Source organism: Pseudomonas sp. NFACC25 (genome assembly GCF_900100935.1).
GTDB classification, from domain to species: domain Bacteria; phylum Pseudomonadota; class Gammaproteobacteria; order Pseudomonadales; family Pseudomonadaceae; genus Aquipseudomonas; species Aquipseudomonas marginalis.
Map to the genome: position 1 here is coordinate 568,898 of NZ_FMUC01000001.1, position 56,510 is coordinate 625,407.

Sequence of the window (56,510 nt, forward strand, 5' to 3'; positions counted from 1 at the left end):
CCACAGCAAGTCCGCTCCCACATTTTGTCCTATGCCAGACTCACATCAGGCGTAGTAGTCGACGGCGCTGGAGCCGATCACCGTCGAAGTCACGGGCGCCACGGCTTCGGCCACTTCAATGTGGCTGCCGCTGTCGCCGCTGTCGCCACTCCGCCCGCTGCGACTAACGCCCCCCGTCTGCGCCTGCTGTTGCTGCTGCTCCTGGCCACGGGACTGGTCGGACACGTTCACATCCACCTGGCCCATGCCCTGCTGGGCGAACATCTCGCGCAAGCGACCGGACTGGCTTTCCAGGGCTTCACGCACCACCGGGTGGGCGCTCATGAAGTTGACCTGGGCCTGCTGGTCGGCGGTCATGTTGACCTTGATGTCCAGGCGCCCGAGCTCAGCCGGTTGCAACTGGATCTCCGCCGACTTGAGGTTGGCGCTGGAGAGGTACATCACACGGTTGACGATCTCGTCGGTCCAGCCGCTCTGGTGCATGGCCAGCGGCGCATTCGTCACCGGCGGCAAGGCATTCGCGGTTTTCGGCGTGGCCGCCTGGGTCAATGCGGCCAGGCGGTTGGCGAAGTCATCGACGCGGGTGTCGCTGCTGGCCTCTTTCAAGTCCTTGAGGCCGCCTTCGATCAAGCCGCTGAAGGCCTTGTCGCCACCCTGGTCCGTACTGTCCTTGGTGGCTTGCTGGTCGACCATAGTGGCCAGGCCGGCGGCAAAGTTCTGGGCGGCGGTTGGCTGGTCCTGGGTGGTCGTCGGGGCGGTTTTGGCCGGTGCCTGGCTGCTGGCCGACACGTGCCCGCCCTGCTCCATTGCCAGGCGTACGGCCGGCATGGCGTCCAGGGGATCGGCCTCAGGGTCGAAGGCCGGCGTGGCGTCCTCGGTCGCTGCGATTGGCGCCGCAACCACGGGTGCGGCCTTGTCATCCTTGGCAGCGGCTGCGGGGACCGGGGTTTCCACCGGCACCGGCACCACCACCGGGGTGACCGTGGCAATCAATGCCGGGTCGACCACCGGGTCCACGGGAGGCTGCTGCGCCAGGGCCGGATCCACAGGTGCAGCGTCATCCTTGCTGGCAGTGTCGTCGGACGATGCCGCAGGCTTGGCAGGCAAGGTATTGCCGCTATCGGCAACCGCTGGCGTGGCGGCGGCAGGTTTGTCGTTGCCCGCCGCAGGCTTGGCGCTGGCATCGGCAGGCTTGTCCCGCGTGGGCTTGGCCGAGTTGTCATCAGCCTTGACCGTGGGTTTGGAACCCTGGCTGGCGAACACCTGAGCGAAGCCAGGGCCCTTGTCCCGTGGGTCCGCAGCCACTGCCGGTGGATTGACGGCAGGCGCTTGAGGCTTGGCCGCAGGGGCAGCCTGGAGAAGCGAATTCGGGGCGACTGGCATAGGTAAAGGTCTCCACTGCATGGGGATCGGGGATGCAGTATCAGGAGGTAGAGCAAGAGTCGGGCCAGGTTTTCACACGGATGGAATCAAATCTGGAACCGCTGCCGCTCCGACTCATACATCGGCTTCACCAAGGCAAACTCATGATCGATCTGGTCCACCAGCGCCCCCAGGTCCGCCGCGGCCTCAGCGGACTCCGCCTCCAAGCGCTGGCACAGGTGCGCCAACCGCACTGCGCCGAGGTTGCCACTGCTGCCCTTGAAGCTATGGGCGATACGCCCCAGTGCCTTGGCGTCGTCCCGCGCCTTGCGCAGCGCTTCGACGCGTTTCTGGGAGTCATCGAGGAAGGTATCGAGCAACTTGGGATACTCGCCTTCCATGACCTCCTGCAAACCCGACAACACGTCCGGGTCCATATGAATCTCAGCCACTTGCTCGCTCCTTGATCAAGAATCGGCGGATTATGCCAGAGCCCCCCAGCAAAACTCTACGCAGACACTGCGTCCGCCGTCGGACCAGCGCACCTGGCTGCTCAGTTGACGCACCAGGCTCAGGCCTCGACCGGACAGGCCGTCGATGTCCAGCGGCCGGGCCAGCACCTGCTCCACGTCAAACCCTGGCCCACTGTCTTCAAGGCGCAGGGTCATCTTGCCGCCCGCCTCGGTGGGCACCACCTGCACATGCACGCGCACATAGCCACTGCTCAACTGCGCCAGGCGGTCATTGCGCTGGCGGTAATACTCGGCAAAACCCTGGGCATCGCGCTTGAGCCGCGAGTCCAGGCCCAGCACGCCATGTTCCAGCGCATTGGAATACAACTCGGCCATGACGCTGTAGAGCGCCCCGCTCTGCTCGCGCAGCCCCTGGATCTCCAGCAGCAGTTGCAGCAGGTAGGGCAAGGGGTTGTAACGCTTGAGGGTTTCGGCCCGAAATTCGAAACTCACCGACCAATCGAGCGGGCATGTCTGGCCGCTGTCGGCATACAGCAGCCCGGTCGCACGCAGCGGCTGCCCGGGTTGCAGGATGATTTCCACCAGACTGACATCGTCCCGCGCCTCCCCGCGAAAAGCCGCCAGGGCGCGCTCGATGTCGTCGAAGAGCCGGTCGGGCTCACGGTTGGCGGCAAACACCTGCTGCAAGCGCTCGACGCCAAACAGCTGGTCATTGGCGTCGGCGGTGTCCAGCACACCATCGGAGAGCAGGAACACGCGGTCACCCAGCGCCATGGGCCAGACCTCGGTGCGATCATCAAACGCCTCCGCCGACAGCACCCCCAACGGCAAATGCCGCGGCTGCAGCGGCGTGCGCCTGCCGCTGGCGACTTCATGCACATAGCCTTCGGGCATGCCGCCGTTCCACACCTCCACCACCCGCCGCTGCGTGCTCAGGCACAGCAGGGTGGCGCAGCAGAACATGTCCACCGGCAGGATGCGCTTGAGCTTGGCATTCATCTCCCGCAGGATCTGCGCCAGGCCGTAGCCCTTGGCAGTCATGCCGTAGAACACTTCCGCCAGGGGCATGGCGCCCACCGCCGCCGGCAGGCCATGGCCGGTGAAATCGCCGAGCAGCACGTGCATGTCGCCCGACGGCGTATACGCCGCCAGCAGCAGGTCGCCGTTGAACAGCGCATAGGGCGATTGCAGGTAGCGGATATTCGGCGCCGCGTTAATGCAGCCGGAATGGGCGACTTTATCGAACACCGCCTTGGCCACCCGCTGCTCATGCAGCAAGTGGTCATGGTGCCTGGCGATCTGGTCGCGCTGCTGCAGCATCGTCGCCTGCAGCCGGCGCAGGCGGTCCATGGCGTTGATCTTGGCCGCCAGGATCAACTGGTTATAGGGCTTGGGCAGGAAATCATCGCCGCCGGCATCCAGGCACTCGGCCAGGGCGGCACTCTCGCGCAGGGACGTGAGGAAGATGATCGGCACCAGCTCCTCCCCCGCCAACTGCTTGATCCACCGCGCGGCGGTCAGGCCATCCATCACGGGCATGATCGCGTCCATCAACACCAGTTGCGGACGCTCGCGCGCGAATAGCTCAACGGCCTCCTCGCCATTGGTTGCAGTGAGCACCTGGTGCCCCTGGCGTCGCACAATGGTCGATAGCAACAGCAGGTCGGCGGCACTGTCTTCGGCGATCAGGATCGTCAGCGGCTCAACCGCGGGGGCCAGGGCGCTCAATTGATGTCGAACAATTTGTCGAAGTTGGAGATGGCGAGGATCTTGCGCACATCGGAGTTGGTGTTGATCACCTGGACCTCCGACTCCTCGCCGCCGGCATGGTCCCTCAACAGCAGGAGCATGCCCAGGGCCGAACTGTCCATGTAAGTGGTTTCCTTCAGGTCGACCACATACGACTCAGGCACCTTGTAGAAACGCTCGTAAGCCTCACGAAACGCCTGGTGGCTGCTGAAATCGAACCGACCCTTGATTGCGATCGTCAACTTCTTCCCGTCCAGGGATACTTCTGACTCAATTGACATGCGACTGCTTCCTTGTCATAGGCATAGACACAAGGTGTAGCAGGCGAATGGGATACCAGCAACACAGCAGATCAAATGTGGCAGGCGGGCAACCGTCAGTATTGTGATTGGCGCGGCAGGCGCTGGGACAATTCGTCGAGCAATTTCTGCTCGCGCTTGTCTTCCAATGCCCGCGCTTCGTCGATGTAGCGCTGCACCAGTTTGCGCAGGCCCTCGACGCGGGCGAAGGCTTGCTGCCAGCTCTCGCGGGCCTTGTCGAGGTTGTTCTGGTGCCAGGCCAGGCTTTGGCGCTGCTGGCCGACGGCCGTCTCGAGCTGATTGAGAAAGCCCTGGTAACCCATCAGCCATTGCCCCGACACACCTTGGGTGCCGCGTTCGATCCATTGCTGCTGGTACTCGCCACGAAAACGCTCCAGGTCGCCCAGCTTGCTTTCCGCCAAGCGCACCTGGCCCTGGAAATACCCCAGGCGCTGGACCGCGGTTTTCTCGGCCTTTTCGGCCATGTCGACCACCGGGGCCAGGCGCGCAGCGCGGCTGTTGGCCATGGCTTAGCCGCCCGGCGCAGGAGCGAAGATCGAACCCAGGTGCGCTTCGCTTTCACCCATGCTGATCTTGTCGTTGAGGCCCTGGCGCAAGTAGGTCACCAACTGCGGTTGCAGGGCGATCGCCAGGTCGGTGTCGCGGTCGCCGCCGGCCACGTAGGCACCGACGCTGATCAAGTCGCGGCTCTGTTGATAACGCGACCACAGCTGCTTGAACTGCTGCGCGCGGGCCATATGCTCCGGCGTGACCACCGCCGGCATGACCCGGCTGATGGACGCTTCGATGTCGATGGCCGGGTAGTGCCCCTCCTCCGCCAGACGCCGCGACAGCACGATGTGGCCGTCGAGCACACCCCGCGCCGAGTCGGCGATGGGATCCTGCTGGTCATCGCCTTCGGACAATACGGTGTAGAACGCGGTGATCGAGCCGCCACCGGCCTCGGCATTACCGGCGCGCTCCACCAGTTTGGGCAGCTTGGCGAACACCGACGGCGGATAGCCCTTGGTGGCCGGGGGCTCGCCGATGGCCAGGGCGATTTCCCGCTGGGCCTGGGCGAAACGGGTGAGCGAGTCCATCAGCAACAGGACGTTCTTGCCCTTGTCGCGAAAATATTCGGCGATGCGTGTGCAGTACATGGCCGCGCGCAGACGCATCAGCGGTGCATCGTCCGCCGGCGACGCAACGACGACCGAACGCTTGAGGCCTTCTTCGCCGAGGCTGTGTTCGATGAACTCCTTCACCTCGCGGCCCCGCTCGCCGATCAGGCCCACCACGATGATGTCGGCCTCGGTAAAGCGCGTCATCATGCCGAGCAACACCGACTTACCCACCCCCGTACCCGCGAACAGGCCCAGACGCTGGCCGCGGCCGACCGTCAATAAACCGTTGATGCTGCGAATCCCCACGTCCAGCGGCACACTGATGGGGTTGCGGTTGAGCGGGTTGATGGTGGGGCCGTCCATCGGCACCCAGTCTTCGGCTTTCATGCCGCCCTTGCCGTCCAGTGCGCGACCGGCGCCGTCCAGCACCCGGCCGAGCATGCTCATGCCCATGGGCAGGCGGCCGGTGTCGGCCAGGGGCACCACACGGGCGCCGGGGGCGATGCCGGCCAGGCTGCCGACGGGCATGAGGAAAATCTTGTTGCCGGAAAAACCCATCACTTCGGCTTCGACCTGCACCGGATGGTAGCTGTCGTCGTTGATCACCATGCAGCGGCTGCCCATGGCGGCCCGCAGGCCCTCGGCTTCGAGGGTCAGGCCGACCATGCGCAACAGGCGCCCTTCGAGGATTGGCTGGCCGGGCAATTCGGTGGCCTCGGCATAGCCGCCCAGGCGCTTGGCGAAGCTGGTGCGATCAAGGCGCATCGGGGGCGTCCAGGTCCACGCTCAGGTCCGGTTCGGCCGGGTTCAGCGCCTGCTCGTGTTGTTGATCAAGCAGCTTGGCCATGATCTGGCTGATGCGGGTTTCCACCGTGGCATCGATGCGGCTGTGCTCGGTCTCGACCCGGCAACCGCCGGGCTGCAGCGCCGCATCTTCGACGATGCGCCAGGTTTCTTCATGGCGCTCGCGCATCGCTTTGACCTGTTCGAAGTCCTGCGGGTTGATGTACAGCCGCACATTACCGACGCCCAGGGGCAACAACTTGAGGGCTTCGCGCATCACGCTTTCGATCTGGCTGGAATCCAGCACCAGTTCGCGCTGGATCACCTGGCGGGTGATGTGCTGTACCAGGCCGACCATGGATTTTTCGATCTGCGAATCCTGCTCGGCGATGGGCGCGAACAGGTTGCCCATCAGGCGCTCCAGGCTGGCCAGCTTGACGCTCAGCGCCGCCTCGGCCTCCTGGCGCACCTTGAGGGTAGTGCTGCGAAAACCGTCTTTCTCGCCAGCGGCGAAGCCTTCGTTGTAGGCCTCCTGACGGATGCTTTCCAACTCTTCCAGGGTCAGTGGCTGGACTTCCTCCAGCGGCACTTCTTCCATTTCCACCGGCGGCTCTTCGACCGGTTCCGGCTCGGGCTCGGGCACATGCGGATCGAAGCTGGGCAACGACCAGATGTCGAACCCACCGACGTCCCGTGCGCGAATCAGATCGCTGGGCGCCTCATCTTTGTTCGACATGGGGAGCGCCTTAGATCATTTCTTCGCCGCCCTTCCCACCGAGAACGATTTCTCCGGCTTCGGCCATACGGCGGGCAATGGTGAGGATTTCTTTCTGCGCGGTTTCCACGTCGCTGACGCGCACCGGACCCTTGGCTTCCAGGTCGTCGCGCAACAGCTCGGAGGCACGCTTGGACATGTTCTTGAAGATCTTCTCCTTGACGCCTTCGTCCGAGCCCTTGAGGGCCAGTACCAGCACGTCGGAGGACACTTCGCGCAGCAACGCCTGGATGCCACGGTCGTCGACATCGGAGAGGTTGTTGAACACGAACATGAGGTCTTCGATCTGGCCGGACAGGGTGTCGTCGATCTCGCGGATCGAGTCCATCAACTGGCCTTCGACCGAGCTGTCGAGGAAGTTCATGATGTCGGCCGCGCGCTTGATACCACCCAGGGTGGTGCGCGAGGCGTTCGAGTTGCCCGAGAACTGTTTCTCGAGAATCGTGTTGAGTTCCTTCAGGGCCGCCGGCTGCACGGTGTTCAGCGACGACACGCGCAGGATGATGTCCAGGCGCACCTTATGGTCGAAGTGGCCGAGGACTTCACCGGCCTGGTCCGGGTCGAGGTAGGCCACCACGATTGCCTGGATCTGCGGGTGCTCGTAGCGGATCACGTCGGCGACCGCGCGCGGTTCCATCCACTTGAGGCTGTCCAGGCCACTGGTGTTGCCGCCCAGCAGGATGCGGTCGATCAGGCCGTTGGCCTTGTCTTCGCCCAGGGCCGAGGTGAGCATCTTGCGGATGTAGCTGTCGGAGCCGACGCCCAGGCTGGTCTGGTCGCCGACGATCTCGACGAACTCGCTCATCACCTGTTCGACTTGCTCGCGGTGCACATTGCGCATTTGCGCCATGGCCACGCCCACCCGCTGGACCTCTTTGGGGCCCATGTGGCGCAGCACTTGGGCGGCGTCGGTTTCCCCCAGGGACAGCAGCAGGACTGCGGCTTTGTCGACCCGGGAGAGCTTGGCAACAGCGGCTCGATCACTCATCTGCGTTAATCCACTCTTTCACGACCTGGGCCACACGGCCCGGGTCTTCTGCTACCAGACTTTTGATTGCGTTCAACTGCGCGTCATAGCCTTCGCTCGGGCTCGGCAACAGGATGCTTTGCGGGCCGCCGAGGCTGACGCGGTCGTTGGCCAGTTCGCCGTCCAGGCCGCCCATTCCACCCAACTCGACATCGCTGCCACCGAAGGCCGCCAGTTGTTTCTTGCCGTTGCCGGTGATGTTGTTGAGCACCGGGCGCAGCACGCCGAACACCAGCACCAGGATGAACAACACACCCAGCACTTGCTTGACGATGTCCCAGAACCACGGCTGGGTGTAGAACGCCGCTTCGGCGATCACTTCGCCACGCTCGGCGGAGAACGGCATGTTGATCACGCTGACGCTGTCACCCCGACTGGCGTCAAAACCAACGGCGTCCTGCACCAGGCGTGTGAAGCGCGCCAATTCGTCGGCGCTCCACGGTGCACGCGTTACAGCACCGTCAGCGGCGTTGACCTTGACCTGGTCATCCACCACCACCGACACCGACAGGCGATTGACGCGACCCTGCTGCTGCTTGGTGTGGCTGATGGAACGGTCGAGTTCGAAGTTCTTGGTGGACTGGTTACGCTTGTCCGCCGGGTACGGCGCGAGCATCGGCTGGCCGGTGGCCGGGTCCATGATCTGCTGGCCGTTGGCATCCAACAATGGCTGGCCAGGCTGGATCGCGCCCGCGGTGGCTGCGGCGCCACCGGTGGTTTGCGGCGCCGAAGCCGGGGCCGGCGGCTGGTTGCTCAGGGCACCGGGCACACCTTGCGGGCCATTGCTGGCGGTACGTTGTTCGCTGGTCGATTGCTCACTGCGCAGGGCCGGCTGGTCCGGGTTGAACTGCTCGGAGGTCGACTCGACGGCGCTGAAGTCCACGTCGGCAGACACTTCCGCCTTGTAGCGGTCATTGCCCAGCACCGGTTGCAGGATGTTGTGCACACGCTGGGTGAGCATGCTTTCCATGCGGCGGCTGTAGTCGAACTGCTTGCCGGCCTGGGTCAGCGCGGAGTTTTCGGCCATGTCGGAGAGCAGGTTGCCCTTCTGGTCGACCACGGTGATCTGCGACTTGCTCAGTTCGGGAACGCTGGTGGCCACCAGGTTGATGATCGCCATGACCTGGCCAGGCTCCAGGGAGCGGCCGGAAAACAGTTCGACCAATACCGACGCACTTGGCTTGCGCTCATCGCGCACAAACACCGAGCTTTTCGGAATCGCCAGGTGCACGCGGGCACCCTTGACGTTGTTCAGGCTGGAAATGGTGCGCGCCAGCTCGCCTTCAAGGCCACGACGGTAGCGGGTGGCTTCCATGAACTGGCTGGTCCCCAGGCCCTGGTCCTTGTCGAGGATCTCGAAACCGATATTGCTGTCGGACGGGGTCACGCCGGCGGCAGCCAGCTTCATGCGCGCACGGGCCACATCGTCGGCCTTGACCAGCAGGGCGCCGGAGTTGGGCTCCACGGTGTAGGCAATGTCGGCGGCGGCGAGGGTTTCCATGATCTGCTTGGAATCCATGCCCGCCAGGCTGCCGTACAACGGCCGGTAATCGGGTTGCTGCGACCACAACACCACGGCGAAACCAATCGCCACGCTGGCAGCCAGGCCGACCATCAGGCCCACCTGACGCAGCATGGTCATTTCCGAGAGGTTTTCCAGGAACGACAGGCCAAACAGCGGCGGCTTGCCGTCTGTCTTGGCGGGTACGTTGTCGGAGACTGCTTCTGCCATGACTTAAATCTCGCCCTTAAACCGGCATCTGCATGATGTCTTGATAGGCCTGAACCAGCTTGTTACGCACTTGGGTCAGGGCCTGGAAGGAAACGCTGGCCTTTTGCGAGGCGACCATCACATCGGTGAGGTCCACGCCGCTTTTGCCGATCTCGAACGCATTGGCCAACTGGCTGGAAGCTTGCTGGGTATCACTGACTTTGTTGATGGCCTGGCCGAGCATGTCGGCAAAGCTGCTTTGGCCCAATTCCGGCGCTGGCGCGACGGATTTCGGTTGAGCCATGGCATCCATCTGCATGGCGCGCATATCCAACATCAACCGATTGAACTCAATACCCTGGCTCATGACCTTCTCTCTCCAACCTGCAATTTTTTGACACTACGCAGCGATTACTAGGGGAGGTAGCAACAAGGGTGCCAGATCCGCATCAGCTCGTAAGAAAAGGCGACAAACATTGTCGACCTTCTTACCGGTTACGTGGCGAATAGATACGCTTCCACATCCATTCCGGCGTCACGCATCTGCGCCAGCTTGTAGCGCAGGGTGCGCGGGCTGATGCCCAGGCGCTCGGCGGCCTCTTTGCGCCGACCGCGCTCGGCGCGCAGGGTGTCGATGATCATCTGGAATTCGCGGCGACGCAGGTCGTCGCCCAGGGCACCGGCAGACTCAGCCTCTGCAACCACCGGCGCGGGCGCCAACGAGGGCAATGGCGCCGCACCAGTGCCCATGGCCAGGCAGAAATCCTGGGGCTGGATCAGGCCGCCCTGCTGCAGGATCAGCGCGCGCTGGATGGCGTTATCCAATTCCCGCACGTTGCCGGGCCATGGATAACTGATCAGGCAGGCCTGGGCTTGCGCCGACAGCCGCGCCTGGGCGTGCTTCATTTTTTTGACGTGGTTGTTCAGCAGGCGCTCGGCCAGCGGAATGATATCTGCCGGGCGTTCACGCAGCGGGCGCCAGGCCAGGGGGAACACCGAAAGCCGATAGAACAGGTCTTCCCGGAAGCGCCCCGCCGCCACTTCGCCGGCGAGGTCACGATTGGTGGTGGCGACCACACGGATGTCCAACTGGATCGGCTTGCGCGCACCCACCCGCTCCACTTCGCGCTCTTGCAGCACCCGCAGCAACTTGGCTTGCAGGCCCAGGGGCATTTCCGAGATCTCATCCAGCAAAATCGTGCCGCCATCGGCCTGTTCGAACTTGCCCGCCTGGGCCGCGATGGCCCCGGTGAACGAACCTTTTTCATGACCGAACAGGGTGGCTTCAAGCATGTTGTCGGGGATCGCCGCGCAGTTGATGGCGATAAACGGTTGCTGGGCGCGGGTCGACTGCTGGTGGATATAACGGGCCAGCACCTCTTTACCGGTGCCGGACTCGCCGGAGATCAGCACGGTGGAGTCACTGCGCGCCACACGGGCTGCCAACTCGAGCAATTGTGCACTGGCCGGCTCGAAGGCGATCGGGCCCTCGCCTTCGTTGGCCGGGATTACCCCCAGGGCGTGACGGGCCACCAGTTCGATCAGGGCTTTAGGCTCGAAGGGCTTGACCAGGTAATCCGCGGCGCCCTGACGCATCGCGTCCACGGCACGTTCCACCGCACCGTGGGCGGTCATCAGCAACACCGGCAGCTGCGGCTGGCGCGCACGCAGCAGGCCGAGCAACTGGTGGCCGTCCATGCCGGGCATGTTCACGTCGCTGACCACCAGGCTGAAGGCTTCCTGCTCCACCGCGTCCAAGGCGTCCTCGGCAGAACCGACCGCCCGGTAGTCATGGCCCGCCAACAACAGCGTGTCAGCCAATGCTTCACGCAGGGCGCGATCGTCTTCCACCAACAGAACCTTGATAGCCATATCCTTACTCCGCGCTTGCCGCGCATGAAAACAGCGGCAAGGTCATCAATGCACAGGTGCCACGCCCAACGCGGGAATGCAGCTGCAATTCTCCCTGATGGGCACGCGCCACCGCCTTGACCACGGTCAGGCCCAGGCCCGTACCGTTGGCCTTGGTGGTGAAAAAGGGTTCACCCAGGCGCTTGAGCACCACCGGGTCGATGCCGCTGCCGCTGTCGCTGATGCACAGGCGCAGGGTTTGTCCGCGGTTGTACAGGTGCACCTTGAGCCGCGCGCCGGGGCCGCTGGCCTGGGTGGCGTTTTCGATCAGGTTGAGCAGCGAGCCCACCAGGGTATCGCGGTTGCAGAGCAGCTCGCCGAGGTGACTGTCGCACTGCCAGCGCACGTGCACGTCCTGGATATGGGCAGCGGCCGCCGCTTGCAGGGCCTGCATCAGCTGGGCCGGCGTCACGCGGTCGGTCAGCGGCAATTCGCCGCGGGCAAATACCAGCATGTCGCGGACCTGGTGCTCCAATTCATGCAGGCGCTCCTTCAGGCGCCCGGCAAAGCGCTGGTGCGTGGCGGCGGGCAATTGCTCATCAGTCAAATGACTGGCGTAGATCAACGCAGCCGACAACGGCGTACGGATCTGATGCGCCAACGAAGCGACCATCCGCCCCAACGAGGACAAACGCTCATGGCGCGCCAACTGGTCTTGCAGATGACGGGTTTCAGTCAGGTCGTTAAGCAGCACCAACTGGCCCGGCTCCGCATCCAGGGAACGGGTGGCGATGGACAGGCGGCGCCCGTCCTTCAGGGAGATTTCGTGGCCATCGTCCTCACGCGGCGCAAAGCAGCGGGTGATGACATGGCGCCACAGCTCGCCTTCCAGCGGCAGACCGAGCATGTCGCAGGCCGCCGGGTTGGCTTCACGCACGCGGCCTTCTTCATCGATGACGATCACGCCACCGGGCAACAGCGACAACAGGTTTTGCAGACGATTGGCCAGGCGCTCTTTCTCGGCCAACTCTGCCATGCGCTGGGCGCTGACCACGGCCAGTTCGCCTTTCAGCTCGGAGACCCGGGCTTCCAGCAGGCTGTAGGAGTCGGTCAGCTGGCTCGACATCTGGCTGAACTGCGAGAACGCCTGTTCAAGACCCTGGCGGGTCGGCGGCTCGACAGGCGGAACCAGCCCCTGGATGGCAGGGGCCGAAGATAGTTGGGCGGCGTGGGGCATGATGCTCTCTCGCTTGGCTGACCGTCAGTTAAACGGAACGTTGCGAGGGCTGTAGCAATAGTTGTGCCGAAAAAAAACCGCTGAAATATCAGCGGCTTGGAAAACAGGCGTCAATCATCTGCCTGTTCATCACCTTCTTTGCGGCTCATTCCGTACTTGCGCATCTTCTCCACCAGGGTGGTTCGACGGATGCGCAGGCGCTCGGCGGCACGGGCGACGATGCCGTTGGCGTCGTCCAAGGCCTGCTGGATCAACCCCTGCTCGAGGTTGCCGAGGTAGTCTTTCAAGTCCAGGCCTTCGGGCGGCAGCATGGCGGTGGAGCCGAAGTCCGGGGTGTGGCCGTTGATGGCAACCCGTTCTTCCATGTCGCTGCGCAGGCTGTCGACCAGTTGCTCATCTTCGTCGTCGACGTAGCGGAATTTCTTCGGCAGCTCGACCACGCCGATCACACCGTAGGGATGCATGATCGCCATGCGCTCCACCAGGTTGGCCAGCTCCCGGACGTTGCCCGGCCAGCCATGGCGGCACAGGGACATGATCGCGGCCGAGTTGAAGCGGATCGAACCGCGCTTTTCGTGCTCCATGCGCGAGATCAGTTCGTTCATCAGCAGCGGGATATCTTCCACGCGCTCACGCAGCGGGGCCATCTCGATCGGGAATACGTTGAGGCGGTAGTACAGGTCTTCGCGGAAGCTGCCGACCTCGATCATGCTTTCGAGGTTCTTGTGGGTCGCGGCGATGATGCGCACGTCGACGCTCTGGGTCTTGTTACTGCCCACGCGCTCGAAGGTGCGCTCCTGCAAGACGCGCAGCAGCTTGACCTGCATCGGCAACGGCATGTCGCCGATTTCGTCGAGGAACAGGGTGCCGCCGTTGGCCAGCTCGAAACGCCCGGCACGGCTGGTGATCGCCCCGGTAAAGGCGCCCTTCTCGTGGCCGAACAATTCGCTTTCGAGCAGCTCTGCCGGGATCGCTCCGCAGTTGACCGGCACAAAAGGCCCGTCGCGGCGCTTGGAGTGGTAGTGCAGGTTGCGCGCGACCACTTCCTTGCCGGTGCCCGACTCGCCGAGGATCAGCACGCTGGCGTCGGTATCGGCCACCTGCTGCATCATCTGGCGCACGTGCTGGATGGCACGGCTGGTGCCGACCAGACTGCGGAACAGGTTGGGTTCGCGGTGGCGACCGCGCTCGCGGGCCTGGTCGTACATCTCGCGATAGACCTGGGCACGGTGCAGGGAATCGAGCAGTTTGCTGTAGCTGGGGGGCATTTCCAGGGTGGAAAGCACACGACGGCGCTGGTCTTCGGGCAGGTCGACAGAAGAAATATCGCCTATTAGCAACACCGGAAGGAACTCATCCCAGGTTGACAGTGTCTTTAACAAGCCCAAAACAGCGCCAGGAGCGTTTACCGTCCCGATCAGCACACAGATGACTTCACGGCTCGATGACAATGAGCTGACTACCTGCTGCCAGTCATGGCTGCCGCAGGGCAGATTTTCTTCGCCAAGAAAATTCAAAATCACCGCTAAATCGCGGCGGCGGACGCTATCGTCATCGATCAGCAGAATTTTGGTTTCACGCCACATGCAATAGCAACTTCCCTAGTAAAACGCTCTGCCCAGTGTAGGGGCAATCGAGACGGCCGTAAGACTTCTTACTTTATAGACGTCTGAAATCTGAAAACAGCACTAGTTAAGTCAAAAAAGCTGGCACGGTCAAATTTATGACGCGCCGTTCGGATTAACTGCGCCTGTTCAGCCGAACAAATGGTAAACCTTTGACGCGTTCTTCGCTTGGTTGATCTGCGACATCTCTTCAAAAATCGCCTGGCGCTCGCCCGTCGTCACCTCAAGCAACTGCTGGTATACCGCCAACAGGCTCTCAAGCTTTTCACGCAACGCATCCTCATCCACCGGCGCTTCGCTGAGCACCTCGTCGATCACGTTGCGACAGCCCATGTCCAGCTCGCCAATGGCGTCCCAGTTACGGTCTGCCAGCGCGCCGATCAGCGCTTCACGGGTTTCATCAATGCGTTGCAATGCTTGGCTCATGACGTATTCCTCAAGGCCCTCAGGCCCTTCTCTGCTGCGCCTTACTCGGTTGCAGCCTGTGGCACAGCGATGGCATCCCAGCCTTCTTTCACGGTAATCAGCAAACGGGCGACTTCGTCGATCATGTCGGCATCGTTATGCAGGTTCGCTTCCATCAGACGGTTGGTCATGTACGCATACAGACTTTCCAACTGCTGGACGTAAACCGGGTTGTCACTCTTTTCAGCATTCAGGCCGTCGCGCAGGCCGATCACGATATCGATGGCCTTGCCCAGCATCAGGCCCTTCTGGGCGATGTCGCCACGCGCCAGCGCCCCCTTGGCCTGGGCCATACGGTCCAGCCCGCCTTCCATCAGCATCTGCACCAGGCGATGTGGGCTGGCTTCGGAGATCTGAGCATGGGAATTGACCTTCTGGTATTGGCGAAGGGCTCTCATGGGATTCATGTTTCTACCTCGTGACAGGCGACAGCGAAAAGGATTCTAGTAACCAATATGTCGACTGACCCGCAAAAAGCTTTAGGGCCAGTCGTACCCCGATAAAAAAAGCCAGGCAGTTTGCCTGGCCTTTTTGCATCAGCAGGGGATCAAGAATTGGTTTTGACGTTGTTCAACGCATTGAGTGTGGTCATGACACTGGTGCTTTGCTGACGCAATTGGGCGACCAGGGTGTCCATGGCGTTGTATTTGGCCGACAGGCTGCTGGTGAGCAGGGTCATGCGCTCGTCGAGCGTGGCTTGATCCTTGGTCAGATCCTTCAACGTGTTCGACAAGGAGGTAGAGCGCGTCGCCAGGATCCCGGTGCTTGCCTTGGCAAAGTCATCCGTGGCGCTTTTCATCCGCGCCAGCATGCCGTCTTTGCCACTGAACATACTGTTGATGTCGGCCCCGTTGGTTTTAACCGCCGCGTCCCACTTTTTGTCATCAATCGCCAGCAGACCAGTGGTCGAACTGGTGGTCACGCCGAACTGAGCCAGGGACTTGAAGGCCCCGTTGCCCGACAGCGCGTTGAACTCATTGCGGATCGTGCTCTGCAACGAACGCATGGTCGAGTCACCCGTCAACGCTGCCGCAGTGGTGCTGCCGTCCAGGTTCGTGGTGACCTTGGTTTCGGCGTTCATCGCTGTGATCAGGGCGTTGTAGGTGTCAATGAACCCCTTGACCCCGGACTTGAGCGCGGTGTTGTTGGTGCTGACGGTGATGAGCGTGGCGTTCTTTTCACCCTCACTGCCCGTTTTGTAAGTCGACGTAGCTACCAGCTTGATATCCACGCCACTAAGAGCACCAGTGATGGTGTTGGACTTGGACACAGACGCAACCCCATCAATGCTGTATTGCGCATCCTTGGGAGGATCAACGACCGTGGCGCCCACATCCAGCCCCGAGGTGCCAGACAGCGTGAGGTCCGAGCCCGTCCCCATATTGGTAGAGGTCAGGATCAATCGAGAACCGTTGGAATCGGTCTGGATGTTGGCACTCAGCCCCGACGTGCCAAACTGCGTATTGATCGAGTCACGTACCTGCTGCAGGGTCGCGCCGGCTGGAACGCTGAGGTCGTAAGCCTTGCCGGACTGACTGATGGTCAACGTGGTCGGCTTATCCGTCGCGTTGACAACCGTCGAAGTACCACCGCTGAAGATCTTGCTCGACAGCTTGGACGCCTGGGCCAACTGGTCGACGATCAACCGGAAGCTGCCGTTCGAGGCCGTATTGCTGGCCGTCATGGTCGCGGTCTTTTCATCCGACGACGAACCGCTCAAACCGGTGAAGCTGCTGTCCTTGGACATGGTGTCCAGGGCGTTACGAAACGCATCCAGCGCTGCCTGAACCTTGCCGATCGAAGACAGCGTGGTGGTCGCTTTCGCGGACGCGGTATTGATCTGCGTCTGCTTGGGCACCTTTTCGGCGTTAACCAAGGATGTCACGATCGCTTGCGTATCGATATTCGAACCGATACCACTTACCGTTGAACCCGCCATCATCTATCTCCTGTTCGGTGGCTGCCGTTATCTTGACTTATTACGCCTCAAGCCACGACAGCAACAAGTTTCATGCCAGCTCAGACTTTGTCGTCAAACAACAGGTTGCTTGCGCTGGAAAGGTTCTGTGCCAGCTTCAATGCCGTTTCCGACGGGATCTGGCGAATCACTTCACCACTGTCGGTGGCGATGACCTTGACCACCACACGGTGGGTGGAGTCATCAATGGAAAAGTCCAGTTTGCGCTGGGCCGCTTGTACGAATTCGCGAATATCAGTGACTGCTTTTTCCAGGTCGGCACGCTCAGGCTCTTTGCCTGTGGCCGGTGTTTCCTGGACTTTGGTGACGCTTTTGTCAGTTGCTGCTATCGGTGCAGGCGCGCTTTTAGGTGCAACCGGCGGATAAGACTGGTTCAGCTTTACACTCATGTCCATGTCCAATCTCCTCTAAACCGAAAAAACGGAAGGGCACGTAGACGCGCCCTTCCGTTAGTTACCAAGCGCTGGAATTACTGAAGCAGCTTCAGTACAGCGGATGGCAGCTGGTTAGCCTGCGACAGGATCGCGGTGGAGGCCGATTGCAGGGTTTGTTGCTTGGTCAGTTCGGCGGTTTCGGAAGCGAAGTCGACGTCCTGAACGGTGGAACGTGCAGCGGTGGAGTTCTTCTGAATGTTCTGCAGGTTGTCTGCAGTGGTAGTCAGACGGTTCTGAGTAGCACCCAGGCCCGAACGAACGCCGTCAATGGTGCCGATGGCCTTGTCGATAACAGCCAGCGCGTTTTGAGCGTTGGTAGCATCGGTCACGTCGGTGTTAGAGATAGTGGTCTTGGTCGACGAAACGGTAGCAGCCGAGAACAAGTCCGATACACCAGTACCAGCGTCGCTCAGGGAGTAGCCTTTAGCCGAATCCAGGGAAACCTGACCGGTCACAACGATTGCAGCAGCACCCAGAGCAGCCGGGGTGGCGAATGCGCCAGCGCCGTCTTTAGCGCCAACCAGGATGTTGGTCTGGGCGTTGGCATCAGCACCCGAGAACGACAGGTTTTCGCCGGAGTCCGACTTAACCGACAGGGTTTTGTTGGATTCGTCGTAGTTAACGCTGATGCCCAGTTTGGCAGCGTTCGATTTCAGCTGGTCAGCCAGGCCGGCCAGGTCCTTCACGCCGACGAAATCAACAGCATTACCGCTACCTACAGCCAGTTTGAAGTTCGACGGAGTGGCAGCGCCTACTTCCAGTTTGACTTCAGTGCTGGCGGTAGCGGTCAGGCCACCGATCGAACCGTTCAGGCCCGCAGCGATGTCTTTAGCCGAAGCGCCTGCAGCGTAAGTTACGGTTTTGGTCTGACCGTTGCCGGTAACAGTGATGTCGCCGCCAGCCAGGCCAGTTGCGCTAGGCACGATGGCCTTGGTTTTGATCTGCTGCGAACCAATGTTGTTGGCTGCAACGTTTTCCAGGCTCAGGTTGATGGTTTCGTTAGCGTTAGCGCCAACCTGGATGGCTTTGGTACCGTACGAACCGTCCAGCAGCTTCTGGCCACCGAAAGTAGTGGTTTGCGAGATACGGGTCAGTTCCGAAGTCAGGGCCTGGTATTCGTCGTTGTTCGACTTACGGTCGTCAGCGCTGAGGGAGCCAGTCGCGGAAGACAGAGCCAGGGTACGCATTTTTTGCAGGATGTCGGTCGAAGCCTGCATCGCGCCTTCAGCGGTCTGAGCGATGGAGATACCGTCGTTCACGTTTTTTACTGCTTGGCCCAGGCCGTTGATTTGGCTGGTCAGGCGGTTAGCGATCTGCAGGCCGGCTGCGTCGTCTTTAGCGCTGTTGATACGCAGGCCGGAAGACAGGCGCTGCATGGAGGTGGCCAGGGCGCCGCCGGCTTTGTTCAGGTTGCCCTGAGTAGTGATCGAAGCAATGTTGGTGTTTACTGTTAAAGCCATGACGAAATCCTCGTTGGATGGATACTGCGGCTTCCGGCCCTGGCAACCGCCGGGTGTGGCCTGAGAACCTACGTAATAGTTATCGTCGTGGTAGCCGGTTGCTTGAGGATTTTTTTTGATTTTTTTAATGGCGCCGTGCCACCCCTTGTAATTCAAGGGCTTACGACGGCCAAAAACCCATATTTCATTGGGTTTTCTGGCGCCAAATAAAAAACGCCGATGTTCTTTCGAGCATCGGCGTTTGCTTTTACGCAGAAAGCAGTCTATCGAAGCGTCACGGACGATAGAGAATCGCCGATCCCCACGACAGGCCCACACCAAAACCGCTGATCGCCACGCGCTTCCAGGTGGCATCCATCACATGCTTTTCCAGCAGCAGCGGAATGCTCGACGACACCGTGTTGCCAGTCTCGACCATGTCCTTGATGAACTTGTCCACCGGTGCGTCTTCGAAACGCCGGGCCACGGCGTCGACAATCGCCGCACTGCCCTGGTGAATGCAGAACGCATCGATGTCATCGGCCGCAAGGTCCGACTCGTCGAGCAGCTCGTGCAAATGCGCCGGCACCTTGAGCAAGGCGAAGTTGAACACCTGGCGGCCATTCATGAAGAACACGCCATCGCTGACCTTGAGATGCGGTGCGCCGGAACCGTCGGTACCGAACTTGGACTTGCCCAGCAACCACGGCGCGTCTTCGCCCATCCAGGTGGCGGTGGCGGCATCGCCGAACAGCATGGTGGTGTTGCGGTCTTCCGGGTCGACGATCTTCGAATACGGGTCGGCGGTGACCAACAGGCCGTTTTTCAGGCCGGTGGCTTCCATGAAGCCCTTCATCGCGTAGATGCCGTAGACGTAGCCGGAGCAGCCCAGGGAAATATCAAACGCCGCCACGTGGGTGGGCAGGCCGAGTTTGTCCTGGACGATCGCGGCCGTGTGGGGCAAACCCTCTTCATCGCCGTTCTGGGTGACGACGATCAGCGCATCGATGGACTCGCGCTTCAAATCCGGGTTGTTGGCAAACAAAGCGTTGACCGCCTCGACACACAGGTCGGAGGTTTCCTGCGCGGCTTCCTTGCGCGGCAGGAACGCCGAACCGATCTTGCCGATGATGAATTCTTCATCCTTGGCGAACTTGGCACCCTGGGCGTAGTTATCGATCCCGTCTGCCGGCACGTAACTGGCGATGCTTTTTATGCCAATCATTGTGGCTTCCCAATACTAAATAGCTGGAGAACACCCCAGACGTGGCCTGGAGTGCTGACAATAAAGGGGATAACCCCATAAAAATCTCGCTGAAAGCCGCCCCGCAAGGACCCTGTGACGACTTATCCTTTTCACACGATACAGTGAAGATGCGCTTTATGACTCACAGGTCACTCAATTGTGTGTGCTTTGTGCAAAACCTTCAAACAATTAAGTCCCAGAAACGGCAGCGGCCCGCCCTGTTTCCAGAGCGGGCCGCTTGACTTGACGCCACTTACATCTTGTTGAACAGGCTCAACTGCGAGACTTTCACGAAAGCCAGCTGCGAGGCCTCCAGCATGGTTTGCTGCAGGGTCAGGTTGATCGCTGCCTCGCCCATGTCAATGTTGGCCAGGTCACTCATCGTGGTCTTGTTGGCCAGGCCGACACTGGTGTTTTCACTGGACTGCACCGTGAGTGCATTCTGTCGCGCACCGATGGAGCCACGCACGTTGTCCACCTGGTCGGCCGAGTTGGTCAGGTTACTGACCGCGGCGTTCAGGGCGTCCTGAAGCTTGACCCGCGCACCGGGAATACCATCCGCCGGCTGTTCCAGGGCCTGGCGCAGCTGGCTCAGGGTGTCGAGGGCATTCTGGGTTTTCTGGGTGGTGTTGCCGACCGAAAACTGATCGCCGGTGTTCGGCGTACCGCTCAACTCGAAGGTGACACCCGCGGCGGTGATCGTGTCCTTGGCTGGCGGCGTACCGCTGACGATCACGCCATTATCGACAATCGGCTTGCTGTCGGGGGTATACGGCTGGGCATACACCTTATAAGCAGTCGGGTCGACATCGTCGAACTTGATCAGTACGCCGCTGTTGGGAAACGTACTGGAGTAGTCGGCTGCACTGCTGACGCGGGCATTGGTCAGTTGCGCCGCCGAAGTGTTGCTTGCGGTGCGAGAGACATTGAACGCGTCCGGCTTGGCGGCCAGGGTGAACTCACGCCCTGCGACCAACGCATCGGCATCCGGCCCGGTGGCCACGCCGGTGAGGTCCGCGGTGATATCGAATTTGACCCCGCGTACATTGATACTGGCACTGCCTTCCTTGGTGGAGTCGAACGTACCATTACCTGGAAGCTGCGAAGTAATGTCGTTGTTGTCCTTGTCGGTCACAACGTACTGCGTGCTACTGGTAAAGGTCACCTTATAGGGCTGGCCGTCGGCAAACTGCTTGGTGTAATCGATGCCCGACGTTACCAGGCCTGCCGAGATCGCGACCTTGTGGTCATCCACCGTTGCAGGCGTCGTGTAGGTGGCTTGGGTGCGGCTGGTGTTGACCGCGCCTTCCAGGATGGTCTTGCCCGTATCGCTGGTGCGCACCTTCAGCGTCTCGGAAACCTGCAGGCTCAGCTCGTTTTCGTCGCCTTGATAGCTATAAGTACCATCATTGTTGCGCGAATACGGCGGCGTATCGGTCTTGGAACCGGAGAACAGATAGTTGCCCGCCGCATCCTTGCTGTTAAGCAAACCCAACAGCTGATTTTCAAGCGCGCCCACCTCGACCGAGATGGACTTGCGGTCAGCATCACTGGTCACGCCACCCGCACGCAGCGCCAACTGGCTGCCGGCCTGGATCGTTGTATTGATCGCCTCCAGCACGCTTTCTTCGTTCGTCAGGGTATTTTGAATGCTGGTGATATTGCCGCTGTACTGGGCCAGCATGTCTTTTTGCTGTTGCAGCATAAGCAAGCGCTGGGCGGCAACCGGATCATCCGAAGCGGTCTGTACACGCACGCCGGAGCTCGCCTGTTCCTGGGCCTTCACAACGCTGGAATAGTTGTTCTGATACTTGACGGCACTGGTGTCGTAATACTGCTGTGTAGAAATGCGCATCGTCCCAGACTCCCTTAAAGACTATTGATCAGCGTGCTGAAGGTTTCTTGCGCAGCCTTGATGATCTGCGACGACGCCGTGTAGTACTGCTGGAACTTGATCATGTCGCCCGCCTCTTCATCCAGGTTCACCTGGGATACGGAGTTGCGCGCGTTCTTGTTGGCGGCCAGCAGCGCACCGGTAGCGGTGTTGTCAGTGCCGGCCGAAGCGGCCTTGGCGCCGACGGTGGAGACCAGCTTGCTGTTGGCGCCCACCAGGCTGGTGCCGCCGCTGCCATCGGCCGCCAGGCCCACGGTTGCCTTGGTCTGCAGGTCGAGCAGTGCCTGGGCGTTGCGATTGTCGGACTTGCCGGTGGCATTGAACGAGAACGAGGTGCCGTCGCCGTTGGCCGGCGAACCGCCCACCGTGGTGTCGAAACTGAAGCTCTTGGCTGGCGACACCAAGGCACCGCTGGCATCACGCATCGGCACGCTGATGCTGATCTTATTGGCCTGTCCCGGAATGATGGTGCCGGAACCGATGGGATCGCCCTGGGCGTTACTCAGCGTATAAGGCTGGGTGCCATCGGCCGCCGGTTTACCGAAAACCATCTTCACCGGCATCGAGTATTCGATGCCGGTACGCAGTTGTGCCGTATCGGCACCACCCTGTATGTCCAGGGGCACGGTGAGCGTCGGCGGCGTGAAGGTGCCGGTGCCCTGGTTGGTCTTGCTGGCCTCGCCCTGCAACGGCGCGGCAAAGGCAATCTTGCTGGGGTCGCTGAGGACCGTGCCGATTTCCTTGGCGCCGTTGGCGGTGGGGCTGACCTTGAAGCTGTCACCGGCCTGCACCGTACCGCTCTTGACCGCCAGGGTGAACCCATCGATGACCGGAGGCGGCGTGGCACTGAGGTCATAGGTGCCCATGGCCTTGCCGTCGGAACGCAGTACCGTGATCTTGTTGAGGTCGGCGCCGTCGTTGAAGCTGACCTTGTAATCGAAGTTGGTCAGCTGAGTGGTGTCCTTGATCGTCACGCCCAGGGCGCCGTCGCCCAGGTTGCCTTGGGCAGCCAGGCTACGCAGGGCAACCGAGGCTGCGTTATTGATGTCGGTGAACATCGAGGCGCCGAACTCGCCATTGAGGTCCAGGCCCTGGCCCAACTGGCTGTTGACCGTATCGGCGGTGGCAATCGCGATGCGCCCCAGGTCATTGATCGCAGGAATCAACGCGTCGCTGCGATAGCGCAACAGGCCGCCGATGCTGCCGCCGCTGATCACGTTGCCCAGATCCATCGTCGTACCGCCGGCCGCATTGAGCTGGATCGTGTACTGGCTGGTGTCGCTCTTGCTCGGTACGGCGGAAATGGTATTGGACTTATCACCCAGCACCAGGGATTGGCCGCTACCGGTGCTGACGCTGAACACACCGTTCTTCTCAGTGGCGGTCACACCGATCAGCTCATTGAGCGAACGCACGGCTTCGGCGCGGGAGTCCAGCAGGTTGGCCGGGGTGGTGTTCGAAGAACCCTGCACCTGGGCGATCTGCTTGTTGAGAGAGGCAATCGACGAAGTCAGTTGGTTGACCTGATCGCTCATCGAGGACAACTGGCTGTTAATGGTCTCTTTCTGCTGGCTCAACTGGCTGGAAATGGAGTTGAACCGGTTGCTCAGCGTCTGGGCGTTCGTGAGCAGGATCTGGCGGGCCGAGGTATCGTTGGGGTTCGCCGAGGCGGTCTGCACAGCAGCGAAGAACGAACTGAGTACCGCCGACATGCCGGTGGTCTTGTCCGACAGGGTCTTGTCGACGGCACTGACTTGATCCAGGTAAGCCTTGGCATCGCTGTTGAGCGAGGTGCTGTTCTGGTAGGCGGTGTCCAGGTATTCGTTGTACACCCGGCGCACGTCGGCCAGGGTGGTACCGCTGCCGATGAACACGCCGCCATACTGGTTCGACGCATTTGCGCTCTGGGTGGTCTGCTGACGCGAATAACCCGCGGTATTGGCGTTGGCGATGTTGTTACTCAAGACCGACAACGATCCTTGAGCGGCGTTAAGCCCCGACATCCCGATATTGAGCAAACTCATGGTTCAGACCTTATAAATGAGTGGTCGCGCCCGCGGCAGCGTAATTCTGGTAACTGTTCATGGTTTTTGCGATCTGCGAAATCTTGCTGGCGTAGGCCGGGTCCGTGGCGTACCCGGCTTTTTGCAACTCGCGTACAAACTGTTCGGGGTTATCGGCCGATTTCACCACTTCTTTATAGCGATCATTGCTTTGCAGCAATGTCACGAGGTCATGGAAGCTGTCCTGGTAAGAATCGTAGGACCGGAACTGCGCCGTTTCCTTGACCATCGCCCCATCACGAAACTCGCTGGTGATTGCACGGGCCTGGCCGCCCTGCCAGCTCTGGCCGGCCTTGATGCCGAACAGGTTGTGGCTGCTGCTGCCATCCTCGGCGCGCATCACCGACTTGCCCCAACCGGTTTCCAAGGCGGCCTGGGCCACCAGGTACTTCGGATCGATACCGATACGCGCGGCGGCCGCCTTGGCCATCGGCAACATGGTCGCGACAAACTCATCCTGGGAGCTGAACGCCTTCTTCACCGGTGCCAATGGCGGCTGGGCCACAGCGCGGCCGTAGACCTGCATGCGCCCGCTCGGCACGGCAAACGTGCGCGCCGTGCTGTTGACCACATTGTCGGCGGCCGCGCTGTTACGCAGCGGCGCCGCCTGGGCAACGGTGGTGGTGTCGGTGCTCGGCACGATACCGGCGAGCAGGCGATCGGTCAGCTTGCTCGGCAAGGCAATACGGCGCTGGTTCATCAGTGCGATGTCGTTGCTGTGGGCCGCTGCGGCGCCCGCCTGGGGCTCCGCCACGCGATAGGCCCACAGTGGACGCTGGCCATTGGAACGCCCCAGTGGGCCCTCGGCCTGGGTGCCGGCGGCAATTTGCGTCGGCACATCGACTTTCTTGACCGCCTCGGCCGCCGCCGGGCCCTGCAAGGTGGCCGCCTGGGCGTCCACCGGCTTGTTCTTCTGCATCTGGCGCATCAGCACATCGGCCAGGCCGATACCGCCGCCTTCGCGGGACATGGAAACCGCCAGTTGCTGGTCGTACATTTCCTGGTACTGCTTGGCGGCCGGGGTGTTCATCGGGTTGTCCTTGCCCAGGGCCTCGGTGGCCGAGCGCATGGACTTGAGCATCTCGCTCAAGAACAGCGATTCGAATTCCTGCGCCACCTTGCGCATGTTGCCTTCGCTGTTCTTGTCGCCGACCTTCAGTTGGTTCAGGCGATTCAAGTCGGAATACGAACCCGAATCCGCCGTGCTGGTCAGGCCGCTGTTACGCATGTCCATGGCCATGGCCTTAAATCACGATCAGGTCGGCTTGCAACGCGCCGGCCTGTTTCAACGCTTCGAGGATCGCCATCAAGTCGCCTGGCGCTGCCCCCACCTGGTTCACCGCACGCACAATCTCATCCAGCGTCGTGCCGGGGCCGAACTTGAACATCGGCTTGGCTTCCTGCTGGGCATTCACTCGCGAGCGTGGCACCACCGCCGTCTGGCCATTGGACAACGGCCCAGGCTGGCTGACGATCGGGTCTTCGGTGATGGTCACGGTCAGGCTGCCGTGGGTCACCGCCGCCGGCGAGACCTTGACGTTCTGGCCGATCACGATGGTACCGGTACGCGAATTGATGATGACCTTGGCCACCGCCTGGCCCGGATCGACCTCCAGGTTTTCCAGGATCGACAGGTAGTCCACGCGCTGGCTGGGGTCCAGCGGCGCGGTGACGCGGATCGAGCCGCCGTCGATGGCCTGGGCCACGCCAGGGCCGAGCATGTCGTTGATCTTGTCGACTACACGCTTGGCGGTGGTGAAGTCCGAACGGTTGAGGTTCAAGGTCAGGCTGTTGCCCTGGTTGAAACCGCTCGGCACCGTACGTTCAACCGTAGCGCCACCCGGGATACGCCCGGCCGACGGCACGTTGACGGTGATCTTCGAACCGTCGCGACCTTCAGCATCAAACCCGCCCACCACCAGGTTGCCCTGGGCGATGGCGTAGACGTTGCCGTCGATACCTTTCAGCGGGGTCATCAGCAGGGTGCCGCCCCGCAGGCTTTTGGAGTTACCGATGGACGACACGGTGATGTCGACCACCTGGCCCGGCTTGGAAAACGCCGGCAAGTCGGCACTGATCGACACCGCCGCGACGTTCTTCAACTGCACGTTGCCCGAACCCGCCGGCACCTTGATGCCGAACTGCGACAGCATGTTGTTGAAGGTCTGCAGGGTGAACGGGGTCTGGGTGGTCTGGTCGCCCGTACCGTTGAGCCCCACCACCAGGCCGTAGCCGATCAACTGGTTGGAACGCACGCCAGAGATGCTGGCGATGTCTTTCAGGCGTTCGGCCTGGGCGACTGCGCTCAGACTCAGCAGGAGTGCCGCCGCCATCAGCTGTTTGAGTTTCAAAGTGGCCACCTAGAAAGGGAACAGCGGGCTAAGGAAGAAACGGTCGAACCAGCCCGGCTGACTCGCATCAGCGAACGAACCCGTACCCGAGTAGGTAATGCGTGCATCGGCAATGCGCGTCGAGGGCACAGTGTTGTCAGTCGCAATGTCATCGGCCCGCACCATCCCGGCAATACGCACCAACTCATCACCGGTATTGAGGGTCATCCACTTTTCACCGCGTACGGCGATGATGCCGTTGGGCAACACATCCGCGACGGTCACGGTGATCGAGCCGGTGAGGCTATTGCCCTGCCCTGCGGCGCTCTTGCCGTTGGTGGCACGGTTGCCGCTGTACCCTGCGTTGAGGCTCAAGTCGCCGCTGCCCAGCGGGTTATTGGTATTCGGTACGGCACCAAACAACGAGCTCAGCCCAATGCTGTTGGTGCTGGTCTTGTCCACCTGGGAGTTGGCGTTCTTGCTGGCCGTCGTTCTCTCGTTCAGGGTGATGGTGATGATGTCACCCACGCGGAACGCCTTGCGGTCGCTGTACAGGTTCTGTTCGAAACCGGCCTGGTAGATCGAGCCATTGTTGGCCGCCGCCGGCAACGGCGTGCGCGGCAACACCGGCGCGTAGTACGGGTCATTGGGTTTTGGCGTCGGGGCGACACAGCCCGCGAGCACGGCAATCCCACTCAATGCCAGAACGGAAACATAGCGATTCATGACCCTTACCTCACGGTGTTGCAGGCGCTCTCAGGAGCGCCCCATAGACTTGATTACAGATTCTGCGTTACGAACGAAAGCATCTGGTCGGCGGTGGAAATCACCTTGGAGTTCATCTCGTAGGCGCGTTGAGTGGTGATCATGTTGACCATCTCTTCAACGGTGCTGACGTTGGAGGTTTCCAGGGTGCTTTGCAGCGTGGTGCCGAAACCGTTCAGGCCTGGGGTGCCGATTTGCGGCGCGCCGCTGGAAGCGGTTTCCAGGAACAGGTTATTACCCATCGCCTGCAGGCCGGCCGGGTTGATGAAGTCGGCGGTTTGCAGGTTGCCGATCACTTGCGACGCCGGGTTACCGGCCACGGTGATCGACACGGTGCCGTCGTTGCCGACGGTGAAGGTCTGGGCGTTGTTCGGCACGACGATAGCCGGTTCCAGGGCAAAACCGTTGGCCGTCACGATCTGGCCATTGGAGTCCAGGTGGAAGGTACCGTCACGGGTGTAGGAAGTGGTCCCATCCGGCTGCAGGATCTGGAAGAACCCTTTGCCGTTGATGGCCATGTCCAGCGGCTGCCCGGTCTGTTGCAGGTTACCGGCGTTGAAGTTCTTCTGGGTGCCGACGATCTTCACACCAGTACCCAGTTGCAGACCCGACGGCAATTCGCTGTCCTGGGTCGACTGGGCGCCTGGCTGGCGCTTGATCTGATAGAGCAAGTCCTGGAACTCCGCGCGGTCACGTTTGAAACCCGTGGTCGACACGTTGGCCAAGTTGTTGGAAATGGTGGTCAGGTTGGTGTCCTGGGCGGACAGGCCTGTTTTGGCAACCCATAGAGCCGGAAGCATGCTGTTCTCCTTCGTGCGCCTGTTTGTTGGCGCTGCGCTGCAAAAATTGGTGGTCGGTCAATAACGGGGCTATCAGCTCATCGCCATCACGCGCGTCATGGCCTGGTCGTCTTCCTTGGCGCTGTTCATCATCTTGACGTGCAACTCGAACTGCTTGGAAAGCGCCAGGACCGCGGTCATTTCTTCCACGGCGTTGACGTTGCTCGCCTGCAGGAAACCCGAGGTCAGCGTGACGTTCGCGTCGGCCACGGCCGGCTGGCCATCCTTGGTATGGATGGTGCCATCCAGGCCTTTATTCATATTCTTGAAATCGGGCTGGACCAGCTTGATGCGGTCCACTTCAGCCATCACCCGCGGGCCTTCGCCCATGGCGCGGATGCTGATGGTGCCGTCGGCGCCCACTTCGACTTTCTGCTGCGGCGGTACGGCGATCGGGCCACCGTTGCCCATGATCGGCATGCCGTTGCCGGCGCGCAGCACACCCAGCGCATCGACGTTCATGCTGGCACTGCGCACGTAGGCTTCACCGCCATCGGGGGTTTGCACCGCCATCCAGCCATTGCCGTTCACCGCCACATCCAGGTCGCGACCGGTCTCGATCATCGCGCCAGGGCTGAAGTCGGTCGCGGGACGTTCGGTCATGGCAAACGCACGCGCCGGAAAGCTGTCACCGAACACCGGCATCGAACGCGCCTGTTCCAGGTCGCGTTGGAAACCGTTGGTGGAAATGTTCGCCAAGTTGTTGGCATGGGCCTTCTGCGCCAGTGCATTCTGGCTGGCGCCGGTCATTGCCACATAAAGGTACTTGTCCACGCTCTTTCCTCTTTCTGACGCAGGCTTGCCGCCCACCGCTGTACTGATGAGGCTTAAGCAATTTGCGAACCAACTTTTAAAAACAGGGGAAAGTCCAGGCGGGCTGGGGTTTTCGGGCAGGCAGCAGGATTTGAAGGACTGGAGATAGTCGAAAAAACGGCGGACTTATGCCGCTTACGGCAAGTACCCGTCTTACGGGTGACAGAGAACCAATGCGGGGGGCGCAGTTGGTTATTTGTCCGCCTTGAGGATTTCGTAATCGCGCAACTTATTGGCGATGGTGGTGTGCGACACCCCCAGGCGTTTCCCCAACTGCCGGCTGCTGGGATGCTCGGCATACAGGCTCTCCAGCACCGCCTTCTCGAAGCGCCCGACGATCGCCTCCAAACCGCCCTCCAGGGAAAAGTCGCCAAGGGGTTGGCGCACGCCGTAGTCCGGCAGGCGGATGTGTTCGACCTTGACCGTCCCGCCGTCACACAGCGACACCGCCTGGAACAGCACGTTTTCCAGCTGCCGCACATTCCCCGGCCAGTGGTAGTGGCTGAGCTTGTCCATGGCGGCAGGCGCCAGCCTGGGCAACGGGCAGCCGATCTGCCGGCTGGCCTGGTCGAGAAAGTGCTCGACCAGGGGCGCAAGGCCGTCGAGGCATTCGCGCAGGGGCGGGATATGCAAGGACAGCACGTTGAGGCGGTGATAGAGGTCCTGGCGGAATTCGCCACGGGCGCAGAGTTCGGAGAGGTCCACCTGGGTGGCGCAGATCACCCGTACATCCAGGTACACCTCTTCGTCACTGCCCACGCGCCGAAAACAGCCGTCCTGCAGGAAGCGCAGCAATTTCACCTGCAAGCGCGCGCTCATTTCCCCAACGCCATCGAGAAATAACGTACCGCCAGCCGTCAGCTCCAGCAGCCCGAGCTTGCCCTCGGCCCGCGCGCCTTCAAACGCGCCGGGGCCGTAGCCGAACAATTCGGTCTCGGCCATCGACTCGGGCAACCCGGCGCAGTTCAGCGCCATCAACGGCGATTGCCCGCGCGGGCTGGCCAGGTGGCACGCGCGCGCCAACAACTCTTTGCCGGTGCCGGTTTCGCCTTCTATTAATAGAGGCGCATCCAACGGCGCCATGCGCCGGGCTTCACGCACCACGGCGGCCATGACCTTGGAGCTTTGGAAAATACTGTCGAAACCGCGCAGCTCCTGTTTGCGCACATTGTAGATACGCTCGCCCACGCGGTCGGCACGGTGCAGGGTCAACACGGCACCGGCCATGGCTTCGCTGTCGTCATGTTCGGAGGATTGCAGCGGTGCGATATCCGCCAGGAACACGTCACCCTTGACCTTGACCCGCAGGCCATTGATCCGCGATTTACTCGCGCGTACCAGTTCCGGCAAGTCGAAATCCTCGGCGTAGCGTGACAGCGGAATACCCGGCACCTCGTCCACCCGCACCCCGAGCAACTGCGCGGCCGCACGGTTGGCGGCGACGATGGAGCCGCCCATGTCGATGGACAGCACCGGAAACTCCAGGGCACCGAGCAGCGCATTGAGCTCCATATGCCGACGCTCACTGGGCATCAGCCCTACCCTTTTGACGCCAAACACCCCGGCAATCGCCTCGAACTGCGGGCGCAGCGCCTGGAATTGCATGTTCACCAGGTTCGGGCAGAACAGGTAAATGGCGTTGCCATGCTCGCCGCCCACCTCACCCTTGGCGACGTTGACGCCGTACTCCACCAACAGGTTGAGGATGTCCCGCAGGATGCCGATGCGGTTCTGGCAGTGCACTTTGATACGCATGAAAAGGCTCGAAAAGTGGGTAGGCGCCGCGTCTTTTTGTCGCTGGGCGCAGATAGTCGTCAAGATTATGTGACAGCCTGAGGGCTTTTCCCAGCCCAATACGCCAACCAGTCGCGCTTCCGTAACGAATACTTTACGAAAACCAGTAATTTTTCCTACACAGCCGATGCTGAAGCCGATGGAATCTTGCCCCGCACGGCGTATCAATAGGCTCATCCCAGGACATAACAAGAACGAATGCCTAGCAGGAGAGCCGTATGAAGCAGACGCACTACGTGGCCCGCGAGCCCGATGCGCAAGGTTTTATCCACTACCCGGCGGAAGAGCACGCGGTGTGGAACACCCTGATCACCCGCCAGTTGAAAGTGATCGAGGGCCGCGCGTGCCAGGAATACCTGGATGGCATCGACAAGCTCGGCCTGCCCCTGGATCGCATCCCGCAACTGGGTGAAATCAACCAGGTGCTGGCCTCGACCACCGGCTGGCAAGTCGCCCGCGTGCCGGCGCTGATCCCCTTCCAGACCTTCTTCGAATTGCTCGCCAACAAGCAGTTTCCGGTGGCGACCTTTATTCGTACCCGCGAAGAACTGGACTACCTGCAAGAGCCGGATATTTTCCACGAGATCTTTGGCCATTGCCCGCTGCTGACCAATCCCTGGTTCGCCGAGTTCACCCACACCTACGGCAAGCTCGGCCTGGCGGCCAGCAAGGAGCAACGGGTGTATCTGGCGCGCCTGTACTGGATGACCATCGAGTTCGGCCTGGTGGACACCCCCGACGGTCGGCGTATCTACGGTGGCGGGATTTTGTCGTCGCCCAAGGAAAGTGTTTACTGCCTGTCCGACCAGCCTGAACATCAAGCCTTCGACCCGCTGGAAGCGATGCGCACGCCGTATCGCATCGACATCCTGCAACCGCTGTATTTCGTATTGCCCAACCTCAAGCGCCTGTTCGAAGTGGCGCAGGAAGACATCATGGGCATGGTCGAGCGCGGCATGCAGCTTGGGTTGCATGCGCCGAAATTCCCGCCAAAACCCAAGGCCGCGTGAACCGTGGCTTTTAAGGCCAGGTGAGTCTGTTCCCTGGCCCCGCGTTGCTTTAGGGTGACGCCACTGACGACCGTTTTTAAACACTCGAATTCAGGACACCACCACATGACCACCTTGAACCAAGCCCACTGCGAAGCCTGCCGCGCCGATGCCCCGCAAGTCAGCGATGAAGAACTGCCGGTGCTGCTCAAGCAGATCCCCGACTGGAACATCGAAGTGCGCGATGGCGTGATGCAGCTGGAAAAGGTTTTCCTGTTCAAGAACTTCAAGTTCGCCCTGGCCTTTACCAACGCCATGGGTGAAATCTCCGAAGCCGAAGGCCATCACCCAGGCCTGCTCACCGAATGGGGCAAGGTCACCGTGACCTGGTGGAGCCACTCCATCAAGGGCCTGCACCGCAACGACTTCATCATGGCCGCGCGCACCGACGAAGTGGCCAAGGACGCCGAGGGCCGCAAGTAATGCATTTCGATGCCATAGGCCGTGTGCCCGGCGACCCGATCCTCGGCTTGATGGACCTGTATGCCCAGGACGCCAACCCGAACAAGTTCGACCTTGGCGTGGGCGTTTATAAGGATGACCAGGGCCTGACGCCGATTCCCGCTTCGGTAAAGCGCGCCGAGCAGCGCCTGGTCGACACCCAGGCCACCAAGACCTATATCGGCGGCCACGGCGATGCAGCGTTCGGCAGCCTGATCAGCGAACTGGTGCTGGGCGCCGACTCCGCCCTGCTGCGCGAACACCGTGCCGGCGCCACTCAAACCCCAGGCGGCACCGGGGCCCTGCGCCTGAGCGCCGACTTTATCGCCCACAACCTGCCCGGCCGTGGCGTGTGGCTGAGCGACCCGACCTGGCCGATTCACGAAACCATCTTTGCCAAGGCCGGGCTCAAGGTCAGCCATTACCCCTACGTGGGCGCGGACAACCGCCTGGATGTGGTGGCGATGCTGGCAACCCTCTCCACCGTGCCCAAGGGCGACGTGGTCTTGCTGCACGCCTGCTGCCATAACCCGACCGGCTTCGACCTGTCCCAGGATGACTGGCGCCAGGTACTGCACATCGTGCGTGAGCGCCAGTTGCTGCCGCTGATCGACTTCGCCTACCAGGGCTTTGGCGACGGCCTGGAGCAGGACGCCTGGGCGGTGCGCTTGTTGGCGGCTGAACTGCCGGAAGTATTGATCACCAGTTCGTGCTCGAAGAACTTCGGCCTCTACCGCGACCGTGTCGGCGCGCTGATCGTGTGTGCGGCGGACGCCGAGAAGCTGAAGGATGTACACAGCCAGTTGGCAAATACCGCGCGCAACCTGTGGTCGACGCCGCCGGACCATGGTGCGGCAGTGGTCGCGACCATCCTGGGGGATGCCGAGCTGAAACAGCAGTGGAGCGAGGAAGTCGAAGCCATGCGTGCGCGAATCGCGCAGTTGCGTTCCGGACTGGTGGAGGCGTTGGCGCCCCATGGTCTGGCGGAGCAGTTTGCGCACATCGGGGCGCAACGCGGGATGTTTTCCTACACCGGCTTGAGTGCCGAGCAGGTCAAGCAACTGCGCGAAAAGCACAGCGTGTACATGGTCAGTTCGGGACGGGCTAACGTGGCGGGGATCGATGCGACACGCCTGACGCTTCTGGCCGAAGCCATCGCCGACGTCTCCCACTGACGAAACCAGGACTGAAAATGTGGGAGGGGGCTTACTCCCTCCCACATTTTGACCGAGCACACCCCTCAGCTGGCGACCATCTCGGCTTTCAGCAGCGCTTCTTTCGCCTGGGCATCCGCCAAGCGATACAACTCGATGCTCCCATCCCAGTGCTCGATCAACGCCGTGCACGACTCCACCCAATCCCCGCAGTTGAGGTAATCCACCTCGCCCACCTTGCGAATCTCCGCATGGTGGATATGCCCGCACACCACGCCATGCAACTCGCGCCGGGTCACTTCGTGGGCGATGGCTTCTTCAAAATCGCTGATAAAGCTCACGGCGGTTTTGACCTTGTGTTTCAGGTACGCCGACAAAGACCAGTAGCCATAGCCGTAGCGGGCGCGCCAGTGGTTCAACCAGCGGTTCAAGGTGAGGGTGAACTCGTAGGCCGAGTCGCCCAGGAACGCCAGCCAACGGTGGTAGCGGGTGATCACATCGAACTGGTCGCCGTGGATCACCAGCAGATGGCGACCGTCGGCCGTCACGTGCACCGCCTCATCCACCAACTGGATATTGCCCAGGATCAGCTTGGAGTAGCGGCGCAGGAACTCGTCGTGGTTGCCGGTCACGTAGATCACCTCGGTCCCGCGCTTGGCCATGGTCAGCAGGCGACGGATCACGTTGGTGTGGGCCTGGGGCCAATACATGCCGCCGCGCATTTTCCAGCCGTCGATGATATCGCCCACCAGGTAGACCTTATCGGCGTGGTAGCCCTTGAGGAACTGCGACAGGTGTTCGGCCTGGCAATCCCGGGTGCCCAGGTGCACGTCGGAAATCCACAGGGTACGAACCCGCTGCTTGCGGCTGGGCTTGGTGAACTCGGCACTGGTCATGGGCATCCCTCGACGCTGTTTTCGCGAGCTTGCACCCTGGCGATTAATAGCCCATGACAGTCGTGCGTCAGTCCGATGACAGCGCCCGCCGGCCGCGAAGCGTTGTAGACTGGCGCCCTGCCGCCCAGGAGACCGCGATGAGACCGTCGCTCACGCTACGCCACTACCTCGAAGCGCCCATCGCCCACAGCCATGACCATGCACAGTTGGTGTTCGGCCTGTCCGGCCACCTGGACCTGGAAGTCGACGGCCGTGGCAGCCAGGTGCGCGAAAGCAGCGTGATGGTGCTGCCCTTCTCCGCCCACCACGCCTGTGGCAGTCGCGATGGCAGCCGTTGCCTGGTGCTGGATGTGCCCACGGAGCATTGGCTCCTGCAATCCCTGGGCGAACACGCCGACGCCAGCCGCCGCCTGCTCGATCAACCGGCACGCCTGGCCCTGGATCCCCGGCAACACCAACTGGTGCAATGGCTGGCGCACGGCCCTGTGGATGATCCACTGATCGTCCAACAGGGTGCGGTGCTGTTGCTGGCCAGCCTCAATCATCCGCAGGCCCCGCAGGTGCCGGGCCGCCGCCTGCCGTATGCGGCATTCAATGCGCATATCGAGCGACACGTCGCCCATCCGTTGCAGGTCGCCGACCTGGCGCGTATCGCCGGCCTGTCGGTGGCGCGCCTGCATGCGCGCTTCATCGCCGAATGCGGGCAGACGCCCATGGATTACATCCGCAGCCGGCGCCTGCAACTGGCCCTGAACCTGCTACGCGAGACGCCGCTGCCCATCGGTGAAATCGCCGAGCGGGTGGGCTACACCTCACAAAGTGCCTTTGCCGCCGCTATGCTGCGTGAATTCGGCGCCTCTCCCGGCGCGTTGCGGCGCGCCCCATAGGGCGAGCCTTGCGCTAAAAATCGCGAGTCCCACGACAGACGCACACACCTGCACCCTCTAGACTGCGAACCTGTCACTCCCGTTGGTTCAAGGATCGCAATGACTCCCCGCTCAGCCCTCGGCGCCTTGCATATCGGCGCATTGATGTTTGGCCTCACCGGCGTATTCGGCAAGCTGGCGGCCGCCTCCCCGGCCATCATCGTCTTCGGTCGTGCCGCATTTGCCGTGATTGCCCTGGCAGTGTTTGCGCGCTTCGCCAGCAACGCCCCCTGGAAAACCCTGGCGCCGCAGGACTGGCGTCGCCTGCTGGTCAGCGGCGTGTTGCTGGCGGCGCATTGGGTGACGTTCTTCATTGCCGTCAAGGTCGCCGGCGTGGCCGTCGCCACGCTGGGGTTCACCGCATTCCCGGCGTTTACCGTGATCCTCGAAGGGCTGATCTTCCGCGAGCGTATTCGCGCCAATGAGATCGTGCTGGTGGCCCTGGTCACCGTTGGCCTGGTGCTGGTGACGCCGGACTTCAATCTCGCCAGCGAAGCCACGGGCGGCCTGCTTTGGGGAATTGTCTCGGGCTTGCTGTTCTCATTGTTGTCGCTGAACAACCGCGCCAGCTCCGGACGGATTCCCGCCGTGCAGGCAGCGCTGTGCCAGAACGTGGTGGTCGCGGTGTGCCTGCTGCCCGTGGCCGCGCCGGGGCTGGCGGACGTTCGCGCGCTGGACTGGTTGTGGATCGGCCTGCTTGGGGTGTTCTGCACCGGCCTGGCCCACAGCCTGTTTGTCGCCAGCCTCGCGGTGATCAAGGCACGCACCGCCTCGGTGGTGTTCGCCATGGAGCCGGTCTATGGCATCACGGTAGCCTGGCTGCTGTTTGCCGAAACCCCGACCCTGCGCATGTTGCTGGGCGGCGCGTTGATCATCGTCGCCATCGTGCTTTCCGGGCTGATGGGCAGCGCCAGCCAGGCCAAGCAGCCCGCTGCAACGGCCTGATCTATACTTTAAACATCCGCAACAGTCAGCCGTCGTTCAACGGATACAGACTCCTCGACGACAGCCATGGTGTTTTCTGCAGTTGCTGCACGCGAGTGGTCACTCCATCAACGCGATGCAGGGGTTTCATCATGGAAATGTTCATCAGCTTGTTGGTTCAGATCATCAGCGGTGCCGTCGGTGGCAATTTGGCCGGCATGACCAAACAAAGCCTGGGCACCGGGCTCAATACCATGCTGGGGGGTGTCGGCGGGCTCGTGCTGGGCCAGGTCGTAGCCGCGCTGACCGGCACATCGGGCGGCGAGGCGCTGGATGTGGCAGCAGTCGGCAGCAATATCGTCGGCGGCGGCGTGGGCGGCCTGGTGCTGACCTGGGTCGTGGGCTTCATCAAAAGCAAGATGGCCGCCAAATAGCGGCGCACTGAGGGGTCACCGCCCTGATGTAGCGGTGACCTTCATTGCGTACGGTCGTTGTGGCCCAGGTCGCGGTGTGGGTCGATCTGGTCGCGCACCCGTTGCTTGAGCACCTTGGCTTCAGGGAAGCCACCATCCGCCTTGCGCTCCCAGATCTGCACACCGTCGCAGGTGATCCGAAACGCACCGCCGGTGGCCGGCTCCAGCGCCACCCGGCCGAGGTCATCGGCAAACGTACTCAACAACTCCTGCGCCAGCCACGCGGCGCGCAGCAGCCACTGGCACTGGGTGCAATAGGTGATGACAATCTCGGGTTTGCTCAACGACATAATTTGAGAGGCTCCTGGCGTAACGGGCTCGGTGGATCGGATGGCTATAATACCGGCCTTTATCGCCCAGCCTCGAGATTCATGATGCGCCGCCTGTTGTCCTGCCTGTTCCTGTGCCTGCTCCCGCTTCTTGCCGACGCCGTTGAGACGCCCCGCCCCAAAATCGGCCTGGTGCTGTCCGGCGGTGCCGCCCGAGGCCTGGCCCATATCGGCGTGCTCAAGGCCCTGGAGGAACAGGGTATTCATATCGACGCGATTGCCGGCACCAGCATGGGCGCGGTGATTGGCGGGCTGTATGCGTCGGGCTACAAGATCGATGAGCTGGAAAAACTGGCCCTGGGCATCGACTGGCAACAGGCGCTGTCCGACGCACCGCCACGGGAAGACGTGCCGTTTCGACGCAAGCAGGATGACCGGGATTTCCTGGTCAAGCAGAAGCTCAGCTTCCGCGATGACGGCAGCCTCGGCCTGCCCCTTGGCGTGATCCAGGGCCAGAACCTGGCGCTGCTGCTGGAAAGCATGTTCGCCCACACCAGCAACACGCGTAATTTCGACAAGCTGCCGATCCCCTTTCGCGCCGTGGCCACCGACATCACCACCGGCGAGAAAGTGGTGTTCAGCAAGGGCCACCTGCCCCAGGTGATCCGCGCCAGCATGTCGATCCCGGCCGTGTTCGCGCCGGTGGAGCTGGATGGCCGCCTGCTGGTGGATGGCGGCATGACCGATAACATCCCACTGGATGTGGCGCGTGAGATGGGCGTGGACATCGCCATCGTGGTCGACATCGGCACCCCGCTGCGTTCACGCAAGCAACTGGCGACGGTGGTGGACGTGCTCAACCAGTCCATCACCCTGATGACCCGGCGCAACTCCGAAGAACAACTCAAGGCCCTGCAGCCCAGGGACGTCCTGATCCAGCCGCCCCTGGCCGCCTATGGCGTGACGGATTTCGGCCGCGCCAAGGACATGATCGACGCCGGCTACCGCGCCACCCGCGCCCTTGACGTTCGCCTGGCCCATTTGCGCCCCGCCGAGCCGATCGACCCGCAACTGGTGGCCGCGCGCACCGCGGGCGAACGCACCCCGGTGATCACCGCGATCAAGGTGGAGAACGACTCGAAGGTCAGCGACGACGTGATCCGCTACTACATCCGCCAACCGTTGGGCCAACCGCTGGAACTTGGCCGCCTGCAGACCGACATGGGCACCCTGTATGGCCTGGATTACTTCGAGCAGGTGCAATACCGCGTGGTGAAAAAGGGCCAGGACAACACCCTGGTGATCAGCGCGCGCGGCAAACGCAGCGGCACCGACTACCTGCGCCTGGGCCTGAACCTGTCGGACGATATGCGCGGCGACAGCGCCTTCAACCTCGGCGCCAGCTACCGCATGAACGGCATCAATCGCCTGGGCGCCGAGTGGCTGACGCGGGTGCAGATCGGTGATCGGCAGGAGCTTTACAGCGAGTTCTACCAGCCGATGGATACCGGTTCGCGCTACTTTGTCGCGCCGTATATCAGCGCCCAGGCACAGAACGTCGAGCTGATCCTGGACAACGACCCCATCTCCGAATACCGCCTGGAACGCTACGGTTTCGGCCTCAACGTGGGGCGGCAGATCGGCAACAGCGGCGAGATCCGCTTCGGTGTCGGCGAGGCCTGGGGCAAGGCGGATGTGCGCATCGGCGACCGCGACCTGCCAAGTGTGAGCTTCAGCGAAGGCTTCTATGAACTGAAGTATTCCTTCGACTCCCTGGATAACGTGTACTTCCCCCACAGCGGCGAGGACATTGGCCTGGCGTTTCGCGAATTCGAACCGGGGCTGGGCTCGGACCAGCGCTATCGACAATGGGAGTTCAAGCTGGACAAGGCCATGAGCCACGGTCCGGACACGCTGGTGCTGGGCGGGCGCTACGGGCGCACCCTGGATGATTCGGACGTGGTGATTTCCAGCTTCCTGCTGGGCGGTGCGCGGCAGTTATCGGGCTTCCGCCAGGATGCGATTTCCGGGCAGAACATCAGCTTGATGCGCGCGGTGTACTACCGCCGGCTGACACCGCGCTCCTATCTGCCGCTGGATTTCCCGCTGTACCTGGGCGCGTCCCTGGAACGCGGCCGGGCGTGGAACAACGACAATGAGTTCGACAGCGGCTATATCAACGCCGCGAGTATTTTCCTCGGGTTTGATACGCCGCTGGGGCCGCTGAATTTCAGCTATGGGTTCAACGATGATAATCAGAAGGCGGTATACCTGAACCTCGGGCAAACCTTCTAACCCTTGCTACAGGGCTCGGATCAGGATTTTTCCAGGTTTGCCAGGATGTGCCCATGCACCCGCATGCAGACACGCATATCTTCTTCGTCAATGCCCACAAACAGCTCGTGACGCAACGCCGTGGCGATCGTCTCGATCTGCTCGATCAACGGCTTGGCGGTGTCACACAGCAGGATGCGCTTGGCGCGACGGTCCTCCACCACGGCCTGGCGTTGCACCAGGCCCTGGCCTTCGAGGCTGTCGAGCAACCGGGCCAGGGTCGGCCCTTCTACGCCGACGCTTTGCGCCAACTCACGCTGGGTGGGGGCCTCTTCAAAACGGGCCAGGTGCAGCAGCACCAGCCAGCGCGCCTGGGACAGGCCCAACCCGGCCAAACGGCGGTCGAGCTCGGCGCGCCAACCTCGGGACATTTGCGCCAGCTGCATGCCAAAACGGTGTTGATCGGTTAACGGCATAAAAAACTCATGGTTTAGACTGAAAATAAAGTATGGCTAATTATTAGTCAGCTAAGCATGAGCCATGTCACTAGGCAAGAGTTGCTATGTACTGATTCGTTACATTGTCGTAATTGGCACACTAAATTTCGAATTCAGACTGCAAAGCGGCCCGCACGCAGTACAAAACCCCTTCAGGAACACGCCCGGTAAACAGCGGTGCAATCTCCGCAACCGGTGGCAATTCGCCTTCTCCGTCCAGGAATGCATCCTGGATTTCGCCGAGCAAATCTTCCGGCAAATCAAGGGCCTGCTCCAATGACAACTGCTGCTTGCCGATGGCTTCGGCCAGCAAGGTATAGACGTTTTTCTCCGTGCATTGCAGCTGGCCGGCGATCTGGATCGGGGTCATGCCGGCGCGGGCCAGGCTGATCAGCTCATGGCGAATATCGGCGATTTCCTTCGGCGCTTCGGCCTGGCCACCGAGCACTTCGAGGAACGCCTGGCCGTAGCGCTCCAGCTTGCGCGCACCGACGCCGCTGACCCGCGCCATTTCGGCCATGGTGGTGGGCTGCTCGCGCAGCATTTCCAGCAAGGTGGAGTCGGGGAAAATAACGTACGGCGGCACGCTGTGTTCCTGGGCCAGTTTGCGTCGCAGGGTACGCAGGGCTTCCCACTGTTCGCGCTCCTCGCCTCGTACAAGCTGGCTGGCCTGGCTGGTGCTGGTCTTGGCGGTGGTTTGCGGCTTGAGGTCGCGGCGCAGCTCCAGGCTCACCTCGCCCTTGAGCAGCGGCCGGCAGCTGTCGTTCAGGCGCAGGCCGCCGTACCCTTCGATATCGATGTCCACCAGGCCACGCGCGACCATCTGCCGGAACAGCGAACGCCACTCGCCCTCGGCACGGGCCTTGCCGACGCCGTAGACCGAGAGTTTCTCGTGGCCGAAGCTGCGCACTTTTTCGTTGTCCTTGCCCAGCAATACATCCACCAGATGACCGACGCCATAACGCTGGCCGGTGCGGTAGATCGTCGACAGTGCCTGGCGCGCGGGCTCGGTGGCGTCCCAGGTCTGCACCCCATCGATGCAGTTATCGCAGTGACCGCACGGTTGCGGCATGTCCTCGTCGAAGTAGGCCAGCAAGGTCTGGCGGCGGCAGCGGGTCTCTTCACACAACGAGAGCATCGCGTCGAGCTTGTGCTGCTCCAGGCGCTTGTGGCGCTCATCGCCTTCGGAGTTCTGCAGCATCTGCTTGAGCATCACCACATCCTGCAGGCCGTAGACCATCCAGGCATCCGCCGGCAGGCCATCACGGCCGGCACGCCCGGTCTCCTGGTAATAGGCCTCGAGGGACTTGGGCAGGTCCATATGGGCGACGAAGCGCACGTTGGATTTGTCGATGCCCATGCCGAACGCGATGGTGGCCACCATGATCAGGCCTTCCTCGTTGAGGAAGCGCTTCTGGTGGGCAGCGCGCGTTTCGTTGGGCAGGCCGGCGTGGTACGGCAGCGCCGGGTAACCCTGTTCGCAGAGGAACGCGGCCACTTCATCGACCTTCTTGCGCGACAGGCAATAGACAATGCCCGCATCGCTGCGCCGCTCGGAGAGAAACGCCAGCAACTGCTTGCGCGGCTGCTCCTTGGGCACGATGCGGTAGAAAATATTCGGCCGGTCGAAGCTCGACAGGAAACGCTCGGCGTTCTGCAGGTGCAGACGCTCGACGATTTCTTCACGGGTGCGCTTGTCGGCCGTGGCGGTCAGGGCGATACGCGGGACGTCCGGGAACAGCTCCGCCAGTTGACCGAGCTGCAAATATTCGCGGCGGAAATCATGCCCCCATTGCGATACGCAGTGGGCTTCGTCGATGGCGAACAGGGCAATTTCCAGGCTCTGCAAAAACGCCAGCATGCGCGGCTGCACCAGGCGCTCAGGTGCCAGGTAAAGCATCTTCACTTCACCGCGCTTGATCCGCGCGGCCAGGTCGCGTTGCTGCTCGGCACTGAGGGTGGAGTTCAAGGCGGCGGCGGCAACGCCGAGTTCTTCCAGGGTCGCAACCTGGTCGTCCATCAACGCGATCAGGGGCGACACCACCACTGCCAGCCCGTTGCGCAACAACGCCGGCACCTGGAAGCACAACGACTTGCCACCACCGGTAGGCATCAGGACCAGGGCATCACCGCCCTTGGCCACGCGCTCAATGATCGCACCCTGGCGGCCACGAAAACTGTCGTAGCCGAAGATGTCCTTGAGGACGCGTTGAGCCTGATCGAGCATGTATAACTCCAACAAAATAGTGCCGAAATCCCTCTGTACAGGCTGGTCGAAAAAATGCGGGCTCACGGAAAATAATCCGTAAGCGAAGTTTTCTCGACCTGGCGCTTGGCCTGCAAGGGCATCACAAAACGCGGCAGTATACCCGAGCGTCATCCGGCAAAGGGTGCCGCTGACGAATTGCAGCCCGTCTCTAAAACCTGGCAAATATGCATGCCGACTGGCTTGGGCGCGCAAGAAAGCCTAGAATTCAGCATCGTTTATTCCCAAGGTAGTCCTTCAATGTCCTTCGCTGAGCAACTAACCCGCCTGCAAGCCTTCCTCGACGCCGATGAGCTGCATGACGAGGCGCTGGACTACGTGGCCGCCCACGGCTACCTGACCGCCCTGTCGATCTGCTCCGAGGTCGTTCCCGACCGTGAATGGATCGACGCACTGTTCGCCGAAGAGCCGCACTACGCCGACGCCGCCCAGCGCGAAGAAATCGAATCCACCCTGCTGGCCCTCAAGGCCCACATCTCGCGCCAACTGGCCTCCGATGAAGAGTTCGAGTTGCCGTGCGAGCTGGACCTGGGCGAAGATCCGGACGACTCCGACCTGCGCGGCTGGTGCATCGGCTTCATGGAAGGTGTGTTCCTGCGTGAAGCCGCCTGGTTCGAAACCGCCGAGGAAGAAGTCAGTGAAATGCTCTTGCCGATCATGGTCGGTTCGGGGCTGTTCGAGGAAGAAGCTGAATTTTCCGACATCGCCGCCGACGCCAACCTGATGGACGACATGATCGTACAGATCCCGGAAGCACTGACCGCCCTGTACCTGCTGTGCAATGCGCCTGACGAAAAACCGGCGATCCTCAAGCCACGCCACCACTGAGTCGCTTGCCCGTGACACCCATGGGCAATAGCTCTCTGCTCCTGCGCTACGTGCTGCTGGCCATCGGCTGGCTGAGCGTAGCGTTGGGAGTAATCGGTATTTTCCTGCCGGTATTGCCGACCACCCCCTTCCTCCTGCTCGCCGCCGCCTGCTTCGCTCGCAGCTCCCCGCGCTTCTACCAGTGGCTGGTGGAACACCCGCGCCTGGGTCCCTGGATTCGTGACTACCTGGACGGCAACGGCATCCCGCTCAAGGGCAAGGTCTACGCCATCGGCCTGATGTGGCTGAGTATCGGTTTTTCCTGCTACCTGGTGCCGTTGCCATGGGCACGTGGCTTCATGCTGACCAGCGCCGTGCTGGTGACAATCTACATCCTGCGCCAGAAAACCTTGCCACCGCGCTGAGCGCCCCCTGCGACATTAGATCCCACACGACCTTGGTCGACACTGACTAACCCCAGGCATCATGCGAGACTGTCCAACCGGGCCTGGAATGCCTGGGTGTTCTCATGCTCGGAGTTACCATGACGCTGTCCAGCGGGCTGATCGCCGCCGTAGCCCTGGCCTATATGGCCATTATGTTTGCCATCGCCTTCTACGGTGACCGCCGCCGTGCGCCGCTGCCGCCGCGCATGCGTGCCTGGGTCTATAGCCTGTCGCTGGCCGTCTACTGCACCAGCTGGACCTTCTTCGGCGCAGTAGGCCAGGCCGCCGAACAGCTGTGGGCGTTCTTACCGATCTACCTGGGACCGGTGCTGTTGCTGGTGTTGGCACCCTGGGTCCTGCAGAAGATGATCCTGATCAGCAAGCAGGAAAACATCACCTCCATCGCCGACTTCATCGCCGCACGCTATGGCAAATCCCAGTCCCTGGCGGTGGTGGTCGCGCTGATCTGCCTGGTGGGCGTGCTGCCTTATATCGCCCTGCAACTCAAAGGCATTGTGCTGGGGGTCAACCTGCTGATTGGCGCAGGTGCCGACACCACCGGCACCCGCGCGCAAGACACCGCCTTGATCGTGTCCCTGGTGCTGGCGTTGTTCACCATTGTGTTCGGTACCCGCAACCTCGACGCCACCGAACACCACCGCGGCATGGTGCTGGCGATTGCGTTTGAATCGTTGGTGAAGCTGTTCGCCTTTCTCGCGGTCGGGGCGTTCGTGACCTACGGCCTGTACGACGGTTTCGGCGACCTGTTCAGCCAGGCGATGCTCGCGCCACGCCTGGAGGAATACTGGAAGGAAACCATCAACTGGCCGTCGATGGTGGTGCAGACCGGCGTCGCCATGATGGCGATCATCTGCTTGCCCCGGCAGTTCCATGTGACGGTCGTCGAGAATATCGACCCCCAGGATCTGCGCCTGGCCAAGTGGGTGTTCCCGGCCTACCTGATCCTCGCAGCACTGTTTGTCGTGCCGATCGCCTTGGGCGGCAAGATGATGCTGCCCGGCTCGGTGCTGCCGGACTCCTACGTGATCAGCCTGCCCATGGCCGAGGCTCACCCGGCCCTCGCCGTGCTGGCGTTTATCGGCGGTGCGTCGGCGGCCACCGGCATGGTGATCGTGGCGAGCATCGCCTTGTCGACCATGGTCTCCAACGACATGCTGCTGCCCTGGCTGCTGCGCCGTTCCAGCGCCGAGCGCCCGTTCGAAGTGTTCCGCCACTGGATGCTGTCGGTGCGCCGGGTCAGCATCGTGATCATCCTGCTGCTGGCGTATGTCAGCTACCGCCTGCTGGGCTCCACCGCGAGCCTGGCGACCATCGGCCAGATCGCGTTTGCCGCAGTGACTCAACTGGCCCCGGCCATGCTTGGCGCACTGTATTGGAAGCAAGCCAACCGACGCGGTGTATTTGCGGGGCTGGCGGCGGGTACGTTCCTGTGGTTCTACACCTTGGTCCTGCCGGTTACCGCGAAAAGCCTGGGTTGGTCCCTCGCCATTTTCCCGGGGCTGACGTGGATGCATTCGCACCCGCTCGGTTTGTCCGTCACCTCACTGACCCTGGGCACCGTGTTCTCCCTGACAGGTAACTTCACGCTGTTCGTGTGGGTGTCGATGCTGTCGCGCACGCGCGTGTCGGAACACTGGCAAGCCGGGCGCTTTATCGGCCAGGAAATCAGCCCGCGCGCCAATGCCCGCTCGATGCTGTCGGTACAGATCAGCGACCTGCTCAGCCTGGCCGCGCGGTTTGTCGGCGAAGAACGGGCCCAGCAGAGTTTTATCCGCTTCGCCTATCGCCAGGGCAAAGGCTTTAACCCCAACCAGAATGCCGACAACGACTGGATCGCCCACACCGAGCGATTGCTGGCCGGTGTGCTCGGCGCATCCTCGACCCGGGCCGTGGTGAAAGCGGCGATCGAAGGGCGGGAAATGCAGCTGGAAGACGTGGTACGCATCGCCGACGAAGCGTCCGAAGTGCTGCAATTCAATCGTGCCTTGCTGCAAGGCGCCATCGAGAACATCACCCAGGGCATCAGTGTGGTGGACCAGTCCCTCAAGCTGGTGGCCTGGAACCGGCGTTACCTGGAGTTGTTCAATTACCCGGACGGGCTGATCAGCGTAGGCCGACCGATTGCCGACATCATCCGCTACAACGCCGAGCGCGGCCTGTGCGGACCGGGCGAAGCCGAGGTCCACGTGGCACGCCGCCTGCACTGGATGCGCCAGGGCCGCGCGCATACCTCAGAGCGGCTGTTCCCGAATGGGCGGGTGATCGAGCTGATCGGCAACCCGATGCCCGGCGGCGGCTTCGTCATGAGCTTCACCGACATTACCGCGTTCCGCGAGGCCGAGCAGGCACTTACCGAGGCCAACGAAGGCCTCGAGCAACGGGTGACCGAGCGCACCCACGAACTGTCGCAGCTCAATGTGGCGCTCACCGATGCCAAGGGCGTTGCCGAGTCCGCCAGCCAGTCAAAGACCCGCTTCCTCGCGGCCGTCAGCCATGACCTGATGCAACCGCTGAACGCCGCCCGGCTGTTCTCCGCCGCCCTTTCCCACCAGAACGACGGCCTGTCCAGCGAAGCCCGGCAACTGGTACAGCACCTGGACAGCTCGCTGCGTTCGGCCGAAGACCTGATCAGCGACCTGCTGGATATCTCGCGCCTGGAAAACGGCAAGATCAACCCGCAGCGCCAGCCCTTTGTGCTCAACGAACTGTTCGACACCCTCGGCGCGGAATTCAAGGCCCTGGCCCAGGAACAAGGCCTGCGTTTTCGCCTGCGCGGCAGCCGCTTGCGCGTGGACAGTGACATCAAGTTGCTGCGGCGGATCCTGCAGAATTTCCTGACTAACGCTTTCCGGTATGCCGACGGCCCGGTGCTGCTGGGCGTACGTCGGCGCAAGGGCGAGCTGTGCCTGGAAGTCTGGGACCGAGGCCCTGGCATCCCGTTGGATAAACAGAAGGTGATCTTCGAAGAGTTCAAGCGCCTGGACAGCCACCAGACCCGCGCCGAGAAAGGCCTGGGCCTGGGCCTGGCGATTGCCGACGGCCTGTGCCGGGTGCTGGGCCATCGCTTGAGCGTACGCTCCTGGCCGGGCAAGGGCAGCGTGTTCAGCGTGCGTGTGCCGCTGGCACGCAACCAGGCCAGCCCGCAGCCCAAGCCTGCCCAGGAGAACGGCCTGCCGTTAAGCGGCGCGCAAGTGCTCTGCGTGGATAACGAAGAGAGCATCCTGATCGGTATGCGCAGCCTGCTGACACGTTGGGGCTGTGAAGTGTGGACCGCCACCGACCAGGCGCAATGTGCGGCGCTGCTGGAGCAAGGCGTACGCCCGCAACTGGCGCTGGTGGATTACCACCTCGACCACGGCGAGACCGGCACCGAGCTCATGGGCTGGCTGCGGGCGCAAATGGCGGAGCCGATTCCCGGTGTGGTCATCAGTGCCGACGGCCGCCCGGAGATGGTGGCAGAGGTGCATGCGGCAGGGTTGGATTACCTCGCCAAACCGGTGAAACCCGCCGCGCTGCGGGCGTTGCTGAGTCGACACTTACCGCTGTAAACCGGATGTACTCAGTCAAAATTGGGGAGGGGGCTTGCCCCCTTCCACCTTTCGGATTGTGTTTATTCGGGCAGGTGCGCCACGCCGTCGGCGTCGGTCATCGCCCGCTCCAGCAAATCCGCCGGCAGGCTTTTGCTGGCACGCGCACCGAGCAACTTTAATTGCTCGGTGCGACTGACCAGGTTTCCGCGCCCATCTGTCAGCTTGTTCCGCGCCGCGCTGTAAGCCTTGTCCAATTGCTGTAGACGATTGCCCACTTCGTCCAGGTCCTGGATAAACAGCACGAACTTGTCGTACAGCCACCCGGCGCGTTCGGCGATTTCGCGGGCGTTCTGGCTTTGACGCTCTTGCTTCCAGAGACTGTCGATCACCCGCAGGGTGGCGAGCAGCGTCGTTGGGCTGACGATCACGATATGCCGGTCGAAGGCCTCTTGGAACAGATTCGGTTCGGCCTGCAAGGCCGCGGAAAAAGCGGCTTCGATCGGTACGAACAACAACACGAAATCCAGGCTGTGCAGGCCTTCCAGGCGTTTGTAATCCTTGCCGGCCAAGCCTTTGACGTGATTGCGCAGCGACAGTACGTGCTGCTTCAAGGCTGCCTGGCCGATCACCTCGTCATCCGCCGCGACATACTGCTGGTACGCGGTCAGGCTGACCTTGGAATCCACCACCACCTGCTTGTCGCCGGGCAGCATGATCAGCACATCCGGTTGGAAGCGCTCACCGTCCGGGCCCTTCAAGCTGACCTGGGTCTGGTACTCGCGGCCCTTCTCCAGGCCGGCGTGTTCCAGCACCCGTTCGAGGATCAACTCACCCCAGTTGCCCTGGGTTTTCTGGCCCTTGAGGGCGCGGGTCAGGTTGGTGGCTTCGTCTGACAGACGCAGGTTCAGCTGCTGCAGGCGTTCAAGCTCCTTGGCCAGGGAAAAGCGCTCGCGAGCCTCGTTCTGATAGCTCTCTTCCACGCGTTTTTCGAAGGACTGGATGCGTTCCTTCAAGGGATCGAGCAACTGGCCAAGGCGCTCCTGGCTGGTCTCGGCAAAGCGCTGCTCACGCTCATCGAAGATCTTGCCGGCCAGCTCAGCGAATTGCGCACGCAACTCGTCCCGCGAGCCCTGCAGGTCGGCGAGGCGCTGCTGATGGCTTTCCTGCTGCTCGCGCAGTTCGGCGCGCAAGGCGGCCGACAATGCGTCGAGGCGGCGTAATTCGGTTTCCTTGGCGCTGCGGTCAAGGTTCCAGGCGTGGGCGGCGTCGCGGGCGTTGTCGCGGTCGATCTGCAACAGCTCGACCTCGCGGCGCACTGCAGCCAGGTCCGCTTGCTTGGCGGCGTTGGCCTGGCTCAGATCGCTGATTTCATCGCGACTGGCATCCAGTTGAGCGGCGAGGCCCTCCTGGGCCAGTTGCGCAGTGGCCAGGCGCTCTTCGAGCAGTTCCCAACCGGTGGTCCGCGCGGTCAACCGCCGCTGAATCTGCCAGCACACCGCCAATAAAGGCACTGCGGCGCCAGCCAGGCCCAGGGCAACACTGGTCCAGTCAAAAACCATAGCCATTTCTGCCATCACCGAAAAGGAGCAAGGTTAACCAAGCGTAGAGCGTGAGGACAGCTCAGTCTTCGACCTGACCCAGTTCCCGTTGGGCACGGCGGTCACCGGCACGGGCGGCCAGGCGCAGCAGATCGTGGCCGATGCGGCGGTCGCGGGCGTTGCCGCACTCGCGGCACATCAATTGGCCCAGACGGCTTTGCGCAGCCACTACGCCCTCACGGGCCGGCTGCTTGAGCAAGCGCCCGGCGAAGTGTTTGACGTTGGTGCTATGCCCCAGGCGTGGGCTGTCGAGCAACCACAGGGCGACTTTCAAGGAAAAACGCTTGGGTGCGGTAACAGTCTGGGGGGTGTCGGTAACAGAAGGTGATACTGAGCGAAACTTCATAAAGCACTGTGGGACAGAACGGAAGGCGCGCCACTCTACTCTTTTTTTCGCACAGGTAAAGCTGAAAAAACCCGGCACGCCCGTTCTAGAGCAAGCGCTCGGGACAATCCACAGAAGCTGTGGATAACTCAGTGGACAACCAGCCTTTAACTCGCGCAAAGGCCCATGGAACGGGGCCCGCAGTCAAACTGACGATTTTTTCACCAATAAAAAAAAGCCAGATTTTTCATTGACTTAAATTTCCATTGCAGGCAAATGGCAGCCCTGTCCAGCGATCGACAGCCTGGTTACACACGCCGCAACTAATGTGCACAAGTACCGACCCGATGGTTATATCCCCGGCTTTTTTTGAAGCGATAGCCCTCAAAAATGTTACCGCCGAGGCAAAACAGGGACTTTTCAAATCTTTGCCAGCTCGCCACACTGCCCGACGGACAACACAACGCTGAGTGGGCCGATGAAAGGAATGCTGTTATTCGCCGTGTTGTTACTCGCCATCTGCGCCATTTCATTAGGGATCAATGTCGCGCTGCCATCCCCGGATGGGGCGTTGTTTGCCATCGCCATCCTGCTATCGGCCGCGTTCACCGCCGTGAGCTTGTGCATCGAGCTGGGTGAAGGGCGTATCGACGACATGGGCGATGTGATGAAGATGGTCGAGACCGGCCAATCCTTGCGCCTGACCCTGGCCGCCTATGGGTTGGGTTGTTCCCTGGCCGCCGCCGTCACGGTGCTGGTGTATCGCGGCCTGCTGGGCGGCTGATTGAAGTTTTTTGATTAACGCGCTTCCATTGCCTGTTTCAATCCGTTACTATCCGCAGCGTTAGTACCAAGCTGAAAGTCAATTCTGGTCGAACAACTCCCCTGAACAACACGGGATCGACCACCTCGATGGTTTCCAGGTATCACTTGCGACGACACTGCCTTTGAACAAGCAAAGGGTGCCGCGAAGTTTTCATACTCTGACCGAACCAACCTGCAAATTGATCAGGATCTTCACCCCGGGCCCAGAACCTTTGCCCTTGTTGTGTTGCCTGCCCTCCTAAGTACCTACCTGCCAGCCCAAGCGCGCCTAACTTAATCAGCGCTTCAAACTGGCTGCTTTGTTCCAGTCGGGTTCTTCGTTTGATCAATGGTGATCAACGTTACTGGAACGTTTTAACGTTGCACGGTTCTTATCCGTGTCATTTGTAGGAACACCAATAATATGTCCGCTATCCACACTCAGGATGCCATTCGCACCCTCACCAACGCTTTTGCCCCAATGAACTGCCTGATCATGGCCGCTCGCAAAGGCTGCTTCAGCTTCACCCTGGTCAACGAACATGGCATCGCCCGTCACAGCGAACGCCTGTACCCCGATCAATACTCCAGCGCTGAACCGCTGCAGGCCGTGATCGAGCGTACCCGTCAGGCACTGGTTGCCTGATCGACCCGAGTCGCTGAAACACAAAAAACCCTGTTTAAAACACAGGGTTTTTTATTGCCCGTCATTCTTGCCTCGAGTATTTGCACTAAGTTCAAATCGATATAAACGTTATAACTGGTTGAAGAAGATGTTTTAAAAACAGTCCTTTACCTCATGAATATGACACTACACTTCAACTCAAGCGGCATGATCCGCTTCCGACGAGCCTGAGAGCCGATCCACTGCTGCCAAGCCCCCTTTCTCAGGGCTCGTCGACCCTTTTCACGGATTGAGGCATGTATGGGTATCGCAGCCAGTGAATTGTGTCGTTATGTGATCCGGCCGACGCTGACGTACCTCGGCCAGCAGAGCCCCACGGCTGAGTCACTGCTGCTGGGTATCGCCGCCAGCCAGTCGGAATTGGGTTCTGCCCTGCATGATCGACGCGGCCACGGCCTGTACAGCATCACCGAACCTCGCCATCGCGCCTTGTGGGATAACTACCTGGCGCTCGACCCCGAGCGTGCCAGCCTGGTACGCGGGCTCGCCAGCCAACACGCCTTTCTCAGTGCGCCCCAACTGGAGCTCACCGTAAACCTGCGTTATGCCACGGCCATCGCCTGGCTCCTGGTCGAACAACACAGCCCCGCCCTGCCACCACCCGGTGATGTTTTAGCCATGGCGCGTATCTGGAAAGAAATATTTCATCCTCAAGGAAGGCTGCGGGATTTCGCCCAGGCCTGGCAAACCTGTGTTTCGCCCTTGAATCACGCGACCTGCTGACCGGGCAATTTGCAAGATTCGGCAAAAAAGCCGAATTTTGGTCTGATTGTCCTACAAAACCGCTCTATCTCCTGCATTACAGCCTATAGCGCGATGTTAATTTTATTGATACTTTCCGCTGCGGTGATCACCACGGAGTTCTAATAATGAAAAAAGTAATGCTCAAGACCACACTTAGCCTCGCCGTTGCCATGGCATCCTCCCAACTGTTCGCAAGCGGTTTCGCACTGAACGAACAGAGTGTCAGCGGGATGGGTACGGGTTTCGCAGGCCGCTCTTCTTCTGCCGATGATGCAAGCACTGTCTACGGTAACCCTGCCGGTATGTCGCGCCTGAATGGCCAGCAAATCACCGGCGGTGTTGCGGCTATCGATGCCTCTACCGACATCAGCAATACCGGTGGCAACTCTCGCGGCTCCAACAAAGGTGACATGGTTCCGTTCACCGCGGTGCCATTCGGTTTCTACACCAATAAACTCAACGATCAGTGGGCCGTCGGCTTCGGTGTATACGCACCGTTCGGCCTGGTGACCGACTATGAAAACGGCTTCCAGGGCCGTGGCTTCGGCAGCAAGAGCGAAGTGAAGGTCATGACCTTCCAGCCCACTGTCAGCTACGCCTTCAACGACCGTGTATCCATCGGTTTCGGCCCGACCATCAATCGGATTTCCGGTGTGCTCGAGTCGGACAAGACCCTCAGCCCGCTCGCTTCCGATACCAACGTCAAAATCAAGGGTGACGATACCGCCCTGGGTTTCAACGTCGGCGTATTGGTCCAGGCCACCGACACCACTCGCGTGGGCCTGACCTACCACTCGAAGGTCAAATACAAGCTGGAAGGCCACACCACGGTCAGCGGCCCAGCAGCCACTCAACCGTTCCTGCGTAACAACCGTTACGACGCTTCGTTGAAAATCGACACCCCAGAGTCCTACGACCTGTCGGTCACCCAAGACCTGACCGATGCCTGGAAACTCTACGGCGGTGCAACCTGGACCCGTTGGAGTCGCCTGAAAGAGATCACCGTCAACAACGAAGGCGTAACGGCTGCCGGCGGCGTACTGGCGCCAAGCCAACTCGGTTCCATCACCGAAGAACAAAACTGGCATGACACCTGGGCCTACGCCGTGGGTACCTCGTATCAGTTGACCAAGCAAGTCGTGCTGCGTACCGGCCTGACCTTCGACCAATCCCCGGCCAACAACACCGATCGTTCGCCGCGCATCCCGACGGGCGACCGTACGATCTTCAGCGTGGGCCTGGGCTACAAAGTCATGGATAACATGACCGTCGACTTGGCGTATTCGTACCTGAAAGAAGAAGACGTCAAGATCAACCAGACGGCTAACGCCCCGTCGACAGCCAGTTACCGCGCCAAATACGAAAACAGTGCCAACGGTTTCGGCCTGGGCATGACCTACACCTTCTGATCCGGATGGGTGTAAAAAAGCCCCGCTCTCCCGCAAGGGAGGCGGGGCTTTTCAGTGCCCGATAATCAGGGTTTGGACGCTATCGCCTGCTCCACCGCCTTGATCAGGTCGGGGCTGTCCGGCTTGGTCAGGCTGGAGAAATCGGCAATCACCTTGCCCTGGCGGTCGACCACGTACTTGTAGAAATTCCACTTCGGCGCATTGCTCTGCTGCGCCAATACCTTGAACAGGTGCACCGCGTCCGGACCCTTGACCTTCTGCGGCTCGGTCATGGTGAAGGTCACGCCGTAGTTCACGTAGCAGACCTTGGCGGTTTCTTCGCCGGTCTTGGCTTCCTGCTTGAAGTCATCGGATGGCACGCCGATCACCTCCAACCCTTCATCCTTGTAGCGCTGATACAGCGCTTCGAGGCCTTTGAATTGCGGCGCGAACCCGCAAAAGCTTGCCGTGTTGACGATCACCAGGGGCTTGCCGGCAAAACGTTGGCACAGGTCGATGGATTCCTTGGCGCGCAACTTGGGCAGTTGACCCTCCAGCAACGGCGGGCAATCGGCAGCCAACGCCACCCCGCCAAAAGCAGCCATCAGCACAGGTACAGCCAGCCAGCGCATCTGCATGTCGAAAAGTCCTTTAAAAAGTTCAGGCACCGAACTTAACAGATCGACATACCCAGTTGCATCAACGCCAGGCCACCGCGCTGCCAGCCCCACCAGGCCAGGGCCAGCAACAGCGCGGTCGCGGCGGCCCCGCAACACCAATACCAGGTCGAACTCATGCCGCCTCCATCTGCGCCTGCAATCGCGCCACCGGCCGCTCACGCACCGGCCAATTCAGGGCTGCGGCGAGCACGCTCAACAGGATCGCGACTTGCCAGATCAAATCGTAGTTACCGGTTCGATCATAGACCACTCCGCCCAACCAGCCGCCAAGGAACGAGCCAAGCTGGTGGAAAAGGAACACGATCCCACCGAGCATGGACAGGTTTCGCACTCCGAACAACGTGGCGACCGTGCCGTTGGTCAGCGGCACCGTGGACAGCCACAAAAAGCCCATGGCCATGCCGAACAGGTAGGCCGTGACTTCGGTCACCGGTGCCCACAGGAACAGGATGATCACCACCGCGCGCAGCAGGTACAACCCGGTCAACAGGCGCGGCTTGGACATGCGCCCGCCGAGCCAGCCGGCGGTGTAGGTACCGAAGATATTGAACAGCCCGATCAACGCCAACACCGTGGTACCGACGGTGGCCGGCAAGTGCTGGTCCACCAGGTAGGCCGGCAGGTGCACACCAATAAACACCACCTGGAAACCGCAGACGAAAAAGCCGAAGGCCAGCAGCCAGAACCCGGAGTGGGAGCAGGCTTCCTTCAAGGCTTCACCCAGGGTCTGCTGGCCGGCCATGACCGGCAGCGGGCGGTCCTTGAGCATGCTCACCAGCGGCAGGATCAGCGCCACCATCAAGCCCAGCGCCAGCAAGGCGGCCGACCAGCCCAGCCAACTGATCAAGCCCAACGTGCCCGGCACCATGGCGAACTGGCCAAACGAACCGGCGGCGCTGGCGATGCCCATGGCCATGCTGCGCTTTTCCGGCGCCACGGCGCGGCCGACCACGCCCAGAATCACCGAAAACGATGTACCCGACAGGCCAATCCCGATCAGCAGGCCGGCACTCAAGGACAATGACCACGCCGAATCCGACAGCCCCATCAACACCAGGCCTGCGGCGTACAACACCCCGCCGACAAACACCGCCCTGGTGGCGCCGAACCGGTCGGCCAGGGCACCGGTAAACGGCTGCGCCAGGCCCCAGATCAGGTTCTGCAAGGCGATGGCAAAGGCAAAGGTCTCACGGCCCCAGCCGAATTCGCTGCTCATCGGCGCCAGGAACAGGCCGAACCCGTGCCGCACGCCCAAGGACAACGCCAGGATCAGCGCACTCCCCACAAGGATCCAACCACTGGTGCGCCACATCGACGTCATTTCTTATTCTCCGTTCGCGGGTATATACCCGCTTGTATTCGAACAAACCCGCGTTCAGGCGAGTTCATCCAGCAAGGCCAACAGGGTTTCGCGTTTTTCCGCGCCGAGTTGATCGATCAATTTCTGTTGCGCCGCCTCCCAGGCGGGTAACGCTGCCGCCAGGCGCTCTTCACCGGCGGCGGTCAACAGCACCAGGCGGTTGCGCAGGTCATCGCCCTCTACCATCCGCACCAGGCCCTCACCTTCCAACACCCGCAGGTTGCGCCCCAAGGTGCTGCGATCCAGGCCCATGGCGTCGGCCAGGCTGGAAATGCTCGGTTGATCGAGGCGCTGCAGGTTGCACAGCAAGGAATACTGGGCGACGTTGATCCCGAAGCCGTCGAGGGCGCCGTCGTAGTGCCTGCTGACGCCACGGGCGGCACGTCGCAGGTTGGTGCATAAACATTGGGAGGCAAGCATGGAACGTGTATATACCCGCGATTAAGGAAATGCAAGAAAGTGTTACAACGCCAAACCGACCAGAATAGCCACTTCCAGCAGCTCCAGCAGCGCGCCAGCGGTATCGCCTGTGGTGCCGCCGAGGCGATTGACCATCAGTTGGCGCAGGCCGATAAAACACACGGCCGCGAGCAGCACGGCGAGCCCCCCGCTGAAACCACCGATCAGGATGCAGGCCAGGCCACTGAGAATCAGCACCTGTTGCCCGACGACGCGCGGTAGATGATCCGACAACGCCTGGCCCAAGCCACCCGCTCGCACATAACGGGTGGTGAGAAACAACCCCAGCATCGACGCCCGCCCGATCAACGGCGCGAGAATCAACGCCACACCGTTGCGCTGTTCGATCAAGGCCACCAGTGCGGTGAACTTGAGCAGCAACACCAGGCCCAGGGTGACCACGGCAATCGGTCCGCTGCGCGGGTCTTTCATGATGCTGAGGGTGCGCTCGCGGTCGCCGAAGCCACCCAGCCAGGCGTCGGCGCTGTCCGCCAGGCCATCGAGATGCAGGCCGCCACTGAGCAACACCCAGGCCGTCAGCAGCAGCGCGGCGTGCAACAACAGCGGCGATCCGATCAAAAGCGTATTGAGCCCCCACAGCAGCACGCCGAACAGCAACCCGACCACGGGATAAAACAGCAACGAGCGCCCCAGTTCCTGCGGCTGCGGCATACCCGGCAGGCGAATCGGCAAACTGCTCAGGAACTGCACGGCGATCCAGAACGGCAGCATGCTCAGATTCCTTCCTTCAACACGCCATCGGCGCCGACCTGCAGGTTGAACAACCCACCATGAGCGACTTCGACATTCAGCAACTGCCCACGGGGCAGCCCCCGAGCCTGGGCCAACAGCAAACGCATCACCCCACCGTGGCTGATCAACAGCACACGCTCACCGGCATACGCCTTATGCAGCTGCAGGACGGCGCCCAAAACCCGCTGGGAAAACGCGCTGACCGGTTCGCCCTGGGGCGGCGTGAAGCTATAGGGATCGGCCCAGAACCGGCCCAGGCCTTCGGCGTCGGTCTCCATCAGCGCCGCCGCACTCTGCCCTTCCCAGGCACCGAAGTGCAGTTCCTGCAGGTCCTTTTCCAGGCTCACCGGCACATTCAACCGCGCGCCCAGTTCCTCCGCGAACCGCGCGCAGCGTTGCAGCGGCGAGCTGATCAGCCGATCCCAGGGCCCCTGCGCCAGCACGGCGGCGCGCATCTGTTCCCAGCCCTTGGCGGTCAATGCATCGTCAAGGCTGCCGCGCAGGCCGCCACCCAGTTCGGTTTCGCCATGGCGCAACAGGTCCAGGTGCAAAGTCATGCCGGACGATCTGCCACGGCCGCTTCGGCAAACGTCGCCATCTGCCCGTGCAGCGCACACGCCAGGCGCAGCAACGGTACCGCCAACGCCGCGCCACTGCCCTCGCCCAGGCGCAGGCCGAGTTCCAGCAACGGTTGTGCATCGAGGCTCTGCAAGACATGGCGATGGCCAGGCTCGGCACCGCGATGGCCGAACAGCAGCCAGTCGCGGCACGCCGGGTTCAAGCGCGTGGCGACCAGCGCCGCGACGGTGCAGATAAACCCATCCACCAACACCACGATGCCTTCCTGGGCACAGGCCAGGTAAGCCCCCACCAGGGCAGCGATTTCAAAGCCGCCGAGATTGCACAGGGTGTGCAGCGCATCCCCACGCTGCGCGGCATGCAGCGCCAGCGCGCGCTCGATCACCGCCACCTTGTGACTGACGCCTTGGGCATTCAATCCGGTGCCCGGGCCCGTCAGCTCGGCAACCTGGCAATCGAGCAAGGCGCAGGCCAGCGCACTGGCGGCGGTGGTGTTGCCAATGCCCATCTCACCGCCGACAAACAACTGCGCACCGCTTTCACGGGCGCGCAGCACACTGTCGCGACCCGCCTGCAATGCCAATCGGCCCTGGGCGCCGGTCATTGCCGGGCCCTTGACGAAATTGGCGGTGCCCGCGCCGATATTCAGGTGACGGACGCCGGGCAGGTTCAGCGAAGGGGTCACCGTACCGAGGTCGACCACTTCCAACTGCGCATCCAGTTGCCGCGCCAATACACTGATGGCCGCGCCACCGGTGACAAAGTTATGCAGCATCTGCCCGGTCACTTCCTGGGGAAACGCCGATACACCCTCGGCAACCACACCATGGTCACCGGCAAAGATGGCAATCCACAGCTGATCTACCGACGGCTTGACCTGGCCCTGCAAGCCGGCCAATTGCACGGCCAGCGCTTCCAGCTGGCCCAGGGAACCGGCCGGCTTGGTCAATTGCTGCTGGCGCGCCAGGGCTTGTTCGTACGCCGAGGCGTCAATGGCCTTACAAGGGTTGAGCCACCAGGTGTCAGTCATAACGCAGTACCTTTCAACGTCAGGGGCAGGCCGGCAACCGTCAGGACAACACGCTG

General features: G+C 61.6%; 55 protein-coding genes (1 of these 55 cut by a window edge). 14 read left to right on the forward strand and 41 right to left on the reverse strand.

Features of this window, described 5'->3' with window-relative positions; translation table 11 throughout:
- Nucleotides 1–45 precede the first annotated feature (45 nt).
- The 27 genes from BLQ09_RS02730 to BLQ09_RS02860 all read right to left on the reverse strand — a co-directional run bounded on the left by BLQ09_RS02730 (nt 46) and on the right by BLQ09_RS02860 (nt 30,037).
- A complete protein-coding gene (locus BLQ09_RS02730) occupies nt 46–1,383 on the reverse strand; it encodes a flagellar hook-length control protein FliK (RefSeq protein WP_092355181.1) in 1,338 nt (445 codons plus the stop codon).
- Between the two features lie 86 nt (nt 1,384–1,469).
- On the reverse strand, nt 1,470–1,814 hold the full coding sequence (locus tag BLQ09_RS02735) for an Hpt domain-containing protein (RefSeq protein ID WP_065940558.1): 345 nt from the start codon (nt 1,812–1,814) through the stop codon (nt 1,470–1,472).
- 30 nt (nt 1,815–1,844) lie between these two features.
- The gene (locus BLQ09_RS02740) at nt 1,845–3,563 is read right to left on the reverse strand and encodes an ATP-binding SpoIIE family protein phosphatase (protein ID WP_092355184.1); all 1,719 of its coding nucleotides are present in this window, start codon (nt 3,561–3,563) and stop codon (nt 1,845–1,847) included.
- The gene (locus BLQ09_RS02745; RefSeq protein WP_027603854.1) at nt 3,560–3,865 is read right to left on the reverse strand and encodes an STAS domain-containing protein; all 306 of its coding nucleotides are present in this window, start codon (nt 3,863–3,865) and stop codon (nt 3,560–3,562) included. The genes BLQ09_RS02740 and BLQ09_RS02745 overlap by 4 nt, the downstream gene beginning before the upstream one ends.
- A 95-nt stretch (nt 3,866–3,960) precedes the next feature.
- On the reverse strand, nt 3,961–4,410 hold the full coding sequence (gene fliJ, locus BLQ09_RS02750; protein WP_027603853.1) for a flagellar export protein FliJ: 450 nt from the start codon (nt 4,408–4,410) through the stop codon (nt 3,961–3,963).
- A gap of 3 nt (nt 4,411–4,413) precedes the next feature.
- The gene (gene fliI / locus BLQ09_RS02755; RefSeq protein WP_027603852.1) at nt 4,414–5,772 is read right to left on the reverse strand and encodes a flagellar protein export ATPase FliI; all 1,359 of its coding nucleotides are present in this window, start codon (nt 5,770–5,772) and stop codon (nt 4,414–4,416) included.
- Nucleotides 5,762–6,526 (reverse strand): flagellar assembly protein FliH, encoded by a 765-nt coding sequence (gene fliH / locus BLQ09_RS02760; protein WP_027603851.1) that lies wholly within the window; start codon nt 6,524–6,526, stop codon nt 5,762–5,764. The genes fliI and fliH overlap by 11 nt, the downstream gene beginning before the upstream one ends.
- Before the next feature lie 10 nt (nt 6,527–6,536).
- Nucleotides 6,537–7,553, reverse strand: a complete 1,017-nt coding sequence (fliG, locus tag BLQ09_RS02765; RefSeq protein WP_017527617.1) for a flagellar motor switch protein FliG — start codon at nt 7,551–7,553, stop codon at nt 6,537–6,539.
- On the reverse strand, nt 7,546–9,324 hold the full coding sequence (gene fliF / locus BLQ09_RS02770; protein WP_027603850.1) for a flagellar basal-body MS-ring/collar protein FliF: 1,779 nt from the start codon (nt 9,322–9,324) through the stop codon (nt 7,546–7,548). Before fliF ends, fliG begins: the two co-directional genes overlap by 8 nt.
- 16 nt (nt 9,325–9,340) lie before the next feature.
- Entirely contained in the window at nt 9,341–9,670 is a 330-nt protein-coding gene (gene fliE, locus BLQ09_RS02775) for a flagellar hook-basal body complex protein FliE (RefSeq protein WP_010208741.1), read from the reverse strand.
- 128 nt (nt 9,671–9,798) lie between these two features.
- A complete protein-coding gene (locus tag BLQ09_RS02780; protein WP_027603849.1) occupies nt 9,799–11,175 on the reverse strand; it encodes a sigma-54-dependent transcriptional regulator in 1,377 nt (458 codons plus the stop codon).
- Between the two features lie 4 nt (nt 11,176–11,179).
- Nucleotides 11,180–12,391 (reverse strand): sensor histidine kinase, encoded by a 1,212-nt coding sequence (locus BLQ09_RS02785; protein ID WP_092355188.1) that lies wholly within the window; start codon nt 12,389–12,391, stop codon nt 11,180–11,182.
- Between the two features lie 110 nt (nt 12,392–12,501).
- Entirely contained in the window at nt 12,502–13,977 is a 1,476-nt protein-coding gene (locus BLQ09_RS02790) for a sigma-54 dependent transcriptional regulator (protein WP_027603847.1), read from the reverse strand.
- A 168-nt stretch (nt 13,978–14,145) separates the two neighbouring features.
- Complete coding sequence (gene fliT / locus BLQ09_RS02795) at nt 14,146–14,442, reverse strand: flagellar protein FliT (RefSeq protein ID WP_027603846.1); 297 nt, start codon at nt 14,440–14,442, stop codon at nt 14,146–14,148.
- A 41-nt stretch (nt 14,443–14,483) separates the two neighbouring features.
- On the reverse strand, nt 14,484–14,888 hold the full coding sequence (gene fliS, locus BLQ09_RS02800) for a flagellar export chaperone FliS (protein ID WP_092355191.1): 405 nt from the start codon (nt 14,886–14,888) through the stop codon (nt 14,484–14,486).
- A 140-nt stretch (nt 14,889–15,028) separates the two neighbouring features.
- Nucleotides 15,029–16,420, reverse strand: a complete 1,392-nt coding sequence (gene fliD / locus BLQ09_RS02805; protein ID WP_027603844.1) for a flagellar filament capping protein FliD — start codon at nt 16,418–16,420, stop codon at nt 15,029–15,031.
- A gap of 80 nt (nt 16,421–16,500) precedes the next feature.
- On the reverse strand, nt 16,501–16,854 hold the full coding sequence (locus tag BLQ09_RS02810; protein WP_027603843.1) for a flagellar protein FlaG: 354 nt from the start codon (nt 16,852–16,854) through the stop codon (nt 16,501–16,503).
- Nucleotides 16,855–16,928: 74 nt separating this feature from the next.
- A complete protein-coding gene (locus tag BLQ09_RS02815; protein ID WP_027603842.1) occupies nt 16,929–18,353 on the reverse strand; it encodes a flagellin N-terminal helical domain-containing protein in 1,425 nt (474 codons plus the stop codon).
- A gap of 274 nt (nt 18,354–18,627) precedes the next feature.
- Nucleotides 18,628–19,557 (reverse strand): ketoacyl-ACP synthase III, encoded by a 930-nt coding sequence (locus BLQ09_RS02820; protein ID WP_092355194.1) that lies wholly within the window; start codon nt 19,555–19,557, stop codon nt 18,628–18,630.
- A gap of 274 nt (nt 19,558–19,831) precedes the next feature.
- Nucleotides 19,832–21,433, reverse strand: coding sequence for a flagellar hook-associated protein 3 (locus tag BLQ09_RS02825; RefSeq protein WP_027603840.1), 1,602 nt, complete (start codon nt 21,431–21,433; stop codon nt 19,832–19,834).
- Nucleotides 21,434–21,447: 14 nt separating this feature from the next.
- Nucleotides 21,448–23,496 carry a flagellar hook-associated protein FlgK gene (flgK, locus tag BLQ09_RS02830; RefSeq protein WP_092355197.1) on the reverse strand — a complete coding sequence of 683 codons (2,049 nt, stop codon included), beginning with the start codon at nt 23,494–23,496 and terminating at the stop codon, nt 21,448–21,450.
- A gap of 10 nt (nt 23,497–23,506) precedes the next feature.
- Nucleotides 23,507–24,775 carry a flagellar assembly peptidoglycan hydrolase FlgJ gene (gene flgJ, locus BLQ09_RS02835; RefSeq protein ID WP_092355200.1) on the reverse strand — a complete coding sequence of 423 codons (1,269 nt, stop codon included), beginning with the start codon at nt 24,773–24,775 and terminating at the stop codon, nt 23,507–23,509.
- 4 nt (nt 24,776–24,779) lie between these two features.
- On the reverse strand, nt 24,780–25,868 hold the full coding sequence (locus tag BLQ09_RS02840; protein WP_033901075.1) for a flagellar basal body P-ring protein FlgI: 1,089 nt from the start codon (nt 25,866–25,868) through the stop codon (nt 24,780–24,782).
- A gap of 27 nt (nt 25,869–25,895) precedes the next feature.
- On the reverse strand, nt 25,896–26,591 hold the full coding sequence (flgH, locus tag BLQ09_RS02845) for a flagellar basal body L-ring protein FlgH (protein ID WP_027603836.1): 696 nt from the start codon (nt 26,589–26,591) through the stop codon (nt 25,896–25,898).
- A 53-nt stretch (nt 26,592–26,644) separates the two neighbouring features.
- Nucleotides 26,645–27,430: a flagellar basal-body rod protein FlgG gene (gene flgG / locus BLQ09_RS02850; protein ID WP_027603835.1), complete on the reverse strand. Its 786-nt coding sequence runs from the start codon at nt 27,428–27,430 to the stop codon at nt 26,645–26,647.
- Between the two features lie 72 nt (nt 27,431–27,502).
- The gene (locus BLQ09_RS02855) at nt 27,503–28,243 is read right to left on the reverse strand and encodes a flagellar basal body rod protein FlgF (RefSeq protein ID WP_092355203.1); all 741 of its coding nucleotides are present in this window, start codon (nt 28,241–28,243) and stop codon (nt 27,503–27,505) included.
- A 231-nt stretch (nt 28,244–28,474) separates the two neighbouring features.
- The gene (locus tag BLQ09_RS02860) at nt 28,475–30,037 is read right to left on the reverse strand and encodes a sigma-54-dependent transcriptional regulator (protein ID WP_065946832.1); all 1,563 of its coding nucleotides are present in this window, start codon (nt 30,035–30,037) and stop codon (nt 28,475–28,477) included.
- A 257-nt stretch (nt 30,038–30,294) separates the two neighbouring features.
- On the opposite strand from BLQ09_RS02860, the gene phhA reads away from it, so the two are divergent.
- The 3 genes from phhA (at nt 30,295) to BLQ09_RS02875 (ending at nt 32,741) form a co-directional block, all read left to right on the forward strand.
- Nucleotides 30,295–31,086 carry a phenylalanine 4-monooxygenase gene (gene phhA, locus BLQ09_RS02865; protein WP_027603832.1) on the forward strand — a complete coding sequence of 264 codons (792 nt, stop codon included), beginning with the start codon at nt 30,295–30,297 and terminating at the stop codon, nt 31,084–31,086.
- A gap of 105 nt (nt 31,087–31,191) precedes the next feature.
- Complete coding sequence (locus BLQ09_RS02870) at nt 31,192–31,548, forward strand: 4a-hydroxytetrahydrobiopterin dehydratase (RefSeq protein WP_010208721.1); 357 nt, start codon at nt 31,192–31,194, stop codon at nt 31,546–31,548.
- The gene (locus BLQ09_RS02875; protein WP_092355206.1) at nt 31,548–32,741 is read left to right on the forward strand and encodes an amino acid aminotransferase; all 1,194 of its coding nucleotides are present in this window, start codon (nt 31,548–31,550) and stop codon (nt 32,739–32,741) included. Before BLQ09_RS02870 ends, BLQ09_RS02875 begins: the two co-directional genes overlap by 1 nt.
- Before the next feature lie 65 nt (nt 32,742–32,806).
- Here the strand turns inward: BLQ09_RS02875 and BLQ09_RS02880 are convergent, their stop codons facing one another.
- A complete protein-coding gene (locus BLQ09_RS02880) occupies nt 32,807–33,616 on the reverse strand; it encodes a UDP-2,3-diacylglucosamine diphosphatase (protein WP_027603830.1) in 810 nt (269 codons plus the stop codon).
- A gap of 137 nt (nt 33,617–33,753) precedes the next feature.
- Between BLQ09_RS02880 and BLQ09_RS02885 the strand changes: the two genes are divergently transcribed.
- The 3 genes from BLQ09_RS02885 to BLQ09_RS02895 all read left to right on the forward strand — a co-directional run bounded on the left by BLQ09_RS02885 (nt 33,754) and on the right by BLQ09_RS02895 (nt 35,900).
- Nucleotides 33,754–34,503, forward strand: coding sequence for a helix-turn-helix transcriptional regulator (locus BLQ09_RS02885; protein ID WP_027603829.1), 750 nt, complete (start codon nt 33,754–33,756; stop codon nt 34,501–34,503).
- Nucleotides 34,504–34,602: 99 nt separating this feature from the next.
- Complete coding sequence (locus tag BLQ09_RS02890; RefSeq protein WP_027603828.1) at nt 34,603–35,487, forward strand: DMT family transporter; 885 nt, start codon at nt 34,603–34,605, stop codon at nt 35,485–35,487.
- Nucleotides 35,488–35,618: 131 nt separating this feature from the next.
- Complete coding sequence (locus BLQ09_RS02895; protein ID WP_027603827.1) at nt 35,619–35,900, forward strand: hypothetical protein; 282 nt, start codon at nt 35,619–35,621, stop codon at nt 35,898–35,900.
- A gap of 41 nt (nt 35,901–35,941) precedes the next feature.
- On the opposite strand, the gene BLQ09_RS02900 is transcribed toward BLQ09_RS02895, so the two are convergent.
- Nucleotides 35,942–36,229, reverse strand: a complete 288-nt coding sequence (locus BLQ09_RS02900; protein WP_092355209.1) for an Rdx family protein — start codon at nt 36,227–36,229, stop codon at nt 35,942–35,944.
- 84 nt (nt 36,230–36,313) lie between these two features.
- Between BLQ09_RS02900 and BLQ09_RS02905 the strand changes: the two genes are divergently transcribed.
- On the forward strand, nt 36,314–38,503 hold the full coding sequence (locus BLQ09_RS02905; RefSeq protein WP_092355212.1) for a patatin-like phospholipase family protein: 2,190 nt from the start codon (nt 36,314–36,316) through the stop codon (nt 38,501–38,503).
- A 20-nt stretch (nt 38,504–38,523) separates the two neighbouring features.
- Here the strand turns inward: BLQ09_RS02905 and BLQ09_RS02910 are convergent, their stop codons facing one another.
- Complete coding sequence (locus tag BLQ09_RS02910; RefSeq protein ID WP_027603824.1) at nt 38,524–38,958, reverse strand: MarR family transcriptional regulator; 435 nt, start codon at nt 38,956–38,958, stop codon at nt 38,524–38,526.
- A gap of 121 nt (nt 38,959–39,079) precedes the next feature.
- Nucleotides 39,080–41,206: a DNA helicase RecQ gene (gene recQ, locus BLQ09_RS02915; RefSeq protein ID WP_065946836.1), complete on the reverse strand. Its 2,127-nt coding sequence runs from the start codon at nt 41,204–41,206 to the stop codon at nt 39,080–39,082.
- Between the two features lie 279 nt (nt 41,207–41,485).
- On the opposite strand from recQ, the gene BLQ09_RS02920 reads away from it, so the two are divergent.
- From BLQ09_RS02920 to BLQ09_RS02930, 3 genes are all read left to right on the forward strand, one after another.
- Nucleotides 41,486–42,073, forward strand: a complete 588-nt coding sequence (locus BLQ09_RS02920) for a UPF0149 family protein (protein WP_092355215.1) — start codon at nt 41,486–41,488, stop codon at nt 42,071–42,073.
- Nucleotides 42,074–42,093: 20 nt separating this feature from the next.
- Nucleotides 42,094–42,477 (forward strand): YbaN family protein, encoded by a 384-nt coding sequence (locus BLQ09_RS02925; protein WP_092355217.1) that lies wholly within the window; start codon nt 42,094–42,096, stop codon nt 42,475–42,477.
- A 119-nt stretch (nt 42,478–42,596) separates the two neighbouring features.
- Nucleotides 42,597–46,067 (forward strand): hybrid sensor histidine kinase/response regulator, encoded by a 3,471-nt coding sequence (locus tag BLQ09_RS02930; RefSeq protein WP_092355220.1) that lies wholly within the window; start codon nt 42,597–42,599, stop codon nt 46,065–46,067.
- A 62-nt stretch (nt 46,068–46,129) separates the two neighbouring features.
- Here BLQ09_RS02930 and rmuC read toward each other — a convergent pair whose 3' ends face one another.
- Both rmuC and BLQ09_RS02940 read right to left on the reverse strand, forming a co-directional pair.
- Nucleotides 46,130–47,494 (reverse strand): DNA recombination protein RmuC, encoded by a 1,365-nt coding sequence (rmuC, locus tag BLQ09_RS02935; RefSeq protein ID WP_174557006.1) that lies wholly within the window; start codon nt 47,492–47,494, stop codon nt 46,130–46,132.
- A gap of 175 nt (nt 47,495–47,669) precedes the next feature.
- Nucleotides 47,670–47,993: an SEL1-like repeat protein gene (locus BLQ09_RS02940; protein ID WP_043293316.1), complete on the reverse strand. Its 324-nt coding sequence runs from the start codon at nt 47,991–47,993 to the stop codon at nt 47,670–47,672.
- A 457-nt stretch (nt 47,994–48,450) separates the two neighbouring features.
- Here BLQ09_RS02940 and BLQ09_RS02945 point away from each other — a divergent pair, with 457 nt between their 5' ends.
- From BLQ09_RS02945 to BLQ09_RS02965, 4 genes are all read left to right on the forward strand, one after another.
- Nucleotides 48,451–48,756 carry a hypothetical protein gene (locus tag BLQ09_RS02945; protein ID WP_065940586.1) on the forward strand — a complete coding sequence of 102 codons (306 nt, stop codon included), beginning with the start codon at nt 48,451–48,453 and terminating at the stop codon, nt 48,754–48,756.
- 444 nt (nt 48,757–49,200) lie between these two features.
- Nucleotides 49,201–49,422, forward strand: a complete 222-nt coding sequence (locus BLQ09_RS02955; RefSeq protein WP_010563939.1) for a hypothetical protein — start codon at nt 49,201–49,203, stop codon at nt 49,420–49,422.
- Nucleotides 49,423–49,701: 279 nt separating this feature from the next.
- The gene (locus tag BLQ09_RS02960; protein ID WP_092355223.1) at nt 49,702–50,184 is read left to right on the forward strand and encodes a hypothetical protein; all 483 of its coding nucleotides are present in this window, start codon (nt 49,702–49,704) and stop codon (nt 50,182–50,184) included.
- A gap of 146 nt (nt 50,185–50,330) precedes the next feature.
- Nucleotides 50,331–51,614, forward strand: coding sequence for an OmpP1/FadL family transporter (locus BLQ09_RS02965; RefSeq protein ID WP_092355226.1), 1,284 nt, complete (start codon nt 50,331–50,333; stop codon nt 51,612–51,614).
- 65 nt (nt 51,615–51,679) lie between these two features.
- On the opposite strand, the gene BLQ09_RS02970 is transcribed toward BLQ09_RS02965, so the two are convergent.
- The 8 genes from BLQ09_RS02970 to cobU form a co-directional block, all read right to left on the reverse strand.
- Complete coding sequence (locus BLQ09_RS02970; RefSeq protein WP_027603814.1) at nt 51,680–52,231, reverse strand: glutathione peroxidase; 552 nt, start codon at nt 52,229–52,231, stop codon at nt 51,680–51,682.
- Nucleotides 52,232–52,266: 35 nt separating this feature from the next.
- A complete protein-coding gene (locus tag BLQ09_RS31450; protein ID WP_256568629.1) occupies nt 52,267–52,389 on the reverse strand; it encodes a hypothetical protein in 123 nt (40 codons plus the stop codon).
- Entirely contained in the window at nt 52,386–53,585 is a 1,200-nt protein-coding gene (locus BLQ09_RS02975; protein WP_166655305.1) for an MFS transporter, read from the reverse strand. Before BLQ09_RS02975 ends, BLQ09_RS31450 begins: the two co-directional genes overlap by 4 nt.
- Nucleotides 53,586–53,648: 63 nt before the next feature.
- Entirely contained in the window at nt 53,649–54,053 is a 405-nt protein-coding gene (locus BLQ09_RS02980; protein ID WP_027603812.1) for a MarR family winged helix-turn-helix transcriptional regulator, read from the reverse strand.
- 42 nt (nt 54,054–54,095) lie between these two features.
- On the reverse strand, nt 54,096–54,824 hold the full coding sequence (locus BLQ09_RS02985; RefSeq protein ID WP_092355229.1) for an adenosylcobinamide-GDP ribazoletransferase: 729 nt from the start codon (nt 54,822–54,824) through the stop codon (nt 54,096–54,098).
- Nucleotides 54,825–54,826: 2 nt separating this feature from the next.
- Nucleotides 54,827–55,402 (reverse strand): alpha-ribazole phosphatase family protein, encoded by a 576-nt coding sequence (gene cobC / locus BLQ09_RS02990; RefSeq protein WP_092355232.1) that lies wholly within the window; start codon nt 55,400–55,402, stop codon nt 54,827–54,829.
- The gene (gene cobT, locus BLQ09_RS02995; RefSeq protein ID WP_092355235.1) at nt 55,399–56,454 is read right to left on the reverse strand and encodes a nicotinate-nucleotide--dimethylbenzimidazole phosphoribosyltransferase; all 1,056 of its coding nucleotides are present in this window, start codon (nt 56,452–56,454) and stop codon (nt 55,399–55,401) included. Before cobT ends, cobC begins: the two co-directional genes overlap by 4 nt.
- Nucleotides 56,451–56,510, reverse strand: the final stretch of a protein-coding gene (gene cobU / locus BLQ09_RS03000; RefSeq protein ID WP_092355238.1) for a bifunctional adenosylcobinamide kinase/adenosylcobinamide-phosphate guanylyltransferase. 462 nt of this gene lie beyond the right edge of the window; 60 of the gene's 522 nt are visible here — the last part of the coding sequence; its start codon lies off the right edge, out of view; the stop codon is at nt 56,451–56,453. Before cobU ends, cobT begins: the two co-directional genes overlap by 4 nt.

Coding starts and splice junctions, on each gene's coding strand:
- fliH (WP_027603851.1), bottom strand. CDS start 6,526: ATGTCGAACAAAGATGAGGCGCCCAGCGATCTGATTCGCGCACGGGAC.
- BLQ09_RS02920 (WP_092355215.1), top strand. CDS start 41,486: ATGTCCTTCGCTGAGCAACTAACCCGCCTGCAAGCCTTCCTCGACGCC.
- BLQ09_RS02940 (WP_043293316.1), bottom strand. CDS start 47,993: ATGAAGTTTCGCTCAGTATCACCTTCTGTTACCGACACCCCCCAGACT.
- BLQ09_RS02975 (WP_166655305.1), bottom strand. CDS start 53,585: ATGTGGCGCACCAGTGGTTGGATCCTTGTGGGGAGTGCGCTGATCCTG.
- BLQ09_RS02810 (WP_027603843.1), bottom strand. CDS start 16,854: ATGGACATGAGTGTAAAGCTGAACCAGTCTTATCCGCCGGTTGCACCT.
- fliI (WP_027603852.1), bottom strand. CDS start 5,772: ATGCGCCTTGATCGCACCAGCTTCGCCAAGCGCCTGGGCGGCTATGCC.
- BLQ09_RS02970 (WP_027603814.1), bottom strand. CDS start 52,231: ATGCAGATGCGCTGGCTGGCTGTACCTGTGCTGATGGCTGCTTTTGGC.
- BLQ09_RS02965 (WP_092355226.1), top strand. CDS start 50,331: ATGAAAAAAGTAATGCTCAAGACCACACTTAGCCTCGCCGTTGCCATG.
- flgH (WP_027603836.1), bottom strand. CDS start 26,591: ATGAATCGCTATGTTTCCGTTCTGGCATTGAGTGGGATTGCCGTGCTC.
- BLQ09_RS02730 (WP_092355181.1), bottom strand. CDS start 1,383: ATGCCAGTCGCCCCGAATTCGCTTCTCCAGGCTGCCCCTGCGGCCAAG.
- BLQ09_RS02780 (WP_027603849.1), bottom strand. CDS start 11,175: ATGGCTATCAAGGTTCTGTTGGTGGAAGACGATCGCGCCCTGCGTGAA.
- BLQ09_RS02885 (WP_027603829.1), top strand. CDS start 33,754: ATGAGACCGTCGCTCACGCTACGCCACTACCTCGAAGCGCCCATCGCC.
- BLQ09_RS02985 (WP_092355229.1), bottom strand. CDS start 54,824: ATGCTGCCGTTCTGGATCGCCGTGCAGTTCCTGAGCAGTTTGCCGATT.
- BLQ09_RS02745 (WP_027603854.1), bottom strand. CDS start 3,865: ATGTCAATTGAGTCAGAAGTATCCCTGGACGGGAAGAAGTTGACGATC.
- BLQ09_RS02870 (WP_010208721.1), top strand. CDS start 31,192: ATGACCACCTTGAACCAAGCCCACTGCGAAGCCTGCCGCGCCGATGCC.
- fliG (WP_017527617.1), bottom strand. CDS start 7,553: ATGAGTGATCGAGCCGCTGTTGCCAAGCTCTCCCGGGTCGACAAAGCC.
- BLQ09_RS02905 (WP_092355212.1), top strand. CDS start 36,314: ATGCGCCGCCTGTTGTCCTGCCTGTTCCTGTGCCTGCTCCCGCTTCTT.
- fliE (WP_010208741.1), bottom strand. CDS start 9,670: ATGAGCCAGGGTATTGAGTTCAATCGGTTGATGTTGGATATGCGCGCC.
- fliS (WP_092355191.1), bottom strand. CDS start 14,888: ATGAATCCCATGAGAGCCCTTCGCCAATACCAGAAGGTCAATTCCCAT.
- BLQ09_RS02890 (WP_027603828.1), top strand. CDS start 34,603: ATGACTCCCCGCTCAGCCCTCGGCGCCTTGCATATCGGCGCATTGATG.
- fliD (WP_027603844.1), bottom strand. CDS start 16,420: ATGGCGGGTTCAACGGTAAGTGGTATCGGTTCGAATATCGATACGCAA.
- fliT (WP_027603846.1), bottom strand. CDS start 14,442: ATGAGCCAAGCATTGCAACGCATTGATGAAACCCGTGAAGCGCTGATC.
- fliF (WP_027603850.1), bottom strand. CDS start 9,324: ATGGCAGAAGCAGTCTCCGACAACGTACCCGCCAAGACAGACGGCAAG.
- BLQ09_RS02820 (WP_092355194.1), bottom strand. CDS start 19,557: ATGATTGGCATAAAAAGCATCGCCAGTTACGTGCCGGCAGACGGGATC.
- BLQ09_RS02895 (WP_027603827.1), top strand. CDS start 35,619: ATGGAAATGTTCATCAGCTTGTTGGTTCAGATCATCAGCGGTGCCGTC.
- BLQ09_RS31450 (WP_256568629.1), bottom strand. CDS start 52,389: ATGAGTTCGACCTGGTATTGGTGTTGCGGGGCCGCCGCGACCGCGCTG.
- BLQ09_RS02840 (WP_033901075.1), bottom strand. CDS start 25,868: ATGGCGGCGGCACTCCTGCTGAGTCTGAGCGCAGTCGCCCAGGCCGAA.
- cobC (WP_092355232.1), bottom strand. CDS start 55,402: ATGACTTTGCACCTGGACCTGTTGCGCCATGGCGAAACCGAACTGGGT.
- BLQ09_RS02980 (WP_027603812.1), bottom strand. CDS start 54,053: ATGCTTGCCTCCCAATGTTTATGCACCAACCTGCGACGTGCCGCCCGT.
- fliJ (WP_027603853.1), bottom strand. CDS start 4,410: ATGGCCAACAGCCGCGCTGCGCGCCTGGCCCCGGTGGTCGACATGGCC.
- BLQ09_RS02815 (WP_027603842.1), bottom strand. CDS start 18,353: ATGGCTTTAACAGTAAACACCAACATTGCTTCGATCACTACTCAGGGC.
- BLQ09_RS02960 (WP_092355223.1), top strand. CDS start 49,702: ATGGGTATCGCAGCCAGTGAATTGTGTCGTTATGTGATCCGGCCGACG.
- flgG (WP_027603835.1), bottom strand. CDS start 27,430: ATGCTTCCGGCTCTATGGGTTGCCAAAACAGGCCTGTCCGCCCAGGAC.
- BLQ09_RS02930 (WP_092355220.1), top strand. CDS start 42,597: ATGACGCTGTCCAGCGGGCTGATCGCCGCCGTAGCCCTGGCCTATATG.
- BLQ09_RS02955 (WP_010563939.1), top strand. CDS start 49,201: ATGTCCGCTATCCACACTCAGGATGCCATTCGCACCCTCACCAACGCT.
- BLQ09_RS02785 (WP_092355188.1), bottom strand. CDS start 12,391: ATGCCCCACGCCGCCCAACTATCTTCGGCCCCTGCCATCCAGGGGCTG.
- BLQ09_RS02925 (WP_092355217.1), top strand. CDS start 42,094: ATGGGCAATAGCTCTCTGCTCCTGCGCTACGTGCTGCTGGCCATCGGC.
- BLQ09_RS02945 (WP_065940586.1), top strand. CDS start 48,451: ATGAAAGGAATGCTGTTATTCGCCGTGTTGTTACTCGCCATCTGCGCC.
- BLQ09_RS02860 (WP_065946832.1), bottom strand. CDS start 30,037: ATGCGTATCAAAGTGCACTGCCAGAACCGCATCGGCATCCTGCGGGAC.
- BLQ09_RS02790 (WP_027603847.1), bottom strand. CDS start 13,977: ATGTGGCGTGAAACCAAAATTCTGCTGATCGATGACGATAGCGTCCGC.
- BLQ09_RS02910 (WP_027603824.1), bottom strand. CDS start 38,958: ATGCCGTTAACCGATCAACACCGTTTTGGCATGCAGCTGGCGCAAATG.
- cobT (WP_092355235.1), bottom strand. CDS start 56,454: ATGACTGACACCTGGTGGCTCAACCCTTGTAAGGCCATTGACGCCTCG.
- flgK (WP_092355197.1), bottom strand. CDS start 23,496: ATGAGTTTGCTCAATATCGGGATGTCGGGGCTTAACGCCGCTCAAGGA.
- flgJ (WP_092355200.1), bottom strand. CDS start 24,775: ATGGCCATGGACATGCGTAACAGCGGCCTGACCAGCACGGCGGATTCG.
- phhA (WP_027603832.1), top strand. CDS start 30,295: ATGAAGCAGACGCACTACGTGGCCCGCGAGCCCGATGCGCAAGGTTTT.
- BLQ09_RS02825 (WP_027603840.1), bottom strand. CDS start 21,433: ATGCGCATTTCTACACAGCAGTATTACGACACCAGTGCCGTCAAGTAT.
- BLQ09_RS02900 (WP_092355209.1), bottom strand. CDS start 36,229: ATGTCGTTGAGCAAACCCGAGATTGTCATCACCTATTGCACCCAGTGC.
- recQ (WP_065946836.1), bottom strand. CDS start 41,206: ATGCTCGATCAGGCTCAACGCGTCCTCAAGGACATCTTCGGCTACGAC.
- BLQ09_RS02880 (WP_027603830.1), bottom strand. CDS start 33,616: ATGACCAGTGCCGAGTTCACCAAGCCCAGCCGCAAGCAGCGGGTTCGT.
- BLQ09_RS02875 (WP_092355206.1), top strand. CDS start 31,548: ATGCATTTCGATGCCATAGGCCGTGTGCCCGGCGACCCGATCCTCGGC.